At 61.0% G+C, this 49922-nt stretch carries 43 protein-coding genes and 1 other annotated feature; of the genes, 16 read left to right on the top strand and 27 right to left on the bottom strand.

Annotated elements, in window-relative coordinates; genetic code table 11:
* Window positions 1–101 precede the first annotated feature (101 nt).
* On the top strand, window positions 102–512 hold the full coding sequence (locus ACT67G_RS05590; protein WP_443663383.1) for a hypothetical protein: 411 nt from the start codon (window positions 102–104) through the stop codon (window positions 510–512).
* A gap of 145 nt (window positions 513–657) precedes the next feature.
* Complete coding sequence (locus ACT67G_RS05585; RefSeq protein ID WP_443663381.1) at window positions 658–1593, top strand: diguanylate cyclase; 936 nt, start codon at window positions 658–660, stop codon at window positions 1591–1593.
* A 96-nt stretch (window positions 1594–1689) separates the two neighbouring features.
* Here ACT67G_RS05585 and ACT67G_RS05580 read toward each other — a convergent pair whose 3' ends face one another.
* Window positions 1690–2427 (bottom strand): FadR/GntR family transcriptional regulator, encoded by a 738-nt coding sequence (locus ACT67G_RS05580; RefSeq protein ID WP_325245480.1) that lies wholly within the window; start codon window positions 2425–2427, stop codon window positions 1690–1692.
* Window positions 2428–2651: 224 nt separating this feature from the next.
* On the opposite strand from ACT67G_RS05580, the gene ACT67G_RS05575 reads away from it, so the two are divergent.
* Window positions 2652–3545 carry an NAD(P)-dependent oxidoreductase gene (locus ACT67G_RS05575; protein WP_443663379.1) on the top strand — a complete coding sequence of 298 codons (894 nt, stop codon included), beginning with the start codon at window positions 2652–2654 and terminating at the stop codon, window positions 3543–3545.
* Between the two features lie 150 nt (window positions 3546–3695).
* Here the strand turns inward: ACT67G_RS05575 and metA are convergent, their stop codons facing one another.
* The 3 genes from metA to ACT67G_RS05560 all read right to left on the bottom strand — a co-directional run bounded on the left by metA (window position 3696) and on the right by ACT67G_RS05560 (window position 7255).
* Entirely contained in the window at window positions 3696–4634 is a 939-nt protein-coding gene (gene metA, locus ACT67G_RS05570) for a homoserine O-acetyltransferase MetA (RefSeq protein ID WP_443663378.1), read from the bottom strand.
* Window position 4635: 1 nt separating this feature from the next.
* On the bottom strand, window positions 4636–5919 hold the full coding sequence (locus ACT67G_RS05565; RefSeq protein WP_326214261.1) for an O-acetylhomoserine aminocarboxypropyltransferase/cysteine synthase family protein: 1284 nt from the start codon (window positions 5917–5919) through the stop codon (window positions 4636–4638).
* A gap of 517 nt (window positions 5920–6436) precedes the next feature.
* The gene (locus ACT67G_RS05560) at window positions 6437–7255 is read right to left on the bottom strand and encodes a mechanosensitive ion channel family protein (RefSeq protein ID WP_443663376.1); all 819 of its coding nucleotides are present in this window, start codon (window positions 7253–7255) and stop codon (window positions 6437–6439) included.
* Between the two features lie 442 nt (window positions 7256–7697).
* Between ACT67G_RS05560 and ACT67G_RS05555 the strand changes: the two genes are divergently transcribed.
* Entirely contained in the window at window positions 7698–10865 is a 3168-nt protein-coding gene (locus ACT67G_RS05555; protein ID WP_443663374.1) for an S-layer homology domain-containing protein, read from the top strand.
* A gap of 158 nt (window positions 10866–11023) precedes the next feature.
* On the opposite strand, the gene ilvD is transcribed toward ACT67G_RS05555, so the two are convergent.
* Window positions 11024–12682, bottom strand: coding sequence for a dihydroxy-acid dehydratase (ilvD, locus tag ACT67G_RS05550; protein WP_443663373.1), 1659 nt, complete (start codon window positions 12680–12682; stop codon window positions 11024–11026).
* 15 nt (window positions 12683–12697) lie between these two features.
* The gene (ilvC, locus tag ACT67G_RS05545) at window positions 12698–13717 is read right to left on the bottom strand and encodes a ketol-acid reductoisomerase (RefSeq protein WP_325245487.1); all 1020 of its coding nucleotides are present in this window, start codon (window positions 13715–13717) and stop codon (window positions 12698–12700) included.
* A 102-nt stretch (window positions 13718–13819) separates the two neighbouring features.
* Window positions 13820–14075: a binding site (T-box leader), on the bottom strand.
* Window positions 14076–14220: 145 nt separating this feature from the next.
* On the opposite strand from ilvC, the gene ACT67G_RS05540 reads away from it, so the two are divergent.
* The 6 genes from ACT67G_RS05540 to ACT67G_RS05515 all read left to right on the top strand — a co-directional run bounded on the left by ACT67G_RS05540 (window position 14221) and on the right by ACT67G_RS05515 (window position 22282).
* Window positions 14221–15408, top strand: coding sequence for an ATP-binding protein (locus ACT67G_RS05540; RefSeq protein ID WP_325245488.1), 1188 nt, complete (start codon window positions 14221–14223; stop codon window positions 15406–15408).
* A 130-nt stretch (window positions 15409–15538) separates the two neighbouring features.
* The gene (locus tag ACT67G_RS05535) at window positions 15539–18205 is read left to right on the top strand and encodes an NYN domain-containing protein (protein WP_443663371.1); all 2667 of its coding nucleotides are present in this window, start codon (window positions 15539–15541) and stop codon (window positions 18203–18205) included.
* Window position 18206: 1 nt separating this feature from the next.
* Complete coding sequence (locus ACT67G_RS05530) at window positions 18207–18644, top strand: signal peptidase II (RefSeq protein WP_443663369.1); 438 nt, start codon at window positions 18207–18209, stop codon at window positions 18642–18644.
* Between the two features lie 322 nt (window positions 18645–18966).
* Window positions 18967–20448: a sodium/proline symporter gene (locus tag ACT67G_RS05525; RefSeq protein WP_325245493.1), complete on the top strand. Its 1482-nt coding sequence runs from the start codon at window positions 18967–18969 to the stop codon at window positions 20446–20448.
* Entirely contained in the window at window positions 20430–21590 is a 1161-nt protein-coding gene (locus ACT67G_RS05520) for a DUF362 domain-containing protein (protein ID WP_443663367.1), read from the top strand. The genes ACT67G_RS05525 and ACT67G_RS05520 overlap by 19 nt, the downstream gene beginning before the upstream one ends.
* A gap of 26 nt (window positions 21591–21616) precedes the next feature.
* Entirely contained in the window at window positions 21617–22282 is a 666-nt protein-coding gene (locus tag ACT67G_RS05515) for a metal-dependent hydrolase (protein ID WP_443663366.1), read from the top strand.
* A 57-nt stretch (window positions 22283–22339) separates the two neighbouring features.
* Here ACT67G_RS05515 and ACT67G_RS05510 read toward each other — a convergent pair whose 3' ends face one another.
* The 6 genes from ACT67G_RS05510 to ACT67G_RS05485 form a co-directional block, all read right to left on the bottom strand.
* The gene (locus tag ACT67G_RS05510) at window positions 22340–22795 is read right to left on the bottom strand and encodes a hypothetical protein (RefSeq protein ID WP_443663365.1); all 456 of its coding nucleotides are present in this window, start codon (window positions 22793–22795) and stop codon (window positions 22340–22342) included.
* A gap of 172 nt (window positions 22796–22967) precedes the next feature.
* Window positions 22968–24407, bottom strand: coding sequence for a hypothetical protein (locus ACT67G_RS05505; RefSeq protein WP_443663363.1), 1440 nt, complete (start codon window positions 24405–24407; stop codon window positions 22968–22970).
* 2 nt (window positions 24408–24409) lie between these two features.
* On the bottom strand, window positions 24410–25150 hold the full coding sequence (locus ACT67G_RS05500; RefSeq protein WP_325244130.1) for an ABC transporter ATP-binding protein: 741 nt from the start codon (window positions 25148–25150) through the stop codon (window positions 24410–24412).
* A 12-nt stretch (window positions 25151–25162) separates the two neighbouring features.
* Entirely contained in the window at window positions 25163–25642 is a 480-nt protein-coding gene (locus tag ACT67G_RS05495; RefSeq protein ID WP_443663361.1) for a hypothetical protein, read from the bottom strand.
* The gene (locus ACT67G_RS05490) at window positions 25626–26354 is read right to left on the bottom strand and encodes a hypothetical protein (RefSeq protein WP_443663359.1); all 729 of its coding nucleotides are present in this window, start codon (window positions 26352–26354) and stop codon (window positions 25626–25628) included. Before ACT67G_RS05490 ends, ACT67G_RS05495 begins: the two co-directional genes overlap by 17 nt.
* Window positions 26351–26752, bottom strand: coding sequence for a GntR family transcriptional regulator (locus ACT67G_RS05485; protein ID WP_443663358.1), 402 nt, complete (start codon window positions 26750–26752; stop codon window positions 26351–26353). Before ACT67G_RS05485 ends, ACT67G_RS05490 begins: the two co-directional genes overlap by 4 nt.
* A 171-nt stretch (window positions 26753–26923) precedes the next feature.
* On the opposite strand from ACT67G_RS05485, the gene ACT67G_RS05480 reads away from it, so the two are divergent.
* From ACT67G_RS05480 to ACT67G_RS05470, 3 genes are all read left to right on the top strand, one after another.
* Complete coding sequence (locus ACT67G_RS05480) at window positions 26924–27841, top strand: LysR family transcriptional regulator (protein ID WP_443663357.1); 918 nt, start codon at window positions 26924–26926, stop codon at window positions 27839–27841.
* 192 nt (window positions 27842–28033) lie between these two features.
* Window positions 28034–28801: a 3-hydroxybutyrate dehydrogenase gene (locus ACT67G_RS05475; protein WP_326214281.1), complete on the top strand. Its 768-nt coding sequence runs from the start codon at window positions 28034–28036 to the stop codon at window positions 28799–28801.
* Window positions 28802–28811: 10 nt separating this feature from the next.
* Entirely contained in the window at window positions 28812–29744 is a 933-nt protein-coding gene (locus tag ACT67G_RS05470) for a 3-hydroxyacyl-CoA dehydrogenase family protein (RefSeq protein WP_443663355.1), read from the top strand.
* A 65-nt stretch (window positions 29745–29809) separates the two neighbouring features.
* Here ACT67G_RS05470 and ACT67G_RS05465 read toward each other — a convergent pair whose 3' ends face one another.
* The 5 genes from ACT67G_RS05465 to ACT67G_RS05445 form a co-directional block, all read right to left on the bottom strand.
* Window positions 29810–31147, bottom strand: a complete 1338-nt coding sequence (locus tag ACT67G_RS05465) for an ABC transporter permease (RefSeq protein ID WP_443663353.1) — start codon at window positions 31145–31147, stop codon at window positions 29810–29812.
* 3 nt (window positions 31148–31150) lie between these two features.
* On the bottom strand, window positions 31151–33262 hold the full coding sequence (locus ACT67G_RS05460) for a COG1361 S-layer family protein (RefSeq protein ID WP_443663351.1): 2112 nt from the start codon (window positions 33260–33262) through the stop codon (window positions 31151–31153).
* Window positions 33259–33987: an ABC transporter ATP-binding protein gene (locus ACT67G_RS05455; protein ID WP_325246139.1), complete on the bottom strand. Its 729-nt coding sequence runs from the start codon at window positions 33985–33987 to the stop codon at window positions 33259–33261. Before ACT67G_RS05455 ends, ACT67G_RS05460 begins: the two co-directional genes overlap by 4 nt.
* Before the next feature lie 137 nt (window positions 33988–34124).
* Complete coding sequence (locus tag ACT67G_RS05450) at window positions 34125–35738, bottom strand: HAMP domain-containing sensor histidine kinase (protein ID WP_326214288.1); 1614 nt, start codon at window positions 35736–35738, stop codon at window positions 34125–34127.
* A complete protein-coding gene (locus ACT67G_RS05445) occupies window positions 35728–36402 on the bottom strand; it encodes a response regulator transcription factor (RefSeq protein WP_325246144.1) in 675 nt (224 codons plus the stop codon). The genes ACT67G_RS05450 and ACT67G_RS05445 overlap by 11 nt, the downstream gene beginning before the upstream one ends.
* A 227-nt stretch (window positions 36403–36629) precedes the next feature.
* On the opposite strand from ACT67G_RS05445, the gene ACT67G_RS05440 reads away from it, so the two are divergent.
* The 3 genes from ACT67G_RS05440 (at window position 36630) to ACT67G_RS05430 (ending at window position 39067) form a co-directional block, all read left to right on the top strand.
* A complete protein-coding gene (locus ACT67G_RS05440) occupies window positions 36630–37349 on the top strand; it encodes a TMEM164 family acyltransferase (protein ID WP_443663350.1) in 720 nt (239 codons plus the stop codon).
* 129 nt (window positions 37350–37478) lie between these two features.
* A complete protein-coding gene (locus ACT67G_RS05435; protein ID WP_443663348.1) occupies window positions 37479–38033 on the top strand; it encodes an RNA polymerase sigma factor in 555 nt (184 codons plus the stop codon).
* Window positions 38030–39067 carry a hypothetical protein gene (locus tag ACT67G_RS05430; protein WP_443663347.1) on the top strand — a complete coding sequence of 346 codons (1038 nt, stop codon included), beginning with the start codon at window positions 38030–38032 and terminating at the stop codon, window positions 39065–39067. Before ACT67G_RS05435 ends, ACT67G_RS05430 begins: the two co-directional genes overlap by 4 nt.
* Before the next feature lie 160 nt (window positions 39068–39227).
* On the opposite strand, the gene ACT67G_RS05425 is transcribed toward ACT67G_RS05430, so the two are convergent.
* The 10 genes from ACT67G_RS05425 to ACT67G_RS05380 all read right to left on the bottom strand — a co-directional run.
* Window positions 39228–39551: a hypothetical protein gene (locus tag ACT67G_RS05425; RefSeq protein WP_443663346.1), complete on the bottom strand. Its 324-nt coding sequence runs from the start codon at window positions 39549–39551 to the stop codon at window positions 39228–39230.
* A 21-nt stretch (window positions 39552–39572) separates the two neighbouring features.
* Window positions 39573–40454 carry a 3-hydroxy-5-phosphonooxypentane-2,4-dione thiolase gene (lsrF, locus tag ACT67G_RS05420; protein ID WP_443663344.1) on the bottom strand — a complete coding sequence of 294 codons (882 nt, stop codon included), beginning with the start codon at window positions 40452–40454 and terminating at the stop codon, window positions 39573–39575.
* Between the two features lie 3 nt (window positions 40455–40457).
* Window positions 40458–41456 (bottom strand): dihydroxyacetone kinase subunit DhaK, encoded by a 999-nt coding sequence (locus ACT67G_RS05415; protein ID WP_325246157.1) that lies wholly within the window; start codon window positions 41454–41456, stop codon window positions 40458–40460.
* Window positions 41457–41492: 36 nt separating this feature from the next.
* Window positions 41493–42101 (bottom strand): DAK2 domain-containing protein, encoded by a 609-nt coding sequence (locus ACT67G_RS05410; protein ID WP_443663343.1) that lies wholly within the window; start codon window positions 42099–42101, stop codon window positions 41493–41495.
* Window positions 42102–42290: 189 nt separating this feature from the next.
* A complete protein-coding gene (locus ACT67G_RS05405; protein ID WP_443663341.1) occupies window positions 42291–43223 on the bottom strand; it encodes a sugar-binding transcriptional regulator in 933 nt (310 codons plus the stop codon).
* A 217-nt stretch (window positions 43224–43440) separates the two neighbouring features.
* Entirely contained in the window at window positions 43441–47031 is a 3591-nt protein-coding gene (locus tag ACT67G_RS05400) for a M56 family metallopeptidase (protein WP_443663339.1), read from the bottom strand.
* A complete protein-coding gene (locus ACT67G_RS05395) occupies window positions 47028–47411 on the bottom strand; it encodes a BlaI/MecI/CopY family transcriptional regulator (RefSeq protein ID WP_325244022.1) in 384 nt (127 codons plus the stop codon). Before ACT67G_RS05395 ends, ACT67G_RS05400 begins: the two co-directional genes overlap by 4 nt.
* 186 nt (window positions 47412–47597) lie before the next feature.
* On the bottom strand, window positions 47598–48608 hold the full coding sequence (locus ACT67G_RS05390; RefSeq protein WP_443663338.1) for a hypothetical protein: 1011 nt from the start codon (window positions 48606–48608) through the stop codon (window positions 47598–47600).
* Between the two features lie 18 nt (window positions 48609–48626).
* On the bottom strand, window positions 48627–49493 hold the full coding sequence (locus ACT67G_RS05385) for a M56 family metallopeptidase (protein ID WP_443663337.1): 867 nt from the start codon (window positions 49491–49493) through the stop codon (window positions 48627–48629).
* Window positions 49494–49496: 3 nt separating this feature from the next.
* On the bottom strand, window positions 49497–49922 hold a 426-nt coding region (locus tag ACT67G_RS05380), incomplete at its 5' end, for a hypothetical protein (protein WP_443663335.1).

Here is a 49922-nt window from a genome sequence, read left to right as displayed (position 1 = left end):
ATATCAGTTCATTATAAAAATCTTAGATTTTTGTCTTGACAACTGAGCCACTATACTTGCTTGACCCATCTGATAGGCTGTATAATCGTAAGTATGAAGACATGTCTGCTCGTCTGGATAGATTATATGAGGATATTGCAGAAGTAGACGATAAGATAGATGAGCTGACTTCCCGTATTCAGAACATTCATCAGGAACAGATAAATGCAGATAGTGTTTATAATTACTTGCTTTTATTTGAAAAGTACTATAATCAATTTACAGATATAGAGAAGAAAGAGTTTATGAACACTATTCTTGAAAAAGTTGAGATTTTTGACGAAGTACAGAAAGATGGTCGTATTTTAAAGGCAATATATTTTAAATTTCCTGTTTTCTTTGACGGTCTCGAAACGAAATCTATTTTTCTGGACAAACTTAGAACCGTTGAGAGCGTGGTGCTGCTGACGCAAGAGGATGGCAGCAGTGCATCGCAAAAGCCGGCAAACAGACGGTCTGCCGCAGAGCGATGATGAATCCGCGGCGGAGCTGTGGGGAGACCTTATGCCTTTCGGAATGAAAACGCATCTCCATGGCACAGATTCGGGAAAGGGGATGACGCGTATCCAACGTACGGATGAAATGCAAAGGTAAAAAGCCATTGAGCTGACCAGTTATATGCTGCACAAATACTACTGTGAAAATGACGTGGAAGCTGTGATCGCCCTGATGGATGATGATATCGTCTGGCTGGGTACCGGAGAGGAGGAGCACTCCGCGGGACTGGAGAGGGTGGCCGCGATTTTCCGCCGGTTCGCAGGGCAGGTCCCCCGGTGCAATCTCTCCGGTGAGGAGTACCAGGGCCTTCAGATCGCCACAGACGCCTATATGTGCAGTGGGCGGGTGTGGATCGCCACGGATGTCTCCACCCAGATCAGCCTGCGGGTACACCAGCGCATCACCACTGTGTTCCGCAACCACAGCGGCCGGCTGCGCTGCTGCCATCTGCATATCTCCAATCCCTACGAGGATATGGTGGAGGGCGATGTGGGCTTCCCGGAGAGGATCGCCAGGCAGTCTTACCAGTATCTGCAGGAGCAGGTTGAGGCACAGAAGGAGAAAATCGCCGCTCAGACTGCGCTGCTCCAGCGGATGAGATATGAGGATACCCTGACGGGCCTGTTTAACCGCAATAAGTTCAACGAGCTGATGGCGGATCCGCTGGCCTGGCCGGGAGAGCACAGAGGCGTTGCCTGCTTCGACCTCAACGGCCTTAAAGAGATCAATGACTGGCAGGGACACAGCGCCGGCGACGGCCTGCTGCGCCGGGCGGCAGAGCATATCCGGAAGGCTTTCGGGGAAAAGGTGTACCGCACCGGCGGCGACGAGTTCGTGGTGGTGGATGAGACGCTGGATGAGGAGGCGTTCCGCCTGGCAGTCGCCGCTGTACGAACCGGTATGGAGCAGGACGAGATCCGCTGTTCTGTGGGATTTTCCTGGCGGTCGGTTCCCTGTTCCCTCCGGGAGCAGTTCGATGAAGCGGATTTTTTGATGTACCAAGAAAAGCGCCGTTTTTACGGCGCGCGGGAACACGACCGGCGAAAACAGTCCTGACCCGGCAGAGCCGCGAAGAAGGAAAAAACGGCCTGAGCGGGAGAAGCCGCAAATGAAAGCAAAACAGGGATGGTGTCTACCATCCCTGTTTTCTTGTTATTTTCCGCCGGACACGGCATCCTGAAAGACCTGGATCATGGCGGATACGCAGGCGTCTGCCCGATCCGGATCCCGCTCCAGCACCGCTTCCATGACGGCGTAATGGCTGTCGTAAATCCGCTGATTGACCGCCTGCAGCTGTTTTGGCGTGCAGTCCCGGATGGCGTGCAGGTAGGTGTCGGTGTTCAGGCGCACGATGACATCGTTGATCATGATGGCCAGGGCGTTGTGGCTGGCTTTGGCCAGGGCGGAGTGAAAGGCCACATCATACTCCTGAAAGCTGAAGGGAACACCAATGTTCTCCTTCGCTCCTGCCAGTGTTTGCCGGAGTTTGGCGGCATCCTCGTCGTTGTGGTGCACTGCAGCCAGCCGGGCGCAGCCGCGGTCGTTGATATGACGGTACTCCAGCAGTTCTTCCAGATTGATGGCCCCCATGGCTACTAGGCTCTTGAGAGGATCCTCCACCGTTTTCAGCGAGATGCCCCGGACGATGGCGCCGCCGCTGCTGCCGATGGAAGTCTCCAGCAGACCGTCCTGCTGAAGCATCCGCAGCGCCTCCCGCACGATGGGGCGGCTGCGCTGGAACTGTTGGGCCAGCTCCCGCTCGGAGGGAAGGCGGTCTCCAGGTTTCAGTTCCCCGGAAACGATCTTGGGATAGATCTGCTGATAGATGACCTCCGAGGCCCGCTGGGTTTTCGCCGGCGTGAACAGAGGCTTGGAATTTGCTTCTTCCATACGAAAAATCTCCCAAAATTACACTTTTTCTTAGCATAGCATGGGGAAAAATCCTTGTCAAGAAAGGCACCTCTGAGCCGCTTTTCCTGTAAGGGCTTGACAAGCAGTCAGGCAAAGCGTATAAATAGTATAAATGGTAAGACCATTTATACTATTTAAAACGGAGGGCACTTCAGGCAGAAGCGGCCCGTTCCGCGTCAGACTGAGAAACGGAGGCAGCGCATATGGCACAGCGGATCGGTTTTTTGGGATTGGGAGTCATGGGTCTCCCTATGGCAAAAAATGTTGCGGCAAAATCCGGACAGGAAGTCCTGGGGTACGACGTATCCCAGAAGCGGCTGGACGCCTTTGCCCAGGCTGGTGGGATAGCGGTGCCGGATCCGGCGGAGATCTATGAGACCTGTGATGTGATTCTCCAAATCCTGCCTACCCATCCCATTATCCGGGAGTCTGTGCTGCGGGCAGTCCAGTGTGGGAAGCCCGGCAGAATCATTGTAGATCTGAGCTCCACTGCACCGGATATCATTCTGGAGCTCTATGAGGCCGCCAAGGCGGCGGGGATGTATCTGTTGGATTCTCCCGTCAGCGGCGGAAACCCCATGGCGGAGGCGGGGACGCTGGCCATCATGACCGGGGGAGACCGGGAGGCCTTTGAGCAGGTACGGCCCATTCTGGAGTGTATGGGACAGCCGGTTTACACCGGCGGCAGCGCCAGCGGCAGTGTGACAAAGCTGGTGAACAATATGATCGGCGGAGCCATGCTGGCAGCCATTGCGGAGGGATATGCCTTTGCCGCCAAGGCAGGCATCGATCTCCAGACAACCTTTGACGCCACCCGGGGCGGTTTTGTCGGCGGCCCCCTCTATGACAACAAGGTACCCAAGCTCCTGGTACGGGACTACGAGCCCGGTGCCCGGGTGGCAGTTCACCGCAAGGATATCCTCAATGCCAAGCGGTACGCCCACAAGCTGGGCGTTGATGTGCCGGTGACGGATGTGACGCTGCAGATCATGGACTGGATGAACGACAATGGCTACATTGATGAGGACCAGATCGCCATGGTAAAGTATTTTGAGGATAAGATGGATGTCACGGTGGGAGCGGCTCCGCAGGCGTAATCACACAAATCGAACAAGGGACGCCCGGCAAAACTGCCGGGCGCCTTTTTTGCGCTGGCAGAGGGGGACCTTCTGAAAGAAAAAGGCCGCTGTCGGAAATGCCTTTTGAAAGCAGCGCGCCGCTTCCCAAAGAGGAAGCGGCGCGTTTTATTAGTCATCGGTGCGGATGCCCCGGCGGATATCCCGGATATCATAGGGAGCCGTCTGGTAGACAAAGTAGTTGAGCCAGTTGGAGTAGAGCAGGTGGGCGCAGGAGCGCCAGGTGACCACCGGTTTGCGCTGAGGGTCGTCGTCCGGAAAATAGTTTTCGGGGATGTGGATGTCCACCCCCGCCACCAGATCCCGCATGTACTCGTTGCGCAGGGTGTCCCGGTCATATTCCGCATGGCCCATCAGGAAGATCTGGTGGCCCTGGTCGGTCTTGATGGCGTAGACCCCGGCCTCCGGGGAGGAGGAGAGGATCTTCAGTTCCGGCACCGCCTCGATGTCCGCCCGGTCCACAGTGGTGTTGCGGGAGTGGGGGACCCAGAACTCGTCGTCAAAGCCCCGGAAGAGGATGAAGTTGGGATCCTCCACGGTATGGCGGAAGACGCCGAAGAGCTTTTGGGGCAGCTGGCGTTTGGGAATACCGTAATGGTAGTACAGCCCTGCCTGGGCGCCCCAGCAGATGTGGAGGGTGGAGTGGACGTGGACTTTGCTCCACTCCATGATCTCACACAGCTCCGGCCAGTAGTCCACCTCTTCAAAGGGCATCTGTTCCACCGGCGCGCCGGTGATGATGAGACCGTCGAAAGTGCGGTCTTTCACCTCGTCGAAGGTTTTGTAAAAGGCCAGCATGTGCTCCTGGGAGGTGTTCTTGGAGATGTGGCCGGAGGGGGCGATGAGCTCCAGCTGGATCTGCAGGGGCGTGTTGCCCAGCACCCGGGCCAGCTGGGTCTCCGTGTCCACTTTGGTGGGCATCAGGTTCAAAAGCAGGATCTGCAGGGGACGGATATCCTGGGTGATGGCCCGGGTCTCCGTCATGACGAAGATGTTTTCCCGCTGCAGGATATTGGTAGCAGGCAGCTGATTGGGGATCTTGATGGGCATCTCACACGCCCTCCAGCGCCTGGGCAATATCGTCGATGAGGTCCTCCTTGCTCTCCAGGCCGCAGCTCATACGCACCAGGCCCGCGGGAATCCCCGCGGCGGCAAGCTGCTCATCGGTCATCTGCCGGTGGGTGGAGGAGGCGGGGTTGAGGCAGCAGGTGCGGGCGTCGGCCACGTGAGTCTCAATGGCCGCCAGCTTCAGCCGCTTCATGAACTCCCCGGCAGCGGCACGGCCGCCCTTGAGTTCAAAGGATACCACGCCGCAGGAGCCCTTGGGCAGGTATTTCTGCGCCAGGGCGTGATAGGGGTCGCCGGGCAGGCCGCAGTAGCTGACATGGGCGACCTTGGGATGATTAGAAAGGAACTCTGCCACCGCCTGGCCGTTTTCGCAATGGCGCGCCATGCGCACGTGGAGGCTCTCCAGGCCCAGGTTCAGATAAAAGGCGTTCTGGGGAGACTGGATGGCTCCGAAGTCCCGCATCAGCTGAGCAGTGCACTTGGTGATAAAGGCGCCCTCCTTGCCGAACTTTTCGGCATAGGTGATGCCGTGGTAGCTCTCGTCGGGGGTGGTAAGGCCCGGGAACTTGTCGGCGTGGGCCATCCAGTCGAACTTGCCGGAGTCCACAATGGCGCCGCCCACGGCCACGCCGTGGCCGTCCATATACTTGGTGGTGGAGTGGGTGACGATGTCGGCGCCCCACTCGAAGGGACGGCAGTTCACCGGCGTTGCGAAGGTGTTGTCCACGATGAGGGGCACCCCGTGGGCGTGGGCAGCCTTGGCGAACTTCTCGATGTCCAGCACCGTCAGGGCGGGGTTGGCGATGGTCTCGCCGAAGACGGCCTTGGTGTTGGGCCGGAAGGCGGCCTCCAGCTCCTCATCGGAGCAGTCGGGGCCCACGAAGGTGACGTCAATGCCCATCTTGGCCATGGTGACGGAGATGAGGTTGAAGGTGCCGCCGTAGATGGAAGAGGAGGAGACAATGTGGTCTCCGCAGCCGGCGATGTTGAAGAGGGCAAAGAAGTTGGCTGCCTGGCCGGAGGAGGTCAGCATGGCGGCGGTGCCCCCCTCCAGGGCGCAGATCTTGGCGGCCACGTAGTCATTGGTGGGGTTCTGGAGGCGGGTGTAAAAATAGCCGCTGGCCTCCAGATCAAAGAGCTTGCCCATATCCTCGCTGGTGGCATATTTAAAGGTAGTGGACTGTACGATGGGGATCTGGCGGGGCTCCCCGTTGCCGGGGGTATAGCCGCCCTGTACACAAATGGTTTCGATACGCTGCTGGCTCATGTTTGTTCGCTCCTTTGGAAAATAGAATATAGTGTGGAAAAAGAGACTGTCGAAAAACTTGAATGTCCTGGTCGACGGAAAGGAAGAGAGTTACGAGAGGAACCCAGGAGGGGTTCCTTTCGTTTTTTATCATAAGTTTTTCGCAGCTTTTTGAAGCGCGAAAAACTTGCACAGTCTGGCGAAAAAACTTTTTCGCCGGACTGAAAAGAAAAACGGCTTTCGTCCCAAAGAAACTTTGAGACGAAAGCCGCTGACAGCTTCCGCGGTACCACTCAAATTGCGCCGTCCTCACGGATCAGCGCCCCTTACGGAGTCCAACAACCCCTTCGCCTTGACGCGGCGGATACGGGGCGGCCCTACCGGCGCGTCTGCGCCCTCGAACCCCCGGCTCAGGAGCCATAGAACCTGGGATCACTTGCCGCCGGCTCGCACCGCCCGCCGGCTCTCTGAGGGCGCCTGATCCCGTTCCTCTCCATCATCGCTTTGGAGCCATTATAAGCGGGAAAGCGTGCCTTTGTCAACCGCGATTTTCCACAATGTGGACGTTCAGGTGGTTATAGGTCATCTCCACCCCGGCCTCCTGGAAGGTGGTGCGCAGGTTTTCCCGCAGGGCCATGGCGGCGGCCCAGTAGTGCTCCGGTGCCACCCAGCAGTAGAGGGTGTATTCGATGGCGCTGTCGCCGTAGTCGGTGAGATAGATGGCACTGGCGGGCTCTGTCAGAAGGTTTTCCGTCATGCCGATGGCCTTTTGGCAGGCGGCCTTGACAGTCTCGGTGGGAGCGTCGTAGGAGGCGGAGACCTTCTGGGTGATGCGCCGCCGGCCCAGGGAGGTGTAGTTGATCATCTGGGAGGAGGCCAGCTCCTTGTTGGGCAGCATGACCCGGTAACCGTCCGGGGTGATGAGCTTGGTGTGGTTGAGGCCGATCTCGTCCACTGTCCCGGCGGTGCCGGAGACCTCCACATAGTCGCCGATGGAGAAGGGGTGGGAGGAGAGGATCACCAGCCCGCCTGCCACATTGCCCAGGATATCTTCCGCGGCCAGAGTGATACCCAGGGAGCCCACGGAGAGGAGGGCCACGAAAGAGGTGGTGGGGATGTGCAGCTGGTCGGCCACGATAACGGCGGTGAGAATATATAAAAGGAGCTTGATGCCGGCCAGGACGTATTTCTGGATGCGTTCATCCAGCTTGGTGCGGGAGAGGACCCGCCGCAGCAGCTTGCACAGCAGATGGACGGCCACCAGGCAGATCAGCAGAGTAATAACGGCGGAGAGAAGCGTTTGCAGCGTCAATCCGCCCAGAGAGGAGCCGAGCGTGCTCAGGTCGATTTGAGGCATAGAGCTCTCCTTTCATACGAGTTGGAATGGGAAAATGTTAAGAAAATCATATCGGAAAGCCGGAAAAAAGTCAATGGCAGGCCCCCGATGCCTCCTGAAATACAGGTTACATTTAAATAAAAAGAATAAGCAAAAAATACGCATATGAAAAATTCCCTGGAAATATATAGATATTTCAAAATATTTAAGAGTAGACCGATATGGTGTAGAGATCTATTTGTTACGACTGTGTAACAAAAACAAAAAAGCTATTGCGTTTTCTGTAAAGCGCTGATAGAATCCAACATGAACAAAGGAGCGCACGTCCCTGGCAAGCCCGGCACAGATACAGGTTAGGCTAGCCACGGTATGTATGCCGTGTGAGCAGGGGGGGTACCCTCCGGCGTTCGGAACTTTCCATGCCGGCTTTGCCGGTAAATCTAAAAAGGAGGAGATTCCTACCATGAAGAAGTTCCTTTCTCTGGCTTTGGCCCTGGTAATGACCATGTCTCTGGTCACCGTCAGCGCCGGCGCCAAGGACTTCACCGATGACAGCAAGATCACCTATCAGGAAGCTGTCGACGTGATGTCTGCTGTGGGCGTCATCGATGGTTACACCGATGGCTCCTTCCAGCCCACCACCAACCTCACCCGCGGAGCAGCTGCCAAGATCATCTGCAACCTGATCCTCGGGCCCACCACCGCGTCCGCACTGGGTGCCGACACCGCTCCCTACAAGGACGTCCCCACCTCCAACGTCTTCGCTGGCTACATCGCTTACTGCCAGAAGGAAGGCATCATCAGCGGTTACGCTGACGGCACCTTCAAGCCCGCCGCTCCCCTGACCGGCTATGCGTTCATGAAGATGCTGCTGGGCGCCTTGGGCTATGACTCCAGCAAGGAGGGCTACACCGGCCCCAACTGGTCCATCAACGTGGCCAAGCAGGCCATCGCCATCGGCCTGGACGACGGCAACGACAAGTTTGTGGGCCAGAATTCCGTCAACCGTGAGGAGGCCATGCTGTACGCTTTCAATGCCATGCAGGCCACTATGGTGGAGTACGGCAACGACACCACCATCACCGTGGGTGACGTGGTCGTCTCTCAGAGCGGCAAGGCCTCCGAGATGGTGAACAACGCCTCCAACGAGACCATCAAGAACGACGACAAGATGCAGTTCGCTGAGAAGTACTTCTCCGATCTGAAGCTCAGCGCCAACGGCGCCGATGCCTTCAACCGTCCCGCCAACGTGTGGAAGGTGAAGGCCGAGGAGGTCGGTACTTACGCCAAGGTCGCCGATGCCACCTACACCGAGAGCGTCAAGATCAGCGACATCTACAAGGATCTGGGCCTGGGCAAGACCATTGTGAAGGCTGACGTCTCTGTCTATGAGGATGGCGCTTCCAGCACTGCCGTGGCCATCTCCAAGAGCGATGACACCAAGCTGGGCGGCAACGGCGTTCTCACTCAGGTTTACTACAATACGGACAAGGAGACTGTGACCATCACCATGGTGAACACCTACGTGGGCACTGTCAACCGTACTGTGGCTGCCTCCGGCAACCAGAACCGTCACCTGGAGATCACCACCGAGGCCGAGCGGCCCACCGGCGCCTCCGGTACGGAGAAGTTCGACACCCTGGAGGAGTTCGAGGATGACGCCTATGTGCTCTACACCTTCTCCATCCCCGAGGATGCCGTTCAGTCCGTAAAGACCGCCGAGGCCATCCAGGGCACTCTGACCAAGGTCGTCAACGGCAAGAGCCTGGACATCGACAGCTCCACCTATAAGCTGTCCAACAAGTACGTGGCTGAGTCCCTGGATGTGGACAGCAGCTATGCCGTGTATCTGGACGAGTATGGCTACGCCATCTATGTGGAGGAGCAGGAGTTTGTCTCCGGCGACTACGCGCTGTTCGTGGAGGCTCAGGATAAGAGCAACTTCTCCTCCAACCGCGCTCTGCTGGTCTTCACCGACGGCACCTACAAGGTGGTCGATACCGCCAAGAACTATGCCAACGGCACCTCCAAGATCGAGAAGAACTCCATCGTCACCTACAAGGTGGACGACAACAAGGAGTACACCCTGAAGGCCGTTGCCACCACCAAGAAGGTGGAGAACAGCCAGACCTTCTCCATGACCAACGGCACCTCCAAGATCACCCTGAAGGACAGCGATGTTGTTTACTCCAACAGCAACACGGTCTTCGTGGTGGAGACTGGTGATGACGAGTATGAGACCTATGTGGGCACCAACAACGCCCCCGGCATCAAGGCCAGCACCGGTTCCAACGAGCAGGTCACCGCGTACTACTACTGCAAGACCGGCTCCATCGTCACCGTGATGTTCATTGTTCCCGGCTCCGCTCTGACTGTGGAGAACAGCTCCAACAACGTGCTGTTCATTGCCGGCAAGTCCGCTTCCCAGAAGATCACCACCAAGAACAGCGAGTACTATGAGTACAACGCGGTCATCAATGGTGAGACTACCACCGTGAAGATCGACTCCGGTATTTCCGGTGCTTCCAACCTGGGCAACGGCCTGTACAAGTCCTACTCCACCGACAGCCACGGTGTCATCACCAAGCTGAACAAGTACACCACTTCCTCTACCAACGACAAGTACGCTGTGAACGATGCCAAGGGCACTGCCAAGGTCTCCGGTGAGTACACCGTGACCCTGGGCGGCGCGTCCTACACCGTGGACAGCAAGGCCAACCTCTTCTATGTGGATGAGGACGGCAAGATCACTTCCACCGGTATCAGCGGCATTGCCAAGGATACCAACGACCTGGCTTACTTCATCGTGGACAACGGCCAGATCACCAACCTGTTCATCCAGGAGGTTGACGACAAGGACACCGGCCGTGAGGAGATCGATGCTGGCGATTACGCCATTACCATCTCCAGACAGGCCGTGACCGAGATCCTGGTTGCCTCCGGCGCCAAGAAGACCGAGGCCGCCCTGCTCTCTGCCGTGATGAAGCAGATCGAGGCTGAGGCCGGCTCCACCATCAGCAGCTACTACCGCAATGACAACGGTGATGGCTACGTCTTCGAGATCGGCAAGACCAAGTACACCTGGGCTGACAGCGTTACCGCTACCGACGCCGTGACCGTCAGCGTCAAGGGCGTTGGTGAGAAGCTGTACGCCGCCACCGCCAAGATCTCCGATCTGGGCGCCGGCGAGTATGCCCTGGTTTCCAACACCGAGTCCGGCAACGGCTACAAGGAGAAGACCACCACTCTGGTGGACGGCGGCATCTACGACATCGGTTACTACAAGGTGACCATGGCCTCTGACAAGAGCGATGCCAACAGCGAGGGTGTGAACTACACCGTCACCGACGCCGGTAAGGAGTCCTACCTGAAGAAGGGCCAGACTGTGACCCTCACGGTCACCCTGTCCGGCACCTCCACCGGCTCCGCCGAGGTCAGCTTCACGGTTACCAACGGTACCATGGAGAACACCTCCGACCTGAAGCCCGCTTCCGGCGAGGCTGCCGGTGTTGCCGCCAAGGTTGAGGACGGCAACGCCCTGAAGTTCACTCCCGCTGGTTCCGGCTCTCCCACCGCTGTTTACAGCGTGGTGGTGACCGTTTCCGGCAACGGCAACGTGACCTTCGCCTAAGACACCAGATCAAAACACAATGCTTTGATCAAAGGCCTCCCGCTCCTCTTGGAGCGGGAGGCCCACTTGCCAGCATTCCGGCAGGTATGCCGGAGTTTACAAAAACAGGAGCGGCCGCCCAACCGGGCGGCCGCTCCTGCGGCATTTTGGGAATTGCATTACAGCAGCACTGCGCCCTGATTGGCACTGGTGACCATTCGGGCATAGCGGCTGAGCCAACCACTGGTGATGTTGGGCTGGCGAGGCTGCAAAGCGGCCTGACGCCGGTCCAGCTCTTCCTGGGGGACCTCCAGGGTGATGGAGGCTGCGGGAATGTCGATGGTGATGGAGTCGCCTTCCTCCACCAGGGCGATGGGGCCGCCGGAAGCTGCCTCCGGGGACACATGGCCGATGGACGCACCCCGGGAGGCCCCGGAGAACCGGCCGTCGGTGATGAGGGCCACGGTGGTGTCCAGCTTCATGCCCGCCAGGGCGCTGGTGGGGTTGAGCATCTCCCGCATGCCCGGGCCGCCACGGGGACCTTCATAGCGGATCACCACCACGTCGCCGGGATGGATATCGCCGGCATAGATGGCGGTGATGGCCTCTTCCTCGCTGTTGAATACCCGGGCGGGGCCGGTGTGGCAGAGCATCTCCGGCGCCACGGCGCTGCGCTTGACCACGCAGCCGTCGGGGGCCAGGTTGCCCCAGAGGATCTGCAGCCCGCCGGTGGGGCTGTACGGGTCCTCAATGGGCCGGATGGCCTTGGTATCCAGGATATGGGCGCCCTGGATGTTTTCGCCCAGGGTCTTGCCGCTGACGGTGGGGACGTCCAGGTCCAGCAGTCCCGCCTTGGCCAGCTCCGCCTGCACGGCGGGAATGCCGCCGGCAGCGTACAGGTCCGGCATGTGGGTGGGGCCCGCCGGGGCCAGATGGCACAGGTTGGGGGTCTTGGCGGAGATCTCGTTGAAGACCTTCAGATCCATGGGGCAGCCCGCCTCATGGGCGATGGCCAGCAGGTGCAGCACCGTGTTGGTGGAGCAGCCCAGGGCCATGTCACAGGTGAGGGCGTTGCGCAGGCTCCGCTCGTTGATGATCTGGCGGGCGGTGACGCCCCGGCGCACCAGGTCCATGATCGCCATGCCGGAGCGCTTGGCCAGCTGCAGCCGCTTGGCGTACACGGCGGGGATGGTGCCGTTGCCCGGCAGGGCAATGCCCACGGCCTCGCACAGGCAGTTCATGGAGTTGGCAGTGTACATACCGGAGCAGGAGCCGCAGCCGGGGCAGCAGTTCTCCGTACACTCCTCCAGCTGTTCGTCCGAGATCATGCCGGCCTTGTAGGCGCCCACGGCCTCGAACATCTTGGAGAGGCTCACTTCCTCGCCGCCGTAGTGGCCGGCCAGCATGGGACCGCCGGAGCAGACCACCGCCGGGACGTCCAGCCGCACTGCCGCCATCACCATGCCGGGGACGATCTTATCGCAGTTGGGTACCAGTACCAATCCGTCCAGCTGATGGGCCATGAGCATGGTCTCCACGCTGTCGCAGATCAGCTCCCGGCTGGCCAGGGAGTACTTCATGCCGATGTGGCCCATGGCAATGCCGTCGCACACACCGATGGCGGGGATCAGGATGGGAGTGCCTCCCGCCATCTCCACGCCGGTCTTTACGGCCTGGGCGATCTTGTCCAGGTGCATGTGGCCGGGGACGATTTCGCTGTATGCGGAGACCACGCCGATGAGGGGCCGCTCCAGCTCCTCGGGAGTATAGCCCAGGGCATAGAACAGGCTCCGGTTGGGAGCCCGCTCACTGCCGCGGGTGACGTTGTCACTTCTCATGTCCGCAGTCCTTCCTTACTTCTTCAGCCAGCTCATCATGGCACGCAGCTGGGCGCCCACCTTCTCGATGGGATGCTCGGCAGCCATACGGCGCTGGGCCAGGAAGTGGGTCTTGCGGCCGCCGTTGGGGCTCATCTCCGTGAGGAACTCGGAGGCGAAGGTGCCGTCCTGGATCTCCCGGAGCACCTGACGCATGCCCTCGCGGCTCTCCTTGGTGATGATGCGCTTGCCGGTGCGGTAGTCGCCGTATTCGGCGGTGTTGGAGATGGAGTAGCGCATCTTGGCGAAACCGCCCTGGTTGATGAGGTCGATGATGAGCTTCATCTCGTGGCAGGTCTCAAAGTAGGCCATCTCGGGCTCATAGCCGGCCTCCACCAGGGTCTCAAAGCCGGCGTAGATCAGCTCGCACACGCCGCCGCACAGGACTGCCTGCTCGCCGAAGAGGTCGGTCTCCGTCTCCTCCTTGAAGGTGGTCTCCAGGATGCCCGCACGGCCGGCACCGATGGCGGAGGCGTAAGCCAGCGCCACTTCCTTGGCCTGGCCGGTGAAGTTCTGCTCCACGCAGATCAGGCTGGGCACGCCCTTACCCTCTAGATACTGGCTGCGGACGGTGTGGCCGGGGCCCTTGGGGGCCACCATGATGACGTCCACATTGGCAGGGGGCACGATGGTCTTGAAGTGGATGTTGAAGCCGTGGGCGAAGGCCAGGGTCTTGCCCTCGGTCATGTAGGGAGCCACCTGCTTGTTATAGATGTCCGCGCACAGCTCGTCGGGCACCAGCATCATGACGATGTCACCGGCCTTGGCAGCCTCTTCTACTTCCATCACCTGGAAGTTGGCGTGATCGGCGGCAAAGGCAGCGGCCTTTTCCCAGTGGGCGGATCCCTTGCGCAGGCCAACCACGACGTTGACGCCGCTTTCGGCCAGGTTCTCAGAATGGGCGTGGCCCTGGCTTCCGAAGCCGATGACGGCGACGGTCTTTCCGTCCAGCATGCCCAGGTTGCAGTCAGTGTCGTAATACTTCTTGATCGCCATGTTATGTACTCTCCTTTAATCTTGATCTGGCATTTGGAGTTTGCCACAAATTGGGGGGGTGAGGGACCGCAGGAAAACAAAAAAGCCTTTGTCTCCTGTCATCCAAGAGACAAAGGCTTTGAAAAAGCACTCTGCGGTACCACTCTCATTGACGCGGACAAGCCGCGCCCACTCATGGGGTTCCAACAAACCCCCGCACGTTAACGGGTGCACCCGATCCAACCTACTTGAAAGCATCTTTCGTTCAGCGGACTGCTCGGAGATGATTTCGCGCTCCCCAATACTTACTGTCTCGCACCAGACGACAGCTCTCTGAAAGCGGAAAGGAAACGTTACTCGTTCTCTTCATTGCGTTTGATATTTTCTACGAATATACAGGAAGCCCCTGGATTTGTCAACAGTTTTTTTTGAAAACGGAAAAAAATACAGTTCTCAACAAATAAATACTTGCGTCGATATGGAAAGTGGGGTATAGTGGCTGCAAAACTGCAAGGAGGATGTCTATGAAGATCCAGGAGATGTCTGCCCGGCTGGATGGGCTGGTGGTGTTCCGCGGGATTTTGCGGGACCCGGTGGTGGAGCGGCTGCGGACGCTGCTGCATGCGGTGGTGTCCGGCGGCGAGATGGTGCCTGCTGCGGCGGAGTTTGAGGCCGCCCTCTTTGAGTACGGCACCAACTGGACGGCGTATCTGCGCAAGGTGGTGCTGGAGGATGCCAACGTCTGCGTGCGCCGTTTGGCTGCTGGCGGCACGGATCCGGTGCTGGAGGCATGCCTGGATGGGGAGCTTGCGTTTCTCAGCACCCTGGGCACCCTGACACTGGAGAAGGTGCGCCGGGCTGCCTCCGGGGAGCCGGGGGAGTTCCTGCCCGCCTGGGAGACGGATACCCTGGACATGGCGGCGGATTACCGGGAGCGGATGCGTCAGATCGGCCGCACCGGCTACGGCATCTTTGCCAAGTACCACGTGTTCACCGTGGTGAACGGCGCCCTCTCTCCTGTGAAGTACCCCGACGACCAGACGTTGGAGGAGCTGCCCGGCTACGAGCGGGAGCGGGAGAAGGTCATCGCCAACACCCGGGCGCTGCTGGCGGGGGAGCCCGCCAACAACGTGCTGCTCTACGGCGACGCGGGCACCGGCAAGTCCAGCACGGTGAAGGCCATCGCCAACGCCTTTGCCGGCGACGGCCTGCGGCTCATTGAGGTGAAGAAAAACCAGCTTTATGAGATCCCGGACCTGATGGATTCTCTGGCCCAGAATCCCCTGAAGTTCATCCTCTTTATCGACGATCTGAGCTTTACCGCCAATGACGACAACTTCGCCGCCCTGAAGGCCATCCTGGAGGGCAGCGTCTGCGGCCGGGCCAAGAACATCGCGGTGTACGCTACCTCCAACCGCCGCCATCTCATCAAGGAGACCTTGATGGACCGCAGCGGCGACGATATCCACGAGGCGGACACCCGCCAGGAGCTCATGAGCCTCTCCGCCCGGTTCGGCCTGACGGTGACCTTCCTGCGACCGGAGCGGGAGCGCTTTGCCGCCATCGTCACGGAGCTGGCCCGCCAGTACGACGTGGAGCTGCCGGAGGAGGAGCTGCTGACAAAAGCGGAGGCCTTTGCCATCCGCTCCGGCGGCCGCAGCCCCCGGGTGGCCAAGCAGTTCGTGGAGCTGTGCCGGGCCGGTGTCCAGTGAGGCTCCCGCTGCTTTTTCATCGCGCATCATGCAAAAAGGGACAGCCCCATTGGGGCCGTCCCTTTTCTCTTGCGTGGGTCTTGCCGGAATGGTATGATGGATGGGCAAAGACAAAAGCGAGGAGACAGCTATGAAAAAACTGGCCATCGGCATCCTGGCCCACGTGGACGCGGGAAAGACCACCCTCTCCGAGGCCCTGCTCTACGGGGCGGGACAGCTGCGCAAGCTGGGGCGTGTGGACCATGGAGATGCCTTTTTGGATACGGACGCCATGGAGCGGGAGCGGGGCATCACCATTTTCTCCAAGCAGGCGCTGCTGCCGGTGGGGGACACGGAGATCACCCTGCTGGACACCCCGGGACACGTGGATTTTTCCGCAGAGACGGAGCGGACCCTCCAGGTGCTGGACGGGGCCATCCTGGTCATCAGCGGCACCGACGGCGTCCAGGCCCACACCCGCACCCTCTGGCAGCTGCTGGAGCGCTATCAGGTGCCGGTGTGCCTGTTTGTCAACAAGATGGATCTCTCGGGAGCGGACCGAGAGGCAGTCCTTTCTCAGCTGCGCGCCCGTCTGTCCGACGGGTGTGTGGACTGCGGCGACCCGGAGACTCTGGCGGAGGAAGCCGCCCTCCGGGATGAGGGATTGCTGGAGCGGTATCTGGCGGGGGAGCCCGTGACCGACGCGGATGTGGCGGCCCTTACCGGGCAGCGGAAGCTATTTCCCTGCTTTTTCGGCTCCGCGCTGAAATTGGAGGGCGTGGAGGCGCTGCTGGAGGGTCTGGTGCGCTATGTTGTTCCGCCTGCCTATCCGGCGGACTTCGGCGCCCGGGTCTATAAGATCGCCCGGGATCCCCAAGGGGCCCGGCTCACCTACCTGAAAGTCACCGGCGGCACCCTGCGGGTAAAGGACCTTTTGACCAATCGCCGCCCGGACACGCCGGAGGAGGAAATCTGGCAGGAGAAGGCGGACCAGATCCGCATTTACTCCGGCAGCAAGTTCACCCTGGCGGAGGAGGCCCCGGCAGGCACTGTCTGCGCCGTGACGGGCCTTTCCCGCACCTATCCCGGAGAGGGATTGGGGGCGGAGGAGGATGGCGGCGGTGCGCTGCTGGAGCCGGTGCTTACCTACCAGCTGGAGCTGCCGGAGGGGGCGGATCCCCACACGGCCATGCAGAAACTGCGGCTTTTGGAGGAGGAGGATCCCCAGCTCCACATCACCTGGAACGAGGCCCTGGGGGAGATTCACGTGCAGCTGATGGGCCAGGTGCAGCTGGAGATCTTGCAGCGGATGATCCGGGAGCGCTTCGGTTGGGAGGTGACCTTCGGCCCCGGCAGCATCGTCTACCGGGAGACCATCGCCGCTCCGGTGGAGGGCATCGGTCACTTTGAGCCCCTGCGCCACTACGCGGAAGTGCACCTTTTGCTGGAGCCCGGTGCCCCCGGCAGCGGCATCCGGATCGCCACCGCCTGCCCGGAGGACCAGCTGGACGGCCGCTGGCAGCGGCTGGTGCTGACCCACCTGAAGGAACGGGAGCATCCCGGCGTGCTGACAGGCTCCCCCATCACGGATCTGAAGATCACCCTGGTGGCAGGCCGGGCCCATGTGAAGCACACGGAGGGCGGCGACTTCCGCCAGGCCACCTACCGGGCGGTGCGCCAGGGGCTCATGCAGGCGGAGAACATCCTGCTGGAGCCCTGGTACGACTTCCGGCTGGAGCTTCCGGCAGATCAGGTGGGCCGGGCCATGATGGATTTGCAGCGGATGAACGCCCGGACGGACGCGCCGGAGACCATGGGGGAGGAGACGGTGCTCACCGGTGCCGCTCCGGTGTCCGGCCTGCGGGACTACGGACAGGAGGTCACGGCTTACACCCGGGGCCGGGGACGTCTCCTCTGCACGCCCCGGGGTTATGAGCCCTGCGCCGACCAGGCGGCGGTGGTGGAGGCCCTGGGCTACGATCCGGAGCGGGATCCCGACAACCCGCCGGACTCCGTGTTCTGCTCCCACGGCGCGGGCGTCATCGTCAAGTGGAACGAAGTCCCAGCCCATGCCCATGTGGACAGCGGGCTGCGGCTGGACGCGCCGGAGCCGGAGGAGGCGGAAACGCCCCAGCCCCGGCAGCGGATGGATTACGCCGGGACCCTGGCCCAGGATAAAGAGCTTCAGGCCATCTTCGAGCGGACCTACGGCGCGGTAAAGCGCCGGGACTTTATCCCGCCCAGGGAGCTCCGGCGCTCCCCGGCGGAGACGGGGGAGAAGCGGAACATCAAGGAGGCCTTCTCCGGCCCGGAATATCTGCTGGTGGACGGGTATAATATCATCTTTGCCTGGGAGGACCTCAAAGCGGTGGCCCGGGAGAATCTGGATGCCGCCCGCAAGCAGCTGTGCGACCTTCTGAGCAACTATCAGGGATTGAAGAAAAACCGGGTCATCGTGGTCTTTGACGCCTACAAGGTCAAGGGAGGCCTGGGCTCCGTGGAGCGGTACCACAACATCCATGTGGTCTACACCAAGGAGGCGGAGACGGCGGACGCCTATATCGAAAAGGCCACCTACGAGATCGGCAAGACCCACCGGGTGAAGGTGGCCACCTCCGACGGGCCCGAGCAGCTCATCATCCTGGGCCACGGGGCACTGCGCCTGTCCGCCTCTGCTTTCCGGGAGGAGATGGACCAGACCCTCCGGGAGATGGGCCGCATCCTCTCGGCCAACAACCAGCGCAAAAAGACCGGTGCTCTCCGCAGTGCCCTGGAACGGGCCCGGGAGGATGCCGGGGACGGGAAAGGAGACGCGTGATATGATTCTGTTGGGAATTGCCGCTACCGCCGTCCTGGCGCTCTGCACCGCTGTGCGGTGGTTCTGGGAGCGCCCGGACGGCCGGGCGGAGGAGCACTGGAACGGCCGGGTGGCCTTACGTTCCTTCTACAACCGGGGCGCCGCCTTCGGCATGAAATGGCTGCGGGGTGGGGTGCTGATTGCCCTGTCCTGCCTGGTGCTGCTGGCATTGCCGCTGCTGGCCATCCGGCAGAGCCGGGGATTCCGGCTGGGGGCTGGGCTGGCCATGGGCGGGGGATTGAGCAACCTCCTGGAGCGCATCCTCCACGGACAGGTATTCGATTACGTGCAGTTCCCCCGCCTGCCCGGGAAACCGGGCCGACTGGTCTTCAATCTGGCGGATTTCGCCCTGGCTCTGGGGGGCGTACTGATGGTGCTCTTCTCCGGCCGCCGCCGGTGAGAGAAAAGACTGTCGATAAAACCGGAGATCTTACGCGACGGGAAGGAAGAGAGTTACGAGAGGAACCCAGGAAGGGTTCCTTTCGTTTTGAATCATCAGTTTTTTGAAACTTTTTTGAGTTTCAAAAAACTTGCTCAGCCTGTAGAAAAGACTTTTTCGACAGGCTGGGCGGCGGCCGGCAGCCTGCCGCTTTTTTTCAGCAAAGCGAAAAAGTGTATTTACATTTTCCCGCACCGTGCTATAATAGGAAAATAGTTGCAGTTTAAACCGCTAAACAGAAAAAGAAAACTGCACATTCCGAAAGGCAAGGGAGGGACCGGGGATGACAGTGATCCTTGGAATTATCGCGGTGTACATGCTGACCATGCTTTATATTGGCTACCGGGCCAAAAAGAGCGTGAAAAGTTCCGCAGACTACTTTATCGGCGGCAGCCGCTTCGGCGCCGTTTTGACGGCCATTGCCCATCAGGCGGCGGGATTGAGCGGGTGGCTCTTTATCGCGTGGCCCCAGCAGGTGGCGGGATCCGGTATGGGCGCCATCTGGACGGCGTTTTCCTCAGGCTTTGCGCCGTTTATCAACTTCTTCGTCATGGCCAAGCGGGTGGCCCGCTTTACCCTGATGACCGGAGCCCGCAGCTTCATCGACCTGATCGAAGCCCGGTACTACGACGAGGACCGTAAGGTTCTCCGGGCAGTTTCCACCGTCATCATTGCCATCAGCATCACCGTGTACATGAGTTCCCAGCTGATGGCTGCCGGCACCACCTTCCAGGCGGTGCTGGGCCTGGATTACCGGGTGTCCGTGCTCATCGGCGCGGTGGTGGTGATCCTTTACACCTCCGCCGGCGGACTGCTGGCGGTGGCCTGGACGGACTTCGTCCAGGGCATGCTGATGATTTTCGCGGTGCTTGTGGGACTGTTCGTGGCCTTCGGCAACGGCGGCTTCAACTCCCTGATGGATCAGGTGGCGGCGGTGGATCCCGCCCTCACCTCCGCGTGGATCAATCCCATCACCATTGTGGGTCTCCTCTCCGCCGGATGGCTGGGCTACATGGGCCAGCCCCAGATCGTGCAGATGTTCATGGGCATGAAGGAGCCCCGCTCCGCCGGAAAGGGCGCAGCGATTGCCGGTGTCACAGGCGTGTTTTTGCTCTTCGGCACCTTCGTGGTGAACCTGTGGTGCCTGACGATTTTTCCGGGCAGTGAGAATACCAGCACCAACTACATCCAGATGATCGCCCAGTACACCCCCCGCTTCCTGGTGGGCATCGTCACGGCGGCCATTCTGGCGGCGGTGATGTCCTCGGCGGATGCGCTGCTGCATGTGGCCACCACTGCCGTCACCCAGGATTTTTACAACAAGATCCTCAAAAAGGGCCAGGCCACGGATCGGCAGGTGCTGCTGGTGGCCCGGATCTCCTCGGTGGTCATCGGCATTTTTGCCATCTACATTGCATTCAATCCCTTTGACAGCATCCTCTGGGTCAACTGGTGGGCCTGGGGCGGACTGTCTGTGTTTGCCCCCATTCTGATCCTGGGCTTCTACTGGAAGCGGGCCACCCGGGAGGGCGCTCTGGTGAGCATGATCGTGGGCTTTGTGGCGGTCTACGCCTGGTACCAGGCGGGCCTCAACACCACGCTGCACTATACCTTCGTGGCCTTTACCGTGACGGCGGTGGTGCTGGTGGTGGTGAGCCTTATGACGAAGGAACCCCCCGCCCGGATTCAGGAGATGGTGACCCAGCTCAACCGGAAGGATTCTGAACCAGAAAAGGAGGAAGCGGCGTGCCGGACGTCTATGTGATGCAGGGGGGCGACCCTGCCCAAATGGCCTATGACGCCATCTCCCGGGTGTTTACCGAGGAGGCGGCGGGGCTGCGGATTTTGCTGAAAGTCAATACGGGATTCAAGGGCCCTGCCGCCAGCGGCCTTTGCACCCATCCGGAGGTAGTACGGGGCCTCATCCGCTTTTTCAAGGAGCGGCAGGTGGGGCAGCTCCTGGTGGGAGACAGCTCCATTGTGGGGGTCAACAGTCTGGAGGCTCTGCGCTCCGCCGGGATCTATCAGGTCTGTGAGGAAGAGGGCGTTGCCTGTGTGGATCTGGACGAGAGCGGTATGGAGGAGCGGGAGATCCCCGGCGGCGTCATGGTCCAGCGGCTGAAGATGTCCCGTCTGCCCTTCCAGGTGGACCGGCTGATCTCCGTGCCGGTGATAAAGACCCACATGTACGCCGGAGTGACCCTGAGCATCAAGAACATGAAGGGCTGCCTCTATCAAAAGGACAAGACCCGGCTTCACCGCATCAACCAGGCGCCGCCGGATATTCACAAGGGCAAGTGCCTGGACTACGGCATCATGGAGCTGGCCCGTGTCTGCTACCCGGATTATGTGGTCACGGACGGCGTGGTGTGTATGGAGGGCTTCGGCCCCTCCGGCGGCACACCGGTGGAGCTGGGGGTGGTGCTTGCCTCCAAGGACGCCCTGTCCGCAGACCTGACGGCTATCCGCCTCATGGGTATGGAGTACGACGCGGTGCCCCACCTGAATCTGGTGCGGGAGGACCGGGGGCTGGAGCTGGGGGATATCCGGGTGTTCCCGGAGGATTACCTCAAATGGGCCCACCGGTTCCAGCTGGCCTCGGAGCATGACCTGCACCTGCACTACCCCAATCCCAAGGTGGTGGAGCAGGGGGCCTGCAGCGCCTGCCACGCCGCCATGGTGCAGTTTTTCCGCTATCACCACCAGGAGTATGAGGATGCGCCTCCGGTGACCATTGCTTTCGGCGCGGACTTGCGGCCGGAGGATCTGGCGGAGCAGAATGTGGTACTGGTAGGCAACTGCACGGCCAAATTCCGGGACGGAAAGCGGCCCTTCTGCAAGGGCTGCCCGCCGGTGCCCTCCCAGATCGCACGAACCATCAATGCCGGAGAAACCCTGGACGATTAAACCGTAGAAAACAATAGGAGGAATTTATGATGAAAGTGACTTTTTTGGGCCACGCATGCTTTTTGCTGGATGACGGAAAGTACAAGCTGCTGACGGATCCCTTCCTTACCGGCAATCCCCTGGCGGCGGTTCCTGCCGACCAGGTGGAGGCAGATTACATCTTCGTCACCCACGGCCACGGCGACCATCTGGGAGACGCGGTGGACATCGCCCGCCGCACCGGAGCCCCCGTCTGCTGCACAGCGGATCTGGGCAACGCGCTGTTTGCCCCCGCCGGGGTGGAGACCATCCAGGGCAACCTGGGCGGCCGGATGAAGCTGCCTTTCGGTTCCTTTAAGTTTACCCCCGCCATTCACGGCAGCGGTGTGCCGGGCTGCCTCTCCTGCGGCTTCCTCTTCGAGATGGGCGGCCGGAAGATCTACCATGCCGGAGATACCTCCCTTACCTGCGATCTGGCGCTGCTGGAGCCGGAGCACATCGACGTGGCGCTGCTGCCCATCGGGGACATGTTCACCATGGGGCCGGAGGATGCCCTCCGGGCGGCGGAGATGATCAAGCCCCAGATGGTGGTGCCCATGCACTACGACACCATGCCGCCCCTGCGCCAGGACGCCCAGGCCTTTGCGGATGCCGTGCGTGGCAAGGGCATGCAGTGCTGTGTCCTCAAGCCCGGCGAGAGCGTGGAACTGTAACCGGATATCAAAAGCGGGAACCCCTGGGGGTTCCCGCTTTTTTCATGGATCCACTTTTTATGGATGGGGGTTGGGCAGGGAGAAGCTCTGCTCCCCGTGGGCTTCATCCGTCACGGAGCCTGCAGGCAGGTGGATGGTCACGCCGCCTTCTTCATCCGGCGTGAAGGAGAGGGTCTCGTCGATGGCCACATAATCCGTCAGAGGCTTGTTGTCCCGGATGGGGTAGAACTCCACCTCCGGCTCTTTGTCCATGCGGTTTTCCATCTGCATGGTGATGGTCTCCACGATGTAGTCTTGGTAGTCCGCGCCCAGCAGCTCCTCCAGGGTGGGGGGAGCGGCGTCCGGGGACTGGGTTTCCCCGGTGCCGGCGGGGTCGGTGGAAGAAGTGGACTCCTCCGTCATTTCGATGGGGGCTTGAGGGGTACTGTTTCCGGCGCCGCAGGCGCTCAGGGCAAACAGGGCACAAACCAGCATGGCAGCCAGCAATGCCCGGTGGATGCGCAGATGCTTCATAGTCGATTCCTCCTTGTGTTCAACAGTAGGGCTGCCCGAAAGGCATGGTTTAACTTCCGGGTTTGCCTTACAGACGGTGGGACGGGGGAAAAGGTTTGCGGTTTTTCAACAGCGTGTGGAAAAAGCCCAAAGGAAAAAGACGCAGCCCCGTAAGGGACTGCGTCAAAGGCAATCATGCGGCATCCGGCAGCTGCACGGACAGGGGGTCCTGCTCCACCGGGGAACAGGATTGATAGTCGATGCTGGTGGCGTCCTGATTGTGGTAATACTTTCCCAGATATTCCATGCCCTGGGCGCTTACCACCCCCAGAAAGAAGCTGCATCCATTGAACTGCTGGGCAAGGTCTGCAAAGGCCAGCCGCTCCCCGTCGTAGTCGAAGACGGGGGTGTCCATGTAGCACTCCAGGGCCTGGGCCGGAGAAAAATCTCCAGCCAGGGAGATTTCCGCCTGTCCGGCCCCGTCCACCGTCACCAGGGCAAATGCCCCGTCGGAGCGGGTGGCGATGAGATAGCCCTCCTGGAGATACGTCCGGGAGAGCGCCTGGGTCTCCCGGTCCTCCAGCGTAAAAAGCGTGACCTGGGAGGTGATTTCCCCGGTGTCAGCGGAGAGCACCGTCAGCGTGGCTTCCCCCCTTTGCTGGCTGAGAAGGTACAGCCAGTTTCCGTCGTTACTCTGATAGAGGGACACCCGGTCCGCATCGGCGTCAATGGGACACACCGTCCGGAAGTGCTCCGTGTCCAGGGAGACGGTGAGAAGGTTTTCGGTATCGGAAAAATCCTCCCCCTCATAGGGGGTCAGGGTGATGGGCAGGAAGTAGAGCCCCCGCTCCACCGTGCAGTGGGAGAAGTCCGGTGTCGTGCCGTCTGCGCGCATGTCCGGGGAGAGGGTGAAGAACAGGCCTGCCTCCGTCCGCACGGTAGAGATTCCCAGCGACTCCCAGTTGTAATCGTCCACAGAGCCGGTGCCCAACATGGTGACAGCGCCGCTGGCATCCTTGCCGACGGTGAACTCCACCCACAGGTCCTCCGGCACCGGGAAGCGGAACTGGGAGCGGAGAAAGTCCTGCATCATCATTTCCACGGATTCGCTGCCGTCTAAGTAATAGCTGCCGCCATCGGGCAGGATGTCCACGGTGGAGACGTAAATGGGGAAGTATTCGTAGTAATCCCGCAGACGGACCCGCTCCGTGTAATTCTCCGTTCCGGCGGGGCAGCGGGAGGCCACGTCGTTGAAGGGCTTTTGCATGCCGAACTGGTCCACTTCCTCCCACTCCGGGCTTGTGACGCCCATGGAGCCGCAAAAGTCTGCCCGGAGAACGTCCCGGTCCCACTCCCGGTAGTTGGGCTGTTCACTCCAATAATGGGTGTAGTCGGTGTGAATGACGGGCTGTGTCCCGGCGGTATACTGGGTGTCCCAGAAGAGCTGATTTATCAGCTGTGTATGAATCTCCACCTGGACGCCCTCCACGGCGGAGACATCCCCCAGCAGGGTGGTCTCCTCCAGGGTTACCGCCTCCCGCTGGGCGTACAGGGAGACATGCCCTGCCGCCAGCACGCCGCAGGAGAGGACCAGGGCGGCGGCGATAAAAATGGACGCAATGCGAAAGCGCATGGTCATCCCTCCTCCCGGTGATCTGTCAGATCCGAGAGGGCACGGCTCACCCGGTCCGAGCGGTAGTGGTAGGTCTCCTTTACAAAGGACATGAGATCCTGTCCCGCGTCCTCCAAGTCGCTCATGGAGGCATCCCCCACGATCTTTCCCTGACGCAGCAGCACCGCCCGGCTGATGAAGTTCTGCACCTCCTCCAGAAGATGGGTGGAGAGGATCACCGCCTCCGTGGGCTCCAGGATCCCCAGCAGCACCTTGTAGAAGTCCTCCCGGTTGAAGATATCGTTGCCCGCAAAGGGCTCGTCCATAAGGATATAGTCCGCCCCCTGGCTGAGCGCGAGGATCACCTCAAACTGGTTTTTCTGCCCGGTGGACAAATGGCGCAGAGCCTTGCCCCCCGGCAGCTCGAAAAAGTCCATCAGGGCCTGGAAGCGCTTGTCCCGGAAAGCGGGGAAGTGGGAGCGGTAAAAGGCTCGATGGTCCTCTGCCGTCAGATTGGGGAAGAAAGAGTGCTCGCAGGTAGCAAAGGACAGCCGGTGGATGTTTTTGTGGCTGACGGCTTCCCCGTCCAGGGTCACTGTGCCCCGGTGGGGCAGGAGCCCCAGCATGGATTTGAGCAGCGTGGTCTTGCCCGCGCCGTTTTCCCCGAAGAGCCCCACAATCTCTCCCGGGGCCAGGGTGAGGGAGACCTTGTCCAGGGCCTGCTTGGCCCCGTAGAATTTTGTGACTTCCTTGAGTTCCAGCATGATGTATCCCTCCTAAAACCACGGCTCCGGCAGACACTGGGCCGGTGTGAAAACCAGGTAGACGGCAAGGTAGATCCCCAGCAGGATCAGCATGGCGGCCAGGGCGCACAGGGCGCCCGCCGCCGGCAGGGCCAGGCACCGCCGCCAGTATTCCCAGCGGTCCGGCAGACGCCGCATAAGATAGATGGGACGGCTGCCTCCCTGGTAGTGGTAGGCCACGTGGAAAACTGCCACCGCCGCCATAGCCAGCAAAAAGATCCCAAAACCCAGAAAGGACCAGGAGAAGATCTCCCGGAAGGTGGGCATCACGACAATCTTTTCCGGGCCCCGGAAGTCTTCTAGCAGATCATAGACATAGGTACGTCTGTCCACATAGGATAGGAAAAACCGCAGGGAGAGCACCGCGGCGGCAATCAGACCCCAGACCGTTCGCTCTACTTCTGTCTGGACATCCACCCCCGGCGGGGCATAGCGCTCAATGGGAATCCGCATGACGGTACACCTCCCCCCAGACCAGGTAAATGGATACCCCCGCTGTTACCAGAGCCGCCAGGATCAAAAAGAGATCCATGGAAAGGTCGGTGGGATCGAATGTGATGGTTACCACCCACAAAATTACCAGAAACGGCGCGGCGTAGCCGTTGGCTGTCTGCCGCCGCCAAAAGGACCAGGCGGCACAGCCTATCCCCAGCCCCAGGGAGAGACACGCCATGCGCACATAGCCGGTCCACTGATCCAGGGGCAGCACCGCGTGAAAGAAGGGCACTTGCCAGGAGGCAAGCAGCACCGTCTGGGGACTGGCGGCAGAGGGGGCAGCATGTGCGGTGAAATACCATCCTGCCCCCAGCAGGATCCCCGCCTGGACTGCCCACAAGATCACAAAGGCCGTGGCGTAGCAAAGGCCCCATAAGAGGAATGCCGTCAGCTCAGAGATCCGCAGCCGCCCCAGGGTGTTTCCCACGGCGCTGCCCCCCAGGCCGCTGCCGTGGAGGCAGCAGGCCGCCGCCAGCAGAACCAGGGCCGCCCGGAAAGGCCACACCAGGGGACAGTCACTCAATAAAAAGTACAGGCTCGTGGCTTCGTAATCCGGATAGGCCGACCACAGCAGGACGCCTTCCGCCGCCGCCATGACCAGCAGGATCAGCGCCAGGGGGCCCGCGATTCCCCGGGCCGCCGTCATCCACACGGAAAGATGCTTTCTCATGGCGTCTCCTCCTCTCCTGCTTGGGGCGCGTCCCACAGCCGCGCCACCACGTCCAGCGCCTGGGTGCGGGGAATGCCCATTTCCTTCAGACCCCGCACCAGTGTTCCGGCGTCGTACTCCAAAAGCTCCTGCCGCACCCGGGCGGTCACCGCCTCGTCCGCCGCCACCAGGCTTTTGGCCCCGGTGTGGGAGGTGATGATGCCCTCCTCCTCCAGCATGCGGCAGGCCTTCTGGATGGTGTTGGGGTTCACCCCCAGCAATGCCGAGAGAGCCCGGCGGGAGGGCAGCTCGTCTCCCGGGCGGATGGTGCCGGCCACCAGGCGGCGCTGCACATACCGGACGATCTGCAGATAGATGGGGCTTCCCTCCGCAGGGGAAAAGCCTTCAAAGGAGATCACACGGCCTCACCGCCCTTTCCTGCAAACTGTGTCACTTCCATAGTACGCTTTCTAACCGTATCATAGCAGTGATACAGTTTCCTGTCAAGTCCATCCGGCGGGCTTGACAACGGGTGCCCGCCCCCGTATGCTTTTCATGAGAAAGCGCACCGGAGATAAGGGGAGAGGATCATGGATATCAAGCAGCTCACATATTTTATGGCGGTGGCCCAGGCAGGAAGCTTTTCCCAGGCGGCGGAGCATCTGGGGATCTCCCAGCCGGCCCTGTCCATCTCTGTGAAGAACCTGGAGGAGGAGCTGGGGGTGAAGCTGCTGTACGCCTTCGGCCGTCGGCAGATGCTCACGGATGAGGGCCGCAGGCTCCTGGAGGGGGCCCAGCAGCTGATGGACGTCTATCAAAAGACGGTGGAGGATGTGCGCCGGACAGACCGCAACAGCAGCGGTGCCTTTTCCCTGGGGCTTCCGCCTCTGATGGGAGCCTGTTTCTTCGGGGATTTGATCCCGGAGTTCAACCGGGCCTACCCCAATATCCGCGTCCATATGATCGAGGAGGGCGCCCATCGCCTGGATCAGATGCTCCAGGCGGGAGAGCTGGATCTGGCCCTGACCCTCAACACCCCCCGCTGCGCCAGCTTTGAGACGCTGCACTTCACCACCCAGCGCAATGTGGCCCTGGTGCACCGGGATCATCCCCTGGCCCGGGAGCCTTTCACCACTGTGGCAGCCCTCCGGGAGGAGGAGTTCGCCATTTTCAACGAGAATTTCATCCTCAACGAGCAGATCGTGGCAGCCTGCCGGGCGGCGGGCTTTGAGCCCAAAATGGCGCTTTTGACCTCCCAGTGGGACTTTATGGTGGAGATGGTGTCCCACCGCCGGGCGGTGTCCATCCTGCCCAAGCCCGTGCTGGACATGCACCCCGCTCCCCAGGTGACCTGCGTCCCCCTGATGGACAGTATGAAATACTGGGATATCGTTCTGGCCTGGAATCCCAGGCGGTATCTCTCCAAGGCCTGCCAGGCCTTTATCCACCACCTCTCCCGCCACCTGCCCCCGGACGATCTGTGGCCGGAGGATGGGGGAGAAGCGTAAGGTGTCTGGATAATATTTATAAATTTAATTTATAAAACAAAATAATATTTATAATTTCGTTAAATCACACAAAGCTGTCCGGTAAATTACGGCCAATCATGCGAATTGATTTCATAGTCCCAGATGATAGAATATCCTCAGGAAACGAAGCGGCGGACAGTCCGCCGGGAAAACGGACAGGAGGAAACGGAAATGAAATCTGCATTGATTACCGGCGCGGCGTCCGGCATCGGCAAGGCCTGCGCCCAGCGTATGGCGAAAGAGGGCTATGGCGTTGTGGTGGCGGACGTGAACATGCCTGCTGCGGAGGAATTGGTGAAGGAGCTGACGGCCCAGGGCCTCAGTGCCATCGCCGTCCACATGGATGTCTCCAGTGAGGAAGAGGTGGAAGCCGGCTTTGACAAGATGGTGGAGACCTACGGCTCCTGCGATCTGGTGATGTCCAACGCCGGCGTCCAGATCGTCCATCCCTTTGACGAGTATCCCTTTGCCGACTGGAAGAAGATGATGGCCATTCACGCCGACGGCGCCTTCCTGGTGTCCCGGGCTGCCTTCCGTCGGATGAAAGCCTCCGGCAAGGGCGGGCGCATCGTCTTCACCGGATCCGTGCAGTCCTTTGTGGGCTCCAAGCTGAAAGAGCCCTACAACTTTGCCAAGCACGGTGTGGCGGGCCTTGCCAAGGCGGTGGCCCGGGAGGGCGCCGACTACGGCATCTATACCTACACCATCTGCCCCAGCTTCATCAAGACGCCCCTGGTGGAAAAGCAGATCCCGGAGCAGGCGGCCTCTCTGGGCATCAGCGAGGAGGAAGTGGTGAAGAACATCATGCTGCGGGACACCGTGGACGGGGTGTTTACCACCGTGGAGGATGTTGCCAATATGCTGGCCTTCCTGGCCAATGACCAGGGCGCCCTCACGGGACAGTCCCTGCGGCTGACCCACGGCTGGGCCATGATGTAAGGAGCGCACTATGGAAAAGATTGCCGTCTACGGCTCCGGGACCATCGGCTCCTGCCAGGCGACGCTGGTGATCGGCCACGGCCTGCCCTGCACGGTGGTGGGCCATTCGGAAAGCGGCCTGGTGCGCTGCCGGAAAGCCATTGAGCAGAACTGGGACGATCTCATTGCCCAGGGCCTTGCCACGGAGAAAAACAAGACCGCCGCCCTGGCGCTGCTGACCATCACCAACGACCCTGCCGCCCTGGAAGGCTGCACCTTCGTCTTTGAGGCGGTTACCGAGGGATGTAAGGAAAAGCAGGCTGTTTACGAAATTATTACCCAATATGCGCAGGACAGCGCTATTGTGGCCTCCTGTTCTTCCTCTATGGACGCGGAGATCCTGGCGGGGCTCACCGGCCGGCCGGAGCAGCTGCTGGTGGCCCATCCCTTCCAGCCGGTGCATATGCTGCCCCTGGTAGAGGTAGTGCGCCACCAGCGCACGGGGGAGGAGACCCTCTCCCGCACCATGGCCCTGTTGGAGACGCTGCACCGCCAGGTGGTGGTGCTCAACCGCAGCGTGCCGGGTTTCCTGGTGAACCGGTTTGCCCAGGCCCTGTTCCGGGAGTCTATCTACCTCATCGAGCAGGGCGTCACCACCGCCGCCGACATCGACAAGGCGGTGAAATACGCCATGGGCATGCGCTATGCCTCCATCGGATTGCTGGAGTATTTCGACGCCGTGGGCTTCGATCTGGAGAGCGCCATCGCCAAAAATGTCTACCCGGATCTGTGCGATACCAAGGAGCTCCAAAAGCTGGTGCTCTCCGGCCTGGCCTCCGGTAAGACCGGACAGGCCGCCGGAGAAGGATTGTACGACTGGTCCAAAAAGGACCAGGACGATTTCCGCCTGCGCAAGCAGAGCCCGTATTTTGACGGCGTGAAAGAGTGGACCATGCCGGAGTGATGAGCGCCCTGCTGCAAAATCAATGATAAAAGGACCGCACGGTACAGTGCGGTCCTTTTTCACGCTTATTCGCTTTTGATGGCCTCCAGAGCGGGAATCTGTACCGCCTTGTTGGCGGGGTAGTAACCGGAGCCCAGGCCGATGAGCACGGAGAAGACCACCGCGAAGAGCAGCAGCCACGGCGGGATCACCGAGACCCGGCTCACTCCCTCGCCGCCGATGATGGCCGGCAGGATATTCTCCGGCGAGAAGCCCAGGGACACCAGGTTCACCACCACCGAGGCGATGAAGCTGATGACACAGCCGATGATGCCGCCGATGAGACCGATGGCCCCGGCCTCCGAGAGGAACATCACCCGGATGTCCGTGACATAGCAGCCCAGAGCCTTCATAATGCCGATCTCCCGGGTGCGCTCGGAGATGGACATGATCATGGTGTTGGTGATGCCCAGAGCTGCCACGAACAGGGAGATGGCGCCAAGGCCTCCCAGCATCATCTGCTTTTGCCGGGCCTCCTTTTCCATGGGCTTGCGGATGCTCTCCATGGACTCCGTGGAGTAGCCCATGGCTTTGATGTCATTTTCCACCATCTCCACCCGGGAGATGTCTGTTACCTTTACCAGTACAGAGTCGTAGGGAACCGCCTTTTTCTGGTTTCCCTGGGCCTTGTCCAGCAGCTTGCGCAGATCGCTCAAGCTGAGAATGATGCCGTCAGAGGTCTCGGAACCTTTGGAGTAGTCCTCCTTGGCAACGCCCACAGGGGTTAAGGGTACGGTGAATTTGCCGCTTTGGGTGGTGACTTCCAGCGTGAATTTCTGCTTCAGAGGATCAAAGTAGGGGGGAGGGAGATGCTCCTGATCGCCGCCGCCATCCAGTTCTCCGCCCCAGCGGTCCACCATGTTCATGCCCTCGGGGCGGATGGAATCCTTGAAGTTGTAAGCGGTGTACTGCCCCACTACAATGTCGCCGCTGCGCTTGGGAACGCTGCCCTGGGTCAGCTGGTAGCCCATCTGCTCCATGGCCTCCGTGTCCAGCCCTGCTACGGAAGACCACTCCGCCACATAGCGGTTTCCGGTGCCGCACAGCAGGCGGATGCCCTCCGCCTCCAGATTCTGCTTGGGCGTCACGGCCTCCACCCCGGAGAGAGCCTTGAGCTGCCGGACCAGGGCATCATCCAGCTTCATCTTGCCCCGCCCTCCCTGGGGGGCGTTGACGGTGATGATGGTGAGGTCGCCCATCTGGGCGAGAAGCTTATCCTGGGATTCCTTCATGCCGATGCCCAGAGACACCATGATGACGATGGAGCAGCAGCCGATGAGCACGCCCAGCACCGTCAAAAAGGTGCGGGATTTCCGGCGCATCAGGTTTTGCAGGCACATGCGGAAAATATCGTTCCTGCTCACGGTTTACGCCTCCTCCTTGGGAGTCTCCTCCGTCTCCTCCCAGCTGCCGTCCCAGGAGCCTTCGGCGGAGCGGCTGACTTTTTTCCGAAGGATCACCACCACCGCTGCGGCGGCCAGGACGGCGCCGCCCAGACCGATCCACAGCCAGGGGATCCCTCCGGAGGGATCCTCCTCCATAACGTCGGGATAGTCGTCCATGGGAACCATTTCCTCCGCCTGCAGTTTTATCGGGAACGTCCGGGTCTGAACCTGCTGGTCGGCGTCCTCATAGGAGATCTTCAATACGATCTCCGTCTCCCCGGCGGCGGTGGGAGTCAGGGCGAAGCCGATGGTGCCGCTGGTACCGGCGGTAATATTGCCCAGATACTGGGTGCGGGCGGGGGTGTCCACGCCGTCCCCCTCCACAGTGGCCTCCACGTTGGCGATGTCGTCCTTGCCCTTGTTGACATAGGCAAGGGTGACTTCAGCCTCCTCTCCCACAGTCATGCTCTCCGGCACGGCAGGGGCGTTGATCTGGAACCGATCCGGCTGGTACACCGGAACGGAGATTTTGATATCGGCGGTGGAGGGGGTGCGCTTTTCCCCGTCCAGATACTCGTATTTGAAACTGACGCCTATGCTCTGAGCGCCGCTCTTGCTGGCAGGCACCGCCTGCATGGGGACGGTGAGGGTCTGGCTGGAGCCGGCTCCCAGGGTTTTATAATAGAAGGTGTTGGTGCTTCCATCCATGGTAAAGCTCTCGCCGCCGTCCACGGTCACCACCACGTTTTCCACCTTCACCGTACCGGTGTTCTGAAAGACGATGCCCAGGGGGAATTTGCCGCCAGCGGGGACAGAGCCCTCGCCGTAGGAGAATTTCTGAATCACCAGATTGGGCACCGGGGTATCCGTTTTAGAGGGAGGCGTGGCGGCCAGATTTACCCGGTCCGACACGGTGGCCTGGGTCAGCATCCCGCCGTTGTCGTAACCGAATTTCAGCTCCGTGCCCAGGGACTGGTTGGTGGAGGAGATCTCCTGAAGCGCCTTGACGCGCACGGTGATGCTGCCGGTGGCGCCGGGGGCGATGTCCGGCAGCAGGAAAGTGGACGTTTCGTTGAGAACGACCAGGGAGTCGGAGGGCGTCACCGTGGCTACCGGGGAGACCAGCTTGGTGGTCCCGGCGTTTTGAAAGGAGACGGTGACGTCCAGGGCCTGGCCCGGGGAGATGGGCTTTCCCAGAGCGGAACGGGTCACCAGCACCGGCGGCTGGGGCACGCTCTCCCTGCCCAGGGCGGGGATGGACACCTTGTCGGTGATGCTGCCCTGAACCAGGGAGACATTGTTGTCGTAGTTGAATTTCAGCTCCACACCCAGAGACTGGTTGGGAGAGGGAATGGTGCTGTTGGCCCGGATGCGCAGCGTCACGCTGCCGCTTTTTTTGCTGTTGATATCATCCAGCACAAAAGAAGAGGTTCCCCCTACGATATTCAGGGAGTCCGAGGGGGTGAAGGTGGCCACGGGGGAGCGCAGGCGGGCACCGCCCAGGTTGCGGAAGGTGATGGTCAGATCCATCTCCTGCCCGGCCTCAATGGGCTTTTCCATCTCGCTGCGGTAGACGACCACCATGGGGGCAGGGATGGGCTCCGGCGGGGCCTCGGGTGCCGGGGGAGGCGCGCTGGCGGAGGGATCGTAGACCACGGCCTCTGTGATGGTGACCTCCATGGTCTGGTAGCTGTCGGACTCCCCGGCCCGGCCGATCTGAAACCGCAGGCTTTGACCGGCGCCCTTGTACTTGATGTTGGAGAACTTCACCGCATAGACCAGAGGCCGTCCCTCCGGGGAGGTCTTGTCCACCTGGACGCTGCCGCCGGAAAAGCTGTCATCCAGCTTGGTGATATCCAGGGCCTTTGGATCCGCACCGCCGGTGCCGTCACTGGTATCCTTGACGGAGACGGTGATGTTCACCACGGAACCCTTGGTAATGCTGCCGGCCCCTTTACCGGAGGAGTCCTCCACCGTGTAGCCGGTGATGTACAGGGTTCCCCCCTCTGCCAGGGCGCCCAGGGGCAGCACCGATGCAACCAGGGTGAGGATCAGCGCCAGCGCGGCGCCGGTTTTGAGAATACGGTCTTTCATGATGGGCTTTTCTCCTTGTTGTTGAGTTGATTGCTGACGATCTCGCCGTCGATGAGGGTGACGATACGGTCGGCATAGGATGCCATTTCGGGGTCGTGGGTTACCAGAATGATGGTCTGGTGATAGTCCCGGGCAAAGGAACAGATCATCTCCATGATCTCCACGGTGGTTTTGGAGTCCAGGTTCCCCGTGGGCTCATCGGCAAACACCACGTCGGGCCGGGCGATAAAGGCCCGGGCGATGCCCGCCCGCTGCTGCTGGCCGCCGGACATCTGCCTGGGGAAGTGGTCCAGCCGGTGGGCCAGGCCCACCCGGGTGAGAAGTTTGCGGGCCGCAGCCTCCCGCTGCTGCTTGGGCACGCCCCGGAACAGCAGGGGCATGGCCACATTTTCCGTGGCGGTGAGGTTTGGCAGCAGATTGTAGGACTGGAACACGAAGCCCAGGTGCTTTTGCCGGAAGGATGCCAGCTGGTTTTCACTGAGGCGGGAGATGGGTACGCCGCCGATGAGCACCTGGCCCCGGGTGGGTTTTTCCATGCCTGCCAGCTGGTTGAGCAGGGTGGACTTGCCGGAGCCGGAGGTGCCGAAGATACAGCAGATCTCCCCCCGGGAGACGCTGAGGTTGATGCGCTTGAGGGCCACCACCGTCTCATCCCCGATGGGGTATTCCTTGCGGATGTCCTTCACTTCGATGATGGGGCGGCTGCGCAGGTCGGATTCTTGCATGGCGCTGCCTCCTTTCTGGGGGCTATCATAGCCGGGGAAACTTCATTTGCCATATATCATGGGTTAAGATTTGCAAAGGAAGGCATAAAGAAAACGCCCCCGGGCCCGAAGGTCCGGAGGCGCGGAAGGGAAGGACGCTATATGGATGCGGGATTCCCGGGAACCGTCCCGCTGTCCAGCGGCAGGCGCAGAAGGAACTCCGTGCTCCTGCCGGGGGCGGGACGGTCAGCCAGATCCACGGTGCCGCCGTGCTTTTCCACGATACGGCGGGTGATGGCCAGTCCCAGGCCGCTGCCCTTGCCGGAGCGGGCGTCGCTGCCCACCACAAAGGGGTCGAAAATATGCCTGGCCCGTTCCGGAGGGATACCGGCGCCGTTGTCGCCCACCCGCAGAAGGACCTGGGTGCCGGAGACGGCCACGTCGAAAAACAGCACCGTACCCAACCGGTTGTGGCGCAGGGCGTTGGAGAGGAGGTTGTCCAGCACCCGGCGGAACTGGGGGCGATCCAGCGGGCAGAAGATGGGTTCTTCCGGGATGGAGACCTCCAGGGAAAACCCCGCCAGGTCGATCTCATCGTATTTGACCGCCAGATACTCCCGGAGAAATTCGCACAGATCCGTGCGCTGGGGATGGAGAACGAATTCCGGATGCTCCACCTTGCTGTATTCATGGAAGGTATTTACCAGCTCCGTTAGGGTCTGGGCCTTGGCTTGGATGACGTGCAGGTAGCGCTGGGTCTCCTCCGGCGGCACCTTGCCGTCGCAAATGGCGTCGGCATAGCCGGCGATGACGGTGATGGGAGTCTTGAGGTCGTGGGAGATGTCGGCAATGAGCTTTTGCCGTCCTGCGTCCAGGCGGCGGCGCTCCGCCTCGCTTTCCGCCAGCCGGTCGGAGAAACGGTCAAAGCTCTCCCCGATGCGGCGGATCTCCCGGGTACCGCCACAGTTGCCCACCCGGCTGATGCGTCCTTCAGACTGGGAGACCACCGCGTCGTTGAGCCGCCGCAGGGGACGGGCGATCTTCCGGCTCAGCCACCAGATAAAAAGTCCTGCATCAGCCAGATACAGGGGGATTACCAGCAGCCAGATCTTCCAGGAGTCCTGATAGCGCTGGAAGTATGCGTCCCCGCTTACCAGCGCTTCCCGGATGAGCAGCGTGCGTCCCTGCCCCCTTGCGTCCTGGAAATGGTAGCAGGAGAGAAAACTGCCGGGGAACCGATGCCCGGAGAGCAGCTGGTACTCCAGAGGGGAGTAGGCATCCCGGCCGTCGCCGAAGCCGCCGAAGATCACCCGGTAGTGCTCGTCCAGCAGCATGGTGGCCACCTCTGTGGTGCCGCCGTTTTCGTAGCGGTGCTTGATGAGCAGGTACCGGGGACGGCCGTCTTCCCCTGTGGTCTCATAGGCATCGGTGGTGGTTGCGTCCAGGTAAGGGGGGATGCAGGCCAGTTCTCCGGCGGTATAGGAGTCATCAAAGCCGTCGGCGGAGGCATATGCCAGCTGCCCGTTGCCGTCATAGACGGCGAAGGCATTGCCCTCGCCGCTCACATAGCTTTCAAGGCTGGCATAGTCCCCCTGAACCAGGGCTTCGCTTTGCACCATCGCATACCAGTCCACCGGGCGGTAGATCTCGTCCAGCCAGGTGTTCCACAGCCAGAAAACGCTGCCGCCGATTGCCAGCAGGGTCAGGGTAAAGAGCAGGTAGTTCTTGGCCAGAAGCTCAAAAAGGCTTCCCCGCAGCAGATTATTTTTCAATTTTGTATCCCAATCCTCTCACAGTTATAATGTAGCGGGGATTTTTGGGGTCATCTTCAATTTTCTCCCGCAGTTTGGAGATGTGCACCATCATGGTGTTGTCATCCCCTTCAAAATAGGTGCCGATGGCTCCCTCGTAGAGCTGGATCTTGGTGAAGATCCGTCCGGGGGAGCGCATGAGCATGGCCAGGATCTTATATTCCATAGGGGTCAGGAGGATCTGCCGCCCATCCTTCCAGAGCTGGAAGCTGGCGGTGTCCAGGGTCAGATCCCGCACGGTCAAGGTGCTGCCGGTGGTGCGGTTGGCCCGGCGCAGCTGGGCCTTTACCCGGGCCACGATCTCCACGGGATTGAAGGGCTTGGCAATGTAATCGTCGGCGCCCAGGTTCAATCCCAGGATCTTGTCGTTATCCTGGCTTTTGGCGGAGAGGATCAGAATGGGGATATCGCTGTACTTGCGCAGGGCCTGGGTCAGTTCAAAGCCGTTCATCTCCGGCATCATGACATCCAGAACTGCCATATCGGGGGATTCCTCCCGGGCCAGGCGCAGGGCGGCAGCGCCGTCCGGCGCCTCCAGCACCCGGTAGCCCTCGCCCTCCAGGTAGAGGCGCAGCAGGCTGCGGATGTCGTCGTCGTCTTCGGCGATGAGGATCGAAGCGGTCATAGGGGCGGCCTCCTTTTTGGCAGGTGGTGATTTTTGGGGGAATTCGCCCCCATTATATCAGATTCCGCCGCCGCGTCAAATCCTGGAAGGAGAAAGGCGGGAACCTTTACAAATCTTAAGGCTTCCTGGAGGAATCCTACAGGTCTGCCTGCTATCCTTCAAAATGAGAGAAAGAGCAGCAGCGCCGGTTTCCCATGGGCGCTGATGGGAGGAAGGGTGGAAAGACAATGTTCAAACTGCCGCATCTGCTGGTGATCCTGGTGACCGCAGCTCTGGTGCCCCTGACCTGTACCGCCGCCCGCCGGGCGGAACCGGGCACGGTAATCCGATGCCTGAAGGTGTGTGCTGTGGCGGCGCTGTTCTTTGATCCGGTGTACTGGGTCTGGGAGGCCCGGACAACAGGCGGCATCGATTTTTCCACCACACTGCCCCTGTACCTCTGCTCCCTGTTCTGGCTGCTGCTGCCGGCGGCCCTCTTCGCCCGCCGGGAGCGTGTGCGGCAAACGGCCTGCGCCACGGTGTGCACCATGGGGATGCTGGGAGGTGTGTTCGGCCTGGTGTTCAACGTCTACGTGGGACAGTACTCTTTTTTCAGCTTTGTGCCTGTGCGGAGCCTCATGTACCATGTGATGATGATCCTGGTGACTGCCGCCATGTGGGCCAGCGGCTATTACCGCCCCCAACCGGCGGATCGGTACCGCTGCTTTTTGCCGGTGGCGGGGCTGGTGGGGGTGAGCCTGGTGCTCAACCGACTCTTTGGCTGGGATTACTGCTACACGGCCGGAGGTGTGGGCACCCCGCTGGAGCGATTGAGCGCCGCAGTGCCCCGAAGCCTGTTTTTGCTGCTTCTTTACGGGGGGCTGCTGACTCTGATCCAGCTGATTTTTTACCGCCGGTATCTGCCCCACAGCCGCTCTGCAAAGCGTACCTGGGCAGGAGAACTGTAACGGATTTTTGAAAGGGCATGGCCTGGGGCCGTGCCCTTTTTGCGGCTTTTTCAGAAAAATTGCCGGGTGCATGTAGTTTTTGGGGACAAAAGCGGAGTATATAGAAGAGAGGGAAAGGGGGCGGAACGGGTGGATGATGCCCAGATCATTGAACTGCTGTTCCAGCGGTCAGAACAGGCGCTGGGAGAGATGGAGGAGCGGTACGGCAAGACCCTCCATGCTCTGGCCATGCAGATGCTCTCCAGCAGCCGGGATGCCGAGGAGTGCGTCAACGACGCCTATCTGGGAGCCTGGAACGCCATTCCGCCGGAGCGGCCGGACTGCCTTTTGGGATATCTCTGCAAGATCGTCCGGAACCTGGCTATCAAGCGCTGCCGCTGGAATCATGCGGAAAAGCGGGGCGGATACCAAATCGCACTGGAGGAACTGGAGGAGTGCCTGCCGGATCCCAGCTGCGTGGAGGCGGAAGTGGAGGCGGGAGAGCTGGCCGGCTTGCTGGAGGCATTTTTGGACACGCTGAGCCGGGAAAACCGGGTGATTTTCCTGCGGCGCTATGGATTCTGCGATTCCTACGCCCAGATTGCCCGGCGGGTGGGGCTGTCTGAGAAGACGGTTTCCGTCCGACTGACGCGCCTGCGCCAGCGCATGCGGGACTATCTGGCGGAAAGGGGGAGACCCATATGAGCGGCAAGCAGCTTTTTGACGGCCTGGGTGCGGTAGGGGACCGGTACTATCAGGAGGCCTGTGACTACACGCCCCGGCGGAGGCATTGGATCTGGCACGGCCTGGCGGCGGCGTGCGTGTGCCTGGGGATCCTGGGGGCGCTGCTGGCCCTGCCCCAGGAGGAGCATGTCTTTGTAGTGAAAACCTATGCCCTGGATCTGGAGGAGGACGGCACCATCGGGTTTCGGGCGCAAGATATCTGGGAGCGGCCGGAAATCCTGGGGGGGCACTTTGACGGGAAGAACTTTTATGTGAATATTGGCTTGGGCTACGAGGGGGACCATGTTGCCCAGGTGACCTTCTCCACGGAGACGGGATTCTTCGCCAGCCAGAATGTGGCGGAGCTGTCTCTGGAGGAGAATGTGAGCCGTATGTATGTGGGGCCGGAGCAGCAGCTGGCAATGTGCGGTGAGGAGTTTGAGATAGTCGGGAACCGCGTCACGGTGGACAAGAGCACTCTGGAGAGCGGGACGCTGCTGTTTTGGGGGATGGAGGCCTCCGGCAGTGATGATTTGCCGGAGCAGGTCCCCATTACCGCCGAGGCGGAGTTCCGGGACGGGACGAAGCAGACGGTCAGCGTCACACTGGATATCGCAGGTCCCATGGTTTATAGCATCGAGGAGTCCCCGGAGGAGGTCCAGCAGAGGTGGGAAGAATGGGAGAAAGAACGGGAACATTACCAGAACATTCCCCTGGAATCGTGTGAGCTGGTGGAGGAGAGCGTGGAGCATGTGACGGATCAGTACGAGATCCAGGATCCTGGCGGGGGCCCGTCCTGGATCCTGGATCTGGATAAGCTGACTGAGAGCGACTTTGATGAACACGGGATTTACCGCAGCAGATTCCGAGGTTCTCTGGATGGCCGTGTCTATCTGCCCATCATTCGCCGGGAGGCGGACGGCACCTTTACCGGGATGCTCTACCGGGTGCCGGAGGAACTGGAATACAGCGGAGGCTACCGCGGCCTTGAAGGAGACTCCCCTTCACGCTCCTAGCAATATAAAAGAGCAATATATAAGCCGTTTTAACTATTATAATAGTTAAAACACTCGCAAATCCTGGGGATTGGCAGGGCACACAAGGCGACAAGGGGACGGACCAGATGGTCCGTCCCCTTACGTGTAAAGGCTTAGTACTGTATAGTAAGTTCCGGTGTCAGGCCTCCTGATAGAGCTCCAGAATGGCGCCGTCCTTCCATACAAAGGCCAGGCGGTCGCCCTTGTCATTGGCGTCCATGGGACCGCAGATGACGCTGTCGGCATCGGCGATGTACTTCTCCAGATCGTCCACCTTGTAGGCCACATGGGGATTGCGGTGGATCTCCTCCGGGAAGGGGGTGCCCTCCTCGAATTTCAGATACTCGATCTTGTAGTCGTAGTCGTCCACATTGCTGACCCAGAATTTGGCCCCTTCGTTGTAGACCATACCGGGCTTGCGGTTGGTGATGGGGATGCCGATGTGCATGTACGCAGCGGACATAGTTTGCTTCCTCCCTTTGCCTTATGGATTGGTGATGTCCTGATAGAACTGATAGGCCTCTTTGTCCGTAAAGTGCTGGTGGACCACCTTGGCCACCGCCTGGCACATGGCGGCCGGGTGCTGGCTCTGGAAGATGTTGCGGCCCATATCCACGCCCCGGGCACCGTCGCAGATGGCACGGTAGGCCATGGTCAGCGCCTCATCCTCCGGCAGCTTCTTGCCGCCGGCGATGACAACCGGCACGGGGCAGGCGGCCACGACCTTTTCAAAGTGGTCGCAGTAGTAGGTTTTCACGAAAGAAACGCCCAGCTCCGCCAGCATGCGGGTAGCCAGCAGGAAATACTCCGTGGTGCGGGCCATCTCCTTGCCTACGGCGGTGACACCCAGCACGGGAATGCCGTAGCGCTCTCCGGCGTCCACGGCCCGGCACAGCGTCTCCAGGGACTGGGCCTCACCGGCGCCGCCGATGAAGCACTGCATGGCGATGGCGGAGGCGTTCATCCGGATGGCGGCCTCGATGTCAGCACCCAATCCGTTGCCGGTGCTCATATCGTCCACCAGGACGCTGGCGTCATGGGTGGCCCGCAGGCAGATGGCGTTCTGTACCGTAGGCGGGATGCAGGAGCGGATGGCGCCCCGGGTGGCCATCAGTACGTCGGCATACTGGCACAGCGGGGCAATGGTGACGTCCATGCGCTCCAGCCCTGCGGTGGAGCCCATGATGTAGCCGTGGTCAAAGGCCAGCATCACCGTGTTGCCGCTCTTGGGATTGAACAGGCGGGAGAGGCGGTTTTTTGCCCCCCAGTCCCCGTGTCCCAGGCCTTTTGCAAAGAACCCCTGTTCCGGGGCGGGCACGTCCAGATGGTAGTCGTGGGCGGCCTTGTTACCGATCGCGTCTGCCATGGCTTACTCCTTGCTGAAGGCGGGGGTGTGGCAGGGGGTGTTCCACAGGCGCAGGCACTCTTCATCCCACTTGGCGATGTTCATCTGGAACCCGCCCGCCTCCTGGACGGTGAGGATCTCGCCCACCATGCTGGCAACCACGTCCACGCCCTTGGCTTTCAGGAACTCCACCGTGTCCTTGAAGAGCACCAGCATCTCCATCATGGTGGTGGCGCCGCAGCCGTTGATCATGACGAAGGCCTTGTCTCCGGCCTTGAGATCCAGGTTCTTGCACAGCGCCTCCGCCACGGTGGCCACCGTCTCCTTGGCGGACATCATGGGGACCCGGACGCCGCCGCCCTCGCCGTGCTGGCCGGCGCCGATCTCCATGAGATCCGTCTCGCCCAGATCGCCGAAGGACATGCCGTTCTGGGGATGGGTGGCGTCGGTGGATTTGACGGTGATGGAGGCCATGTTGTCGGCGTAGTGCTGGGCGATCTCCGCTACTTCGTCCAGGCTTTTGCCCTCCCGGGCTGCAGCTGCGGCGATGTGGTACAGGGCCACGGCACCCGCCAGGCCGCGCTTGTTGTCCTCTCCGTTGGGGTCAAACTGGATCTCCTCCCCGGTGACCACCTGCCGGACGTTGAGACCGGCCTTCTTGGCCAGCTTCATGGCCTGCTTGCCTGCCAGCTGGTCGCCGGCATAGTTCAGTGTCAGCAGCAGTACGCCGTGGCCCTTGTCCGCCAGCTTCATGGCGTCGAACACCAGCTGGCCGTTGGGGGCGGCGAAGATGTCGCCCACCGCCTGCACGTCCAGCATGCCCTTGCCTACGAAGCCTGCCTGAGCGGGTTCGTGGCCGGAGCCGCCGTAGGTGACGATGGTGACCCGGTCAGCGTGGGCCAGATCCTTGCTGATGACCAGATGGCCGTCCACCTCCACAATGTCGGGATAGGCCAGCCCCAGGCCCACCAGCTCCTCGTCAGTGATTGTCTCGGGGGCATTGATGAACTTCTTCATTTTCATAGTAAGCATCTCCCATTCACATTGATTGTACGGTGCTCAGGGCTGCGCCAGGCCCTGGAAGAAATACGACATGGAGGCGGCTCCGGCATCCGGTGTGCCGATGGTTTTGGTACCGTAGCTCTTGGCCCGTCCAAATTTGGATACGAACTGCTTGGTGTCCTCGGCCCCTTTGGCCGCCGCTTGGGCGGCGGCGGTGAACAGGCCCTGCACATCGCTGCCTGTGTAGCCGGCGATGGCCTCGCTGGCGGGGATCAGAGCATCCATCATGGTCTTGTCGCCCACCTTGGCGCCGGACATGTCGTTCATCTCCTCCAGCCCCTGGGCAAAGACAGCCTGCAGGCCTGCTACGCCGATCTCCTCTCCCTCCGGAGCGGCTTCCTGCATGCCATCCAGCCAGGTGTTCCACAGAGGGACGGCACTGCCGCCGTTGAGGGACATGACGGCAATAGCCGCGTCGTCCAGCATGGATTGGATCCCCCCGTCGGATGCTTCCACGGCGGCGGAGATGGCCCCGGCGATTTTGGTCATGGTCAGGCCGTGATCCGCGTCACCAAATTTGGAGTCGATCTCCGTCAGCTCCTGCTCCGCCGCGATGACGGATGCGCAGGCGTGCTGCAGCCGCGCCGCAAATTCGCTTTTCGTCATCTGCGTTCACCTCCTTCACCGAATACAAATGTGTTACGTTTGTGCATAAAAGTTAACACTTAATGTTACAAAAGTCAATACAAGCAAGCGGTTTTCTCTCTATTTGATATAGCGCGGCGGAGCGGTTTATTCAAAATGCGCAAAAGAAAACTTCCCGGACGTGTGCGTCCGGGAAGCGGGTATGGCTGATTACTGGCCCAGCAGGGTCTGCACCAGGGCAGACCGGGCCACGATGTGGGTAAAGGCTCCGGTGCGGAGGGCGCCCCGGAGGGCTTTGGCACTGGTATTGGCGGAGCAGACCCCCACAATGTTGGGGCAGCGCAGCAGCGTTTCCAGAGGGATCTGGATGGCGAAATCCTGGTCGGACTGGATGATGGAGCCCTCCTCGTTGAAGTAGTAGACCAGCATCCGGCCGCAGGCGTGCTGCTGCTGGAGCAGGCTGCCGTACCGGACCAGGGAGGCAAAGTCCGGGCTGGAGGGGTAGTCCCCGATATTTACCAGCGCCGTGTCCATCTGTTCCCACTGCTGGTGGATCTGGCGGTAGATCTCGCTGGAGCACAGCAGCTGCTTTTCCTCCAGATTGTCCGGCAGGGCAGGAAGGTAGAGAAAATGGGGGGCAGCCCCCAGCTGTTGGGCCATCAGCCGGACGTTTTCGTTGGACTGATAGTTGCGGGCGGGAATGCTGGCATTGCCCACCAGCGGACAGATATCGCTGATGGTGCTGTCCATCTGGGGATTTGCCTCCAGCCAGGTTACCAGCTGGCCGATGAGGTAGCCCCAGCCCACGCCCAGGCGATGGGAGCCGATCCTCCGCAGCAGGTCTACGGCTCCCTGGGAAAGCAGCTGATTGGTAGTGTCGTCGTCCTCTCCGTCTTCCACCAGGACGCCGCTGCGGATGGAACTGGACAGCCGCAGGCGGTCCAGCAGGCTGGCTGCCTTGGCTCCCGGTTCATGGATGGTGATTTCCACGATCCCCAGTTCCCGGGCCTCGGAGAGCATGCGGCTTACCAAAGGGCGGGATACGCCCAGCTCTCTGGCAATATCGCTTTGTTTTTGATCTTCCAGGTAATAGCGCCGGGCAACATACGCCAGCTTTTTTTGCTTGTCCTGACTGATTCTCACAAAAAAGCCCCTTACATATAAAATGTTACATATGTTACTTGTAACATAAAAGCTTGGGCTTTGCAACCGCCAATCAAAATTTTCACCCCGGTGGGGCTCTGGAATCCGTGGCAGACGAAACATGAACCGTTTTATAAAAAAGGATGTCCCCGCATTTTGGCAGGGACATCCTGATAGGGCCGGGGAAAAAAGCCGTTGGCTGGAAAGGGGATTTCTTTTACAGACCTGTCCCAAGCCCGGCGCAGCGCCAACCGTCGTCGGCGCGGTACAGGATACCCTGCCGCATGTAGGTCAGGGCGCCGGCAGGGGCGTCATCTCCCTGGTACTCGGTGGTATTGCCGGGCCACAGATCCAGCTGGGCCAAGTCGTTTTCCGGCACAAAAACGCCGGTGTAGGAGAACACGAACCGTTCCCGGCCCTCTGTGATTTCCGGGTAGTTCGCATAGGTGTCGGAGAGGCCGCGCACCCGGGCCTCCACCTGGACGAAAGTACAGGTGTTGCGGCCGCCGGGTTCCGTCTCCAGGCGGTAGCCCTCGTAGGCCTCCGCCCAATCTTGGGCGATCTCTTCCCGGGACTGCCCGGTATCGGGAATGGCCAGGTCCCGGCTGTGAGCCTCCCACTGGGCACCGTCGTACCAGCAGCGCATGTAGTGGTAAAGATCCACAGCGAACACATCGTCGGGGTCTGCGGGCTCCGCCGCCAGCCATTGGACTGTGTCCCCCTGGCGGATCAGCAGTTTGCCGGTGCCTTGGTAGGCGGTGACGGACACGGAGGTGTCTGCTGTGGACAGCGTCACAGACGCCGGCTCCCGGGTTGCGGACAATCCGGTGCTCTCCGTCCACTGGAAGAAGTCTCCCAGGGTACTGTAGGAATAGCGGAGAGAATCGGTGCTCACCGGATAGGAACCGGCCTGGCCGGATTCCCGGCTGGAGGAATTTAGGAAGGACAGGCGGCCGCTGCCGCTCAAGCGGATCAGATCCACCGTCTCCTGTACAGTCTGGCCCAGGGAATCGCTGCTCTGAGACGCTGCCCCGGCACTGTACGGATCCAGCCAGGCCCGGATGACCTCCGCCGGGCCGCTGCTTCCGTTGGAGGCCGTCACTTGGTAGACGGTATCGCCGCCGCCCGCCTGGCTGAAGGCAGCATAGGCCCCTCCGGCATACACGGTCAGATTGTACCGGCGGAGAGGATCGTAGATGCTGAGGAAATAGGCCAGGCTCTCGTCCCCCCAGGGATCCGTGTAGAGAGGCCAGGTCCAGCGGGTATCCACCCAGCTGATATCTTCCGTCAGGCTCTCCAGCAGGGCCGGAAGGGACGGGTCATCCGTGGGCACGCTGACCTGCCGGTCAGCCCAGGAGTCTCCCTCCCGGGCCTGCAGGTCAAAGACCACCAGGCCGCTGTCATTTTCCAGCAGAGCGGTCAACCCCGCTGCTGCCCGGTCATTGCTGCTGTATGGGGCGGAGGAGTAGACCTCGCTGAGTTCAAAGCTCTCCGTCGTGGCGTTGAGATGGCCGCCCTCATAAGAATAAGCGTATTGCAGGCATACCTCCATGGGATCCAGGGCCCAGACCGCCTGCCCGGTATCCGCCCGGGCCTGGAGCTGGGCATAGTAGTCCGCCCGGGGCAGATCCGTGTCAGGCCGGATTACCTGGCGCTGGGGGAATTCTCCGTCGTACCACACCTGCTCCACACACCAGATGCCGCCCTCTCCCTGGGCTGCAGGCTGGGAGAGGATGAACGTCCAGGTGGGCTCCCACTCGCCGTTTACGGCGTAGTAGGGATGATACACGGCGGTAATGTGGTTGCCCTGGAATTGGAAGGGCTGGTTCCGCAACGCCTGGACGTCGTCCTCGGTGAAGGGCTCCACGCCCTCCGCGTCCAGCACTGTTTTCTCCGCCCAGTCCATGAGGCCCTCCTGAACGGCCAGATAGTCATCGCCGTTTTCCGGGGAGAAATTGACGTCTGTGGGGAGATGAACGGCGTAATAGTAGCCGTCCGCGTCCCGTGCAAAGCAGGAGATGCCGCTGTGGTCGGCGTCGCACAGGTGTTCCTCGAACGCCGCCTGATCCCACTGGTATACCCAGAACAGCCAGCCGCCGTAGTCGCCGCCGTAGTCCGGGGCGTACCAGAAGGAGAGCAGAATATTGTCCGTCGATTCCGGATCCCGGCCCGCAATCACCCGATCGGCGTACTCCTCCGGCACCTGGGCCAGAGCTGCCCGCAGGGCTGCGGTGCGCTCCGCTGCCGTCAGGGACTCGCTGTTGGGCTCCAGAAATTCCACGGATCGGGCAAAGTCCACGGCATCCTCCCGGGTAAAGTTTTTGGCGTTGAGGCTCAGCAGAATACCGGTATCCTCACCGGGCTCCGCCAGAAAGACGTACCAGTAGGAAGAGACTAACTCTACGGTGGACAGATCCACGCCGGATTCCTCCAGGGCACCAGCCTCCGCTGCGGTATAGAGGTCGTGTTCCGCCTGCAGGATGGCCGCCGGGGCGGCCAGGCCCGACAGGGGCTCCGACTCTCCGTAGCTGGTGTGGTTCCAGGAGGGCAGGGCCTTCGAGATGGTTTGACCCTCCCAGGTGAGCCAGCTGGTGGGGAATCTCCCCACCATGCCGGCGGCAGCCCACTGTGACGGTGTGCCGTCCCCGTAATGGAGATAGGCGTCGGGGGAGAGCAGATATCCGCCGTAGCCCAGAGTCTCGCTGTAATCCTCCAGGGCCAGCTCCTCCGGGATTATCAGGGAGATGCCCAGCTCCGGCAGCTCTACGGCTCCGGTTCGATCCGGCTTGGCTCCGGTAAAGGTGATGGCGGCTATCATGGCCACCGCTGTCAGCAGGCACAGCGCTGTGACAGCCAGCATCCGGGGCTTCTGCGCGATCAGGGCAATGCGTTCTTTCAAGCCGCCCTTGCCGCTGCGCATGGTGGTGGCGGTTTGAAGAAGGCTTCCCGGGGACGCTCCGGCGGCCACCAGTCCCACCAATGTTCGGCCGTAGGCAAAGCGCTCCCCTTCTCCCAGACGGCGGATGGCTCCCTCGTCGCAGGCAAGTTCACAGTCCCTCCGGGACAGGGCTGCCGCCCACCACACCAGGGGATCAAACCAGTACAGGCACAAACATGCCGCCCGGATCAGAGACCACCAGGGATCTCCCTGGCGGCGGTGGGTCAGCTCATGAGCCAGAACGTGCCGCAGCCCATCCGGATCCTCCGTGCAGGCCGGGGTCACGTAGATCCGCTGGCGCACAAGGCCCAGCAGACAGGGGGAGGGCACCGCCGCCGACACGTACACCGGGACGGGGCACCCCTGCATTTCCAGAAACCGGGCACCCTTCCGGGCTCGGGAGAAAAAGGACAGGTTCACGGTCAGAAACCATACCGCCATCACCGCCGCGCCGCCCAGCCACAGCACCCGCAGCACGGTGTTCAGATGGAAGATCTGTTCCGACGGGACAGTGGTGTAGTCTGCTTGCGCCGGCGGAGCCTCTCCCACTGGGTAGAAATGGGGGATCCCGTTGCCGTCATAGTAAATCTCCATCTCCCGCCCGTCGCCCAGGGTGCCGGTCTCCGGAGCGGGAGCGGAGGTGGATAACCCATGGGAGGAGACATACACCGTGGTGTCGGATGCCTCCGGCGAAAAGACGTTCAGTACGCTTAGAGCTGTTCCGGGCAGGGAGAGGGGCACCAGCAGCCGCACCGCCACCAGCAGCCACAGGGCGTATTGCAGCCGGGGACTGATCCTGCCCCGCAGCAGGTACCGCAGGACGATCAGAACCAGGATCAGAAGGCTGGAAGTGATCAGCACCGCTTTCATGACTGCTCCTCCTCCGCTTTGCGCAGGACCGCGTACAGTTCCTCAATGTCTGACCGGGACAGGGACTCCTGGTGCGCCAGGGCGTTGACCAGCAGCCCCACGCTGCCGTGGTAGGCCCGCTGGAGCAGGGAGTGCGTCTCCGCCGCAGCAGCCTCCTCCCGGCCCACCGCCGGATGGAAGACCTTGGTGCGGCCCTGCTGGTCATAGGTGATCAGGCCCTTTTCCTCCATGCGGCGAACCATGGTGGTAACGGTGCTCTTGGCCCATCCCGGGGACTCCCCCAGAATCCGCACAAGTTCCATCAACGTCTTGGGCCCGGCCCACAAAACCTCCATGATCCGCCACTCGCTGGGGGACAGGGAGGGTACCGGCTGTTTCATGGCGCTTCCTCCTTTCGGTTTACTTCTGTAAGCCAATTATAGCAAGTTGGCTTACATCTGTCAACTAAAAGCGTAAGGAAAGCACCGCCCCCCAGGCTGCCCCCTTGAAAATGGACGCCGGGCGGCGGGAAGTGCTCCTGCCGTCCGGCGTTTTTCAGTGCTGTTCCCGTACAGTGTCTGACTGCGTCAGGTCTCCAGGGCTGCGATGTTTTCCTCCGTCAGAGGGACAAAGGGCAGTGTCAGCTGCGCCGACCCCTCCAGTGCTTCCGCCTCCCAGGTGAGGTAGTCCTCCTGGTCCATGGGGTTGCTGTCGTCCCAGCCGTCAGGCTCCACATAGTAGATGACCCCGGTTTTGCTTCGGTCCAGCTGGTCCGGAAAGGGCTGGCCGGCGTCATTGGTGGGGCGGATCCTCTTTTCCCAGGAGTACACGATGGCTTCCGGCTGATAGATGTCCCCCTGGGGCTGATATGTGTACAGTGTGTAAGGCCACAGTGCTCCGCCGATCTGGTTGTGGGAGTACAGGACCTTTACCGCGCCGTTTTCATAGAATTCCATACTGGGAAAGCCGATCAGCTGAATGTGGACTTCCGCCCGATCCTGGTCATAGCCCAGGATGGCCCCCTGCATGCCCGCCGTATCTGAGGTGACAAAGTAGAGGATCAGTTCTTCCTTCCCGTCCCCGTCCACATCTGCAACAGCAAAGCTGTTTTCAGAGAAATCCGCCGGGAGGGCCCAGGGTTCCAGCTGCGTGCCGTCCGGCAGGATCCCGGATCCTGTCAGGTTCCGCAGTACCTGGGCAAAGGCTGCCCGGGTTTCGGCACCGGGCTCCACCGGGATAGGCAGGGCCGGATAGACGGCATCGTCTCCCTGGGCGAAGGTAAGCGCCCAGGACTGGCTGTCACAAAGTCTCAAAAAGTCCTGGTACATCCGCTGATAGCGCAGTTCCTGGGATTTGTCCTCAAATTGGTCTGCCGGGGCAGATTGGGGGACGGAGAGATAGACGTACCAGCCGTCCCCGCTGCCTAAAAGCCGGATCCCCTGGTCATCCAGTACGGTATCGTCATATCCATACCGGTCACGGAACTCCGTTTCCTTTTGAGCCTCCAGGGTGAACAGCAGTTCCCGGGTACTTGTGCGGTAGAATTCCACCGCGTAATCCGTGATGCGGTTTTGTCCGTCCCGGCCCAGAGCAGCCACTGTGTAGAACCCGTCCCGTCAGCTCTCCGGCAGCCGCAGCACGTAGGGGAGAAATTGTCCATAGTCTGCATCCTGCCACAGCACGCCGCCCACGGGCTGCGCACCTTCATACCAATCCATGGCGGTGATGACGCCGCTATGTACTTCCGCCCGGAGTACATCTGCCGTTCCGGGAAGGGCATAGGAACGAAGATAGGGCGCATAGAGGAAGTTCATGAGATCCTTTTTCCACGTCTGCTGGGAAACGCTCCTGCCGGACAGGCGTACATCCTCCGATACCGGCAGCGTGACGGTACCGGAGCTGCCGCCCACCCAGCCGGCGCCGGGGGAGAAGTCCACCAGATCCAGTGTCAGCTCCCGGTAATCCGTATCCTCCGGCTGCCTGGTGGAGTCGAAAACGGCATAGACCACGCTGTCGCTGGCGGCGGTGTCAGCCTGGGAGATGCTCTGGCAGGCCACCAGGCCGGTGACCAGGAATGCGGCGCAAAGAAGGATCCCTGCCAGCATCCGGCTGGGTTTCCCGGGACAAAAGAGCTGGGTGAGACGGTTTTTCATCTGCGCTTTGCTGCCGCCGAACCGGGTGGACAGCGGAGGGGCGCTTTCTCCTGCCGCGGCGCTCAGCAGCAGCTCCCCATAAGCCCGCTTTTCCGCGGCCGTCATATCCTCGGCCAGCTGGGCATCGCAGGCAGCTTCCATATTCTCCCCGGCCACCCGGGCCATGTGCCACACCAGCGGATCAAACCAGTAGAGGGCGCAGACCAGGAAGAGCAGCGCCTTGCCTGCAAGATCCCGCCGCTTCACGTGGGTCAGCTCGTGCCGCACCGCCAGAAGCGGTACTTGTCCGCTGGGGAGAAAGACCACCGGGCGGAATACTCCCAGCGCCATAGGTCATGCCAGCCCCGGCAGGATCCGAATGGAGGCCTTGATGCCCATTTGCCGGATTTCCTGGTGGAAGGCGGCAGTGGGGGCGGATCCGGACAGAAGCCTGTTTCGCATCCGCCCGTACCGGATCCCCTGCCGGGCCGCGATGCAGGCAGCAACCGTCAGCCAGAGGGCACCTGCGGCGGCAATCAGGGATACGGTGCGCTTGGCTGGCGGTTCCGCCGTCTGTTGGGGGACGGCCTCTTCCAAAACGGTATCTCGGGAGGTTTCCGGCGCTGCGGGGGACACCGAAGGAGCGGTTTCCGCTGGGGAGGGGGCCGCTTGCGGAGCAGCCTGCCCGACTGCGGGGGATCCCTGCGCCGGAAGTGTCACCGTATAATAGCGATAGGTAACCCTTTGATACAATCTCCAGGTTTTCCCCCGCTCCACACC

The sequence above is a fragment of the Dysosmobacter sp. genome, from assembly GCF_052306735.1.
GTDB lineage: Bacteria > Bacillota > Clostridia > Oscillospirales > Oscillospiraceae > Oscillibacter.
This window is presented reverse-complemented; position numbering and strand designations above follow the sequence as displayed.

Bases quoted from the DNA above. Each gene is read 5' to 3' on its own strand.
- ilvD (WP_443663373.1), bottom strand. From the start codon at position 12,682: ATGAGAAGTGACAACGTCACCCGCGGCAGTGAGCGGGCTCCCAACCGG.
- ACT67G_RS05470 (WP_443663355.1), top strand. From the start codon at position 28,812: ATGGAAAAGATTGCCGTCTACGGCTCCGGGACCATCGGCTCCTGCCAG.
- ACT67G_RS05530 (WP_443663369.1), top strand. From the start codon at position 18,207: ATGATTCTGTTGGGAATTGCCGCTACCGCCGTCCTGGCGCTCTGCACC.
- ACT67G_RS05440 (WP_443663350.1), top strand. From the start codon at position 36,630: ATGTTCAAACTGCCGCATCTGCTGGTGATCCTGGTGACCGCAGCTCTG.
- lsrF (WP_443663344.1), bottom strand. From the start codon at position 40,454: ATGGCAGACGCGATCGGTAACAAGGCCGCCCACGACTACCATCTGGAC.
- ACT67G_RS05475 (WP_326214281.1), top strand. From the start codon at position 28,034: ATGAAATCTGCATTGATTACCGGCGCGGCGTCCGGCATCGGCAAGGCC.
- ACT67G_RS05430 (WP_443663347.1), top strand. From the start codon at position 38,030: ATGAGCGGCAAGCAGCTTTTTGACGGCCTGGGTGCGGTAGGGGACCGG.
- ACT67G_RS05580 (WP_325245480.1), bottom strand. From the start codon at position 2,427: ATGGAAGAAGCAAATTCCAAGCCTCTGTTCACGCCGGCGAAAACCCAG.
- ACT67G_RS05495 (WP_443663361.1), bottom strand. From the start codon at position 25,642: ATGCGGATTCCCATTGAGCGCTATGCCCCGCCGGGGGTGGATGTCCAG.
- ACT67G_RS05505 (WP_443663363.1), bottom strand. From the start codon at position 24,407: ATGCGCTTTCGCATTGCGTCCATTTTTATCGCCGCCGCCCTGGTCCTC.
- ACT67G_RS05455 (WP_325246139.1), bottom strand. From the start codon at position 33,987: ATGCAAGAATCCGACCTGCGCAGCCGCCCCATCATCGAAGTGAAGGAC.
- ACT67G_RS05560 (WP_443663376.1), bottom strand. From the start codon at position 7,255: ATGCCTCAAATCGACCTGAGCACGCTCGGCTCCTCTCTGGGCGGATTG.
- ACT67G_RS05555 (WP_443663374.1), top strand. From the start codon at position 7,698: ATGAAGAAGTTCCTTTCTCTGGCTTTGGCCCTGGTAATGACCATGTCT.
- metA (WP_443663378.1), bottom strand. From the start codon at position 4,634: ATGCCCATCAAGATCCCCAATCAGCTGCCTGCTACCAATATCCTGCAG.
- ACT67G_RS05395 (WP_325244022.1), bottom strand. From the start codon at position 47,411: ATGAAACAGCCGGTACCCTCCCTGTCCCCCAGCGAGTGGCGGATCATG.
- ACT67G_RS05400 (WP_443663339.1), bottom strand. From the start codon at position 47,031: ATGAAAGCGGTGCTGATCACTTCCAGCCTTCTGATCCTGGTTCTGATC.
- ACT67G_RS05460 (WP_443663351.1), bottom strand. From the start codon at position 33,262: ATGAAAGACCGTATTCTCAAAACCGGCGCCGCGCTGGCGCTGATCCTC.
- ACT67G_RS05590 (WP_443663383.1), top strand. From the start codon at position 102: ATGTCTGCTCGTCTGGATAGATTATATGAGGATATTGCAGAAGTAGAC.
- ACT67G_RS05480 (WP_443663357.1), top strand. From the start codon at position 26,924: ATGGATATCAAGCAGCTCACATATTTTATGGCGGTGGCCCAGGCAGGA.
- ACT67G_RS05515 (WP_443663366.1), top strand. From the start codon at position 21,617: ATGATGAAAGTGACTTTTTTGGGCCACGCATGCTTTTTGCTGGATGAC.
- ilvC (WP_325245487.1), bottom strand. From the start codon at position 13,717: ATGGCGATCAAGAAGTATTACGACACTGACTGCAACCTGGGCATGCTG.
- ACT67G_RS05415 (WP_325246157.1), bottom strand. From the start codon at position 41,456: ATGAAAATGAAGAAGTTCATCAATGCCCCCGAGACAATCACTGACGAG.
- ACT67G_RS05510 (WP_443663365.1), bottom strand. From the start codon at position 22,795: ATGAAGCATCTGCGCATCCACCGGGCATTGCTGGCTGCCATGCTGGTT.
- ACT67G_RS05535 (WP_443663371.1), top strand. From the start codon at position 15,539: ATGAAAAAACTGGCCATCGGCATCCTGGCCCACGTGGACGCGGGAAAG.
- ACT67G_RS05500 (WP_325244130.1), bottom strand. From the start codon at position 25,150: ATGCTGGAACTCAAGGAAGTCACAAAATTCTACGGGGCCAAGCAGGCC.
- ACT67G_RS05445 (WP_325246144.1), bottom strand. From the start codon at position 36,402: ATGACCGCTTCGATCCTCATCGCCGAAGACGACGACGACATCCGCAGC.
- ACT67G_RS05585 (WP_443663381.1), top strand. From the start codon at position 658: ATGCTGCACAAATACTACTGTGAAAATGACGTGGAAGCTGTGATCGCC.
- ACT67G_RS05425 (WP_443663346.1), bottom strand. From the start codon at position 39,551: ATGTCCGCTGCGTACATGCACATCGGCATCCCCATCACCAACCGCAAG.
- ACT67G_RS05490 (WP_443663359.1), bottom strand. From the start codon at position 26,354: ATGAGAAAGCATCTTTCCGTGTGGATGACGGCGGCCCGGGGAATCGCG.
- ACT67G_RS05525 (WP_325245493.1), top strand. From the start codon at position 18,967: ATGACAGTGATCCTTGGAATTATCGCGGTGTACATGCTGACCATGCTT.
- ACT67G_RS05565 (WP_326214261.1), bottom strand. From the start codon at position 5,919: ATGAGCCAGCAGCGTATCGAAACCATTTGTGTACAGGGCGGCTATACC.
- ACT67G_RS05540 (WP_325245488.1), top strand. From the start codon at position 14,221: ATGAAGATCCAGGAGATGTCTGCCCGGCTGGATGGGCTGGTGGTGTTC.
- ACT67G_RS05385 (WP_443663337.1), bottom strand. From the start codon at position 49,493: ATGGCGCTGGGAGTATTCCGCCCGGTGGTCTTTCTCCCCAGCGGACAA.
- ACT67G_RS05410 (WP_443663343.1), bottom strand. From the start codon at position 42,101: ATGACGAAAAGCGAATTTGCGGCGCGGCTGCAGCACGCCTGCGCATCC.
- ACT67G_RS05575 (WP_443663379.1), top strand. From the start codon at position 2,652: ATGGCACAGCGGATCGGTTTTTTGGGATTGGGAGTCATGGGTCTCCCT.